Annotated in this window: 54 protein-coding genes and 1 tRNA gene (1 of these 55 only partly in view); 22 read left to right on the top strand and 33 right to left on the bottom strand. The window is 34.1% G+C overall.

The window, feature by feature from the left end:
- Positions 1–131 precede the first annotated feature (131 nt).
- The gene (locus ABEB31_RS20310) at positions 132–1,922 is read right to left on the bottom strand and encodes an ABC transporter ATP-binding protein (RefSeq protein ID WP_347053493.1); all 1,791 of its coding nucleotides are present in this window, start codon (positions 1,920–1,922) and stop codon (positions 132–134) included.
- 264 nt (positions 1,923–2,186) lie between these two features.
- On the opposite strand from ABEB31_RS20310, the gene ABEB31_RS20305 reads away from it, so the two are divergent.
- The 5 genes from ABEB31_RS20305 to ABEB31_RS20290 all read left to right on the top strand — a co-directional run bounded on the left by ABEB31_RS20305 (position 2,187) and on the right by ABEB31_RS20290 (position 5,436).
- Positions 2,187–2,264: transfer RNA gene (locus ABEB31_RS20305), tRNA-Val, on the top strand.
- 173 nt (positions 2,265–2,437) lie between these two features.
- Positions 2,438–2,671 (top strand): helix-turn-helix transcriptional regulator, encoded by a 234-nt coding sequence (locus tag ABEB31_RS21720; RefSeq protein WP_430408237.1) that lies wholly within the window; start codon positions 2,438–2,440, stop codon positions 2,669–2,671.
- A 115-nt stretch (positions 2,672–2,786) separates the two neighbouring features.
- Positions 2,787–3,191 carry a VOC family protein gene (locus ABEB31_RS20300; RefSeq protein ID WP_347053492.1) on the top strand — a complete coding sequence of 135 codons (405 nt, stop codon included), beginning with the start codon at positions 2,787–2,789 and terminating at the stop codon, positions 3,189–3,191.
- Positions 3,192–3,558: 367 nt separating this feature from the next.
- On the top strand, positions 3,559–4,671 hold the full coding sequence (locus ABEB31_RS20295; protein WP_347053491.1) for a ligand-binding sensor domain-containing protein: 1,113 nt from the start codon (positions 3,559–3,561) through the stop codon (positions 4,669–4,671).
- A gap of 183 nt (positions 4,672–4,854) precedes the next feature.
- Positions 4,855–5,436, top strand: a complete 582-nt coding sequence (locus ABEB31_RS20290) for a bifunctional (p)ppGpp synthetase/guanosine-3',5'-bis(diphosphate) 3'-pyrophosphohydrolase (protein ID WP_347053490.1) — start codon at positions 4,855–4,857, stop codon at positions 5,434–5,436.
- On the opposite strand, the gene ABEB31_RS20285 is transcribed toward ABEB31_RS20290, so the two are convergent.
- Positions 5,422–5,937: an endonuclease V gene (locus ABEB31_RS20285; protein WP_347053489.1), complete on the bottom strand. Its 516-nt coding sequence runs from the start codon at positions 5,935–5,937 to the stop codon at positions 5,422–5,424. The two genes, ABEB31_RS20290 and ABEB31_RS20285, sit on opposite strands and share 15 nt — an antisense overlap.
- Before the next feature lie 39 nt (positions 5,938–5,976).
- On the bottom strand, positions 5,977–6,531 hold the full coding sequence (locus ABEB31_RS20280) for a hypothetical protein (protein ID WP_347053488.1): 555 nt from the start codon (positions 6,529–6,531) through the stop codon (positions 5,977–5,979).
- 221 nt (positions 6,532–6,752) lie between these two features.
- Here ABEB31_RS20280 and ABEB31_RS20275 point away from each other — a divergent pair, with 221 nt between their 5' ends.
- From ABEB31_RS20275 to map, 4 genes are all read left to right on the top strand, one after another.
- Positions 6,753–7,319: a peroxiredoxin family protein gene (locus tag ABEB31_RS20275; protein WP_347053487.1), complete on the top strand. Its 567-nt coding sequence runs from the start codon at positions 6,753–6,755 to the stop codon at positions 7,317–7,319.
- A gap of 78 nt (positions 7,320–7,397) precedes the next feature.
- Complete coding sequence (locus ABEB31_RS20270) at positions 7,398–7,967, top strand: Crp/Fnr family transcriptional regulator (protein ID WP_347053486.1); 570 nt, start codon at positions 7,398–7,400, stop codon at positions 7,965–7,967.
- A 76-nt stretch (positions 7,968–8,043) separates the two neighbouring features.
- Positions 8,044–8,781: an SDR family oxidoreductase gene (locus ABEB31_RS20265; RefSeq protein ID WP_347053485.1), complete on the top strand. Its 738-nt coding sequence runs from the start codon at positions 8,044–8,046 to the stop codon at positions 8,779–8,781.
- Between the two features lie 122 nt (positions 8,782–8,903).
- On the top strand, positions 8,904–9,668 hold the full coding sequence (gene map, locus ABEB31_RS20260) for a type I methionyl aminopeptidase (RefSeq protein WP_347053484.1): 765 nt from the start codon (positions 8,904–8,906) through the stop codon (positions 9,666–9,668).
- Between the two features lie 67 nt (positions 9,669–9,735).
- Here map and ABEB31_RS20255 read toward each other — a convergent pair whose 3' ends face one another.
- Positions 9,736–10,131, bottom strand: a complete 396-nt coding sequence (locus ABEB31_RS20255) for a VOC family protein (RefSeq protein ID WP_347053483.1) — start codon at positions 10,129–10,131, stop codon at positions 9,736–9,738.
- Positions 10,132–10,265: 134 nt separating this feature from the next.
- Here ABEB31_RS20255 and ABEB31_RS20250 point away from each other — a divergent pair, with 134 nt between their 5' ends.
- Entirely contained in the window at positions 10,266–10,616 is a 351-nt protein-coding gene (locus ABEB31_RS20250; protein ID WP_347053482.1) for a DUF2200 domain-containing protein, read from the top strand.
- Positions 10,617–10,626: 10 nt separating this feature from the next.
- Here the strand turns inward: ABEB31_RS20250 and ABEB31_RS20245 are convergent, their stop codons facing one another.
- The 13 genes from ABEB31_RS20245 to ABEB31_RS20185 all read right to left on the bottom strand — a co-directional run bounded on the left by ABEB31_RS20245 (position 10,627) and on the right by ABEB31_RS20185 (position 22,017).
- The gene (locus ABEB31_RS20245; RefSeq protein WP_347053481.1) at positions 10,627–12,690 is read right to left on the bottom strand and encodes a tetratricopeptide repeat-containing sensor histidine kinase; all 2,064 of its coding nucleotides are present in this window, start codon (positions 12,688–12,690) and stop codon (positions 10,627–10,629) included.
- Positions 12,691–13,037: 347 nt separating this feature from the next.
- Positions 13,038–13,595, bottom strand: a complete 558-nt coding sequence (locus tag ABEB31_RS20240; RefSeq protein WP_347053480.1) for a DUF4256 domain-containing protein — start codon at positions 13,593–13,595, stop codon at positions 13,038–13,040.
- Between the two features lie 12 nt (positions 13,596–13,607).
- Positions 13,608–13,991 carry a DoxX family protein gene (locus ABEB31_RS20235; protein ID WP_347053479.1) on the bottom strand — a complete coding sequence of 128 codons (384 nt, stop codon included), beginning with the start codon at positions 13,989–13,991 and terminating at the stop codon, positions 13,608–13,610.
- A gap of 5 nt (positions 13,992–13,996) precedes the next feature.
- Positions 13,997–14,464, bottom strand: a complete 468-nt coding sequence (locus ABEB31_RS20230; protein ID WP_347053478.1) for an SRPBCC domain-containing protein — start codon at positions 14,462–14,464, stop codon at positions 13,997–13,999.
- 4 nt (positions 14,465–14,468) lie between these two features.
- Positions 14,469–14,786 (bottom strand): ArsR/SmtB family transcription factor, encoded by a 318-nt coding sequence (locus ABEB31_RS20225; protein ID WP_347053477.1) that lies wholly within the window; start codon positions 14,784–14,786, stop codon positions 14,469–14,471.
- Between the two features lie 114 nt (positions 14,787–14,900).
- Entirely contained in the window at positions 14,901–16,487 is a 1,587-nt protein-coding gene (locus ABEB31_RS20220; RefSeq protein ID WP_347053476.1) for an ABC-F family ATP-binding cassette domain-containing protein, read from the bottom strand.
- A 195-nt stretch (positions 16,488–16,682) separates the two neighbouring features.
- Entirely contained in the window at positions 16,683–17,051 is a 369-nt protein-coding gene (locus tag ABEB31_RS20215) for a hypothetical protein (RefSeq protein ID WP_347053475.1), read from the bottom strand.
- A 160-nt stretch (positions 17,052–17,211) separates the two neighbouring features.
- On the bottom strand, positions 17,212–18,144 hold the full coding sequence (locus ABEB31_RS20210; protein ID WP_347053474.1) for a transglutaminase-like domain-containing protein: 933 nt from the start codon (positions 18,142–18,144) through the stop codon (positions 17,212–17,214).
- A 19-nt stretch (positions 18,145–18,163) separates the two neighbouring features.
- Positions 18,164–19,015, bottom strand: a complete 852-nt coding sequence (locus ABEB31_RS20205) for a substrate-binding domain-containing protein (RefSeq protein ID WP_347053473.1) — start codon at positions 19,013–19,015, stop codon at positions 18,164–18,166.
- 75 nt (positions 19,016–19,090) lie between these two features.
- Positions 19,091–19,567 carry a DUF4265 domain-containing protein gene (locus ABEB31_RS20200; protein WP_347053472.1) on the bottom strand — a complete coding sequence of 159 codons (477 nt, stop codon included), beginning with the start codon at positions 19,565–19,567 and terminating at the stop codon, positions 19,091–19,093.
- A gap of 57 nt (positions 19,568–19,624) precedes the next feature.
- Positions 19,625–20,494, bottom strand: coding sequence for a nucleoside phosphorylase (locus ABEB31_RS20195; RefSeq protein WP_347053471.1), 870 nt, complete (start codon positions 20,492–20,494; stop codon positions 19,625–19,627).
- A gap of 113 nt (positions 20,495–20,607) precedes the next feature.
- Positions 20,608–20,940: a translation initiation factor gene (locus ABEB31_RS20190; protein WP_347053470.1), complete on the bottom strand. Its 333-nt coding sequence runs from the start codon at positions 20,938–20,940 to the stop codon at positions 20,608–20,610.
- Positions 20,941–21,066: 126 nt separating this feature from the next.
- Positions 21,067–22,017, bottom strand: a complete 951-nt coding sequence (locus tag ABEB31_RS20185) for an isopenicillin N synthase family dioxygenase (RefSeq protein ID WP_347053469.1) — start codon at positions 22,015–22,017, stop codon at positions 21,067–21,069.
- 188 nt (positions 22,018–22,205) lie between these two features.
- Here ABEB31_RS20185 and ABEB31_RS20180 point away from each other — a divergent pair, with 188 nt between their 5' ends.
- Positions 22,206–24,182 carry an alpha-ketoacid dehydrogenase subunit alpha/beta gene (locus tag ABEB31_RS20180; protein ID WP_347053468.1) on the top strand — a complete coding sequence of 659 codons (1,977 nt, stop codon included), beginning with the start codon at positions 22,206–22,208 and terminating at the stop codon, positions 24,180–24,182.
- 62 nt (positions 24,183–24,244) lie between these two features.
- Here ABEB31_RS20180 and ABEB31_RS20175 read toward each other — a convergent pair whose 3' ends face one another.
- Positions 24,245–24,646, bottom strand: coding sequence for a glyoxalase (locus tag ABEB31_RS20175; protein WP_347053467.1), 402 nt, complete (start codon positions 24,644–24,646; stop codon positions 24,245–24,247).
- Positions 24,647–24,749: 103 nt separating this feature from the next.
- Here ABEB31_RS20175 and ABEB31_RS20170 point away from each other — a divergent pair, with 103 nt between their 5' ends.
- Positions 24,750–25,169: a hypothetical protein gene (locus tag ABEB31_RS20170; protein WP_347053466.1), complete on the top strand. Its 420-nt coding sequence runs from the start codon at positions 24,750–24,752 to the stop codon at positions 25,167–25,169.
- A gap of 203 nt (positions 25,170–25,372) precedes the next feature.
- Here ABEB31_RS20170 and ABEB31_RS20165 read toward each other — a convergent pair whose 3' ends face one another.
- Together ABEB31_RS20165 and ABEB31_RS20160 are read right to left on the bottom strand one after the other, a co-directional pair.
- Entirely contained in the window at positions 25,373–26,629 is a 1,257-nt protein-coding gene (locus tag ABEB31_RS20165; RefSeq protein ID WP_347053465.1) for a mechanosensitive ion channel family protein, read from the bottom strand.
- Positions 26,622–26,906: a DUF3817 domain-containing protein gene (locus ABEB31_RS20160; RefSeq protein ID WP_347053464.1), complete on the bottom strand. Its 285-nt coding sequence runs from the start codon at positions 26,904–26,906 to the stop codon at positions 26,622–26,624. The genes ABEB31_RS20165 and ABEB31_RS20160 overlap by 8 nt, the downstream gene beginning before the upstream one ends.
- A 143-nt stretch (positions 26,907–27,049) precedes the next feature.
- Between ABEB31_RS20160 and ABEB31_RS20155 the strand changes: the two genes are divergently transcribed.
- The 4 genes from ABEB31_RS20155 to ABEB31_RS20140 all read left to right on the top strand — a co-directional run bounded on the left by ABEB31_RS20155 (position 27,050) and on the right by ABEB31_RS20140 (position 32,097).
- Complete coding sequence (locus tag ABEB31_RS20155) at positions 27,050–27,583, top strand: DUF6155 family protein (RefSeq protein ID WP_347053463.1); 534 nt, start codon at positions 27,050–27,052, stop codon at positions 27,581–27,583.
- Positions 27,584–27,692: 109 nt separating this feature from the next.
- On the top strand, positions 27,693–29,231 hold the full coding sequence (locus ABEB31_RS20150; RefSeq protein ID WP_347053462.1) for a DEAD/DEAH box helicase: 1,539 nt from the start codon (positions 27,693–27,695) through the stop codon (positions 29,229–29,231).
- Positions 29,232–29,413: 182 nt separating this feature from the next.
- Complete coding sequence (locus ABEB31_RS20145) at positions 29,414–30,748, top strand: DEAD/DEAH box helicase (RefSeq protein ID WP_347053461.1); 1,335 nt, start codon at positions 29,414–29,416, stop codon at positions 30,746–30,748.
- A gap of 80 nt (positions 30,749–30,828) precedes the next feature.
- Complete coding sequence (locus tag ABEB31_RS20140) at positions 30,829–32,097, top strand: NAD(P)/FAD-dependent oxidoreductase (protein ID WP_347053460.1); 1,269 nt, start codon at positions 30,829–30,831, stop codon at positions 32,095–32,097.
- A gap of 106 nt (positions 32,098–32,203) precedes the next feature.
- Here ABEB31_RS20140 and ABEB31_RS20135 read toward each other — a convergent pair whose 3' ends face one another.
- Positions 32,204–33,433 carry a multidrug effflux MFS transporter gene (locus tag ABEB31_RS20135; protein WP_347053459.1) on the bottom strand — a complete coding sequence of 410 codons (1,230 nt, stop codon included), beginning with the start codon at positions 33,431–33,433 and terminating at the stop codon, positions 32,204–32,206.
- A gap of 145 nt (positions 33,434–33,578) precedes the next feature.
- Between ABEB31_RS20135 and ABEB31_RS20130 the strand changes: the two genes are divergently transcribed.
- The 4 genes from ABEB31_RS20130 (at position 33,579) to ABEB31_RS20115 (ending at position 37,401) form a co-directional block, all read left to right on the top strand.
- Positions 33,579–33,995 (top strand): hypothetical protein, encoded by a 417-nt coding sequence (locus ABEB31_RS20130; RefSeq protein WP_347053458.1) that lies wholly within the window; start codon positions 33,579–33,581, stop codon positions 33,993–33,995.
- A gap of 84 nt (positions 33,996–34,079) precedes the next feature.
- The gene (locus tag ABEB31_RS20125; protein WP_347053457.1) at positions 34,080–34,460 is read left to right on the top strand and encodes a hypothetical protein; all 381 of its coding nucleotides are present in this window, start codon (positions 34,080–34,082) and stop codon (positions 34,458–34,460) included.
- 429 nt (positions 34,461–34,889) lie between these two features.
- Positions 34,890–36,803 (top strand): DUF294 nucleotidyltransferase-like domain-containing protein, encoded by a 1,914-nt coding sequence (locus tag ABEB31_RS20120; RefSeq protein ID WP_347053456.1) that lies wholly within the window; start codon positions 34,890–34,892, stop codon positions 36,801–36,803.
- Position 36,804: 1 nt separating this feature from the next.
- On the top strand, positions 36,805–37,401 hold the full coding sequence (locus ABEB31_RS20115; RefSeq protein ID WP_347053455.1) for a 3'-5' exonuclease: 597 nt from the start codon (positions 36,805–36,807) through the stop codon (positions 37,399–37,401).
- Positions 37,402–37,591: 190 nt separating this feature from the next.
- Here the strand turns inward: ABEB31_RS20115 and acs are convergent, their stop codons facing one another.
- The 7 genes from acs to ABEB31_RS20080 form a co-directional block, all read right to left on the bottom strand.
- Complete coding sequence (gene acs / locus ABEB31_RS20110; protein WP_347053454.1) at positions 37,592–39,502, bottom strand: acetate--CoA ligase; 1,911 nt, start codon at positions 39,500–39,502, stop codon at positions 37,592–37,594.
- Between the two features lie 495 nt (positions 39,503–39,997).
- Entirely contained in the window at positions 39,998–41,467 is a 1,470-nt protein-coding gene (gene ilvC / locus ABEB31_RS20105; protein WP_347053453.1) for a ketol-acid reductoisomerase, read from the bottom strand.
- Between the two features lie 54 nt (positions 41,468–41,521).
- Positions 41,522–42,043 (bottom strand): acetolactate synthase small subunit, encoded by a 522-nt coding sequence (ilvN, locus tag ABEB31_RS20100; RefSeq protein ID WP_347053452.1) that lies wholly within the window; start codon positions 42,041–42,043, stop codon positions 41,522–41,524.
- Between the two features lie 71 nt (positions 42,044–42,114).
- The gene (gene ilvB, locus ABEB31_RS20095; RefSeq protein WP_347053451.1) at positions 42,115–43,803 is read right to left on the bottom strand and encodes a biosynthetic-type acetolactate synthase large subunit; all 1,689 of its coding nucleotides are present in this window, start codon (positions 43,801–43,803) and stop codon (positions 42,115–42,117) included.
- 148 nt (positions 43,804–43,951) lie between these two features.
- The gene (gene ilvD, locus ABEB31_RS20090; protein ID WP_347053450.1) at positions 43,952–45,625 is read right to left on the bottom strand and encodes a dihydroxy-acid dehydratase; all 1,674 of its coding nucleotides are present in this window, start codon (positions 45,623–45,625) and stop codon (positions 43,952–43,954) included.
- A 268-nt stretch (positions 45,626–45,893) separates the two neighbouring features.
- Complete coding sequence (gene leuB / locus ABEB31_RS20085) at positions 45,894–47,012, bottom strand: 3-isopropylmalate dehydrogenase (RefSeq protein ID WP_347053449.1); 1,119 nt, start codon at positions 47,010–47,012, stop codon at positions 45,894–45,896.
- Between the two features lie 49 nt (positions 47,013–47,061).
- On the bottom strand, positions 47,062–48,237 hold the full coding sequence (locus ABEB31_RS20080; RefSeq protein ID WP_347053448.1) for a 2-isopropylmalate synthase: 1,176 nt from the start codon (positions 48,235–48,237) through the stop codon (positions 47,062–47,064).
- 154 nt (positions 48,238–48,391) lie between these two features.
- Between ABEB31_RS20080 and ABEB31_RS20075 the strand changes: the two genes are divergently transcribed.
- Positions 48,392–49,936, top strand: a complete 1,545-nt coding sequence (locus tag ABEB31_RS20075; protein WP_347053447.1) for a hypothetical protein — start codon at positions 48,392–48,394, stop codon at positions 49,934–49,936.
- Positions 49,937–50,237: 301 nt separating this feature from the next.
- On the opposite strand, the gene ABEB31_RS20070 is transcribed toward ABEB31_RS20075, so the two are convergent.
- Complete coding sequence (locus ABEB31_RS20070) at positions 50,238–51,893, bottom strand: M1 family metallopeptidase (protein WP_347053446.1); 1,656 nt, start codon at positions 51,891–51,893, stop codon at positions 50,238–50,240.
- A gap of 162 nt (positions 51,894–52,055) precedes the next feature.
- Between ABEB31_RS20070 and ABEB31_RS20065 the strand changes: the two genes are divergently transcribed.
- A complete protein-coding gene (locus tag ABEB31_RS20065; protein ID WP_347053445.1) occupies positions 52,056–52,751 on the top strand; it encodes a carbohydrate-binding family 9-like protein in 696 nt (231 codons plus the stop codon).
- Positions 52,752–52,876: 125 nt separating this feature from the next.
- Here the strand turns inward: ABEB31_RS20065 and hisIE are convergent, their stop codons facing one another.
- From hisIE to hisH, 4 genes are all read right to left on the bottom strand, one after another.
- Entirely contained in the window at positions 52,877–53,473 is a 597-nt protein-coding gene (gene hisIE / locus ABEB31_RS20060; RefSeq protein WP_347053444.1) for a bifunctional phosphoribosyl-AMP cyclohydrolase/phosphoribosyl-ATP diphosphatase HisIE, read from the bottom strand.
- A gap of 78 nt (positions 53,474–53,551) precedes the next feature.
- On the bottom strand, positions 53,552–54,307 hold the full coding sequence (gene hisF / locus ABEB31_RS20055) for an imidazole glycerol phosphate synthase subunit HisF (protein WP_347053443.1): 756 nt from the start codon (positions 54,305–54,307) through the stop codon (positions 53,552–53,554).
- A gap of 86 nt (positions 54,308–54,393) precedes the next feature.
- Complete coding sequence (gene hisA, locus ABEB31_RS20050; RefSeq protein ID WP_347053442.1) at positions 54,394–55,134, bottom strand: 1-(5-phosphoribosyl)-5-[(5-phosphoribosylamino)methylideneamino]imidazole-4-carboxamide isomerase; 741 nt, start codon at positions 55,132–55,134, stop codon at positions 54,394–54,396.
- An 84-nt stretch (positions 55,135–55,218) separates the two neighbouring features.
- Positions 55,219–55,697, bottom strand: the 3' portion of a protein-coding gene (gene hisH, locus ABEB31_RS20045; protein WP_347053441.1) for an imidazole glycerol phosphate synthase subunit HisH. The gene runs 103 nt beyond the window's last position; only the last 479 of its 582 coding nucleotides appear in the window; its start codon lies beyond the right edge, outside the window; its stop codon occupies positions 55,219–55,221.

Below are 55,697 nucleotides of genomic sequence, written 5' to 3'. Positions count from 1 at the left end.
GATTTTAGATTTTAGATTTTAGATTTTAGATTTTAGATTTTAGATTTTAGATTTTAGATTTTAGATTTTAGATTTTCCATAAAAAAATCCATTTGCAAAGCAAATGGATTTTTTTATGGAATTCTGAATAACTACGAATTACTAAACTGAAGATTGCTCAGGTTTTTGTAAATTCCGTTTTCGAGATTTATTAATTCCTGATGTGTTCCTTCTTCTGAGATTTTACCATTGTCCAGAACCAGAATCTTATCCGCATTTCTAATCGTCGAAAGTCGGTGTGCAATTATAATACTTGTTCTTCCTTCCATTAATACTTCAAGCGCTTCCTGAACTAATTTTTCACTTTCACTATCTAATGATGATGTAGCTTCATCCAGAATGAGGATACTTGGATTTTTAAGTAAAGCTCTTGCAATGGCAATACGCTGGCGCTGACCACCCGAGAGTTTCACTCCTCGTTCGCCAACCAGAGTCTCAAATTTTTCCGGAAATCCTTCTACAAAATTGAAAGCGTTTGCCTGTTTTGCTGCCTGAATAATTTCTTCGTCCGTAGCATCCGGTTTTCCATAAGCGATATTTTCCTTAATTGTTCCTCCAAACAAAATAACATCCTGAGGTACAATACTCATATTGCCACGAAGATTTTCCAGATCATAATCGTAAATGTTTTTGCCGTCTACCAGAATTTCCCCGGAAGTAATATCGTAAAAACGCAATAATAAAGAAGAAATAGTAGATTTACCCGCTCCGCTTGGTCCGACAATGGCAATTTTTTGCCCGTATGAAGCAGTAAAATTTACATCCTGCAAAACCTGCACTTCTTTTCTGGAAGGATAGCTAAATGCAACATTTTTGAAAGCTACATTTCCCTGAATTTTTACAATTGCAGAAGTCCTTGGGTTTGCATTTATTTTTTCAGGCGTTTCTTCCAGTAATTCGAAAACACGTTCTGTTGCACCAACTGCTTTTTGAATCTGTGCGTACATTTCGGCAATTCCTCCAAATGAAGCGCCAATAAAAGTAGTATACAGAACAAAAGAAATTAAATCGCCAACGCCTTCAACTTCGCCTTTAATAGTTAGTGTGATGCCATACCATACTACAGCAACGACGCAGCCAAAAAGACATAATATAATAAATGAAGCAAAATAACCTCTGTACTGACCGCCTTTAATGGCAATCTTTACAATTTCTCTGATTTTATATTTATAACGCTGAATTTCGTACCATTCATTTGCAAATGCTTTGACATTGCTGATTCCTTGTAAAGTCTCTTCGACAATTACCTGACTTTCCGCAACTTTATCTTGTGTTTTCTTTCCGTATTTACGAATAAATCTTCCAAAGATTACAGCGGCAACTGCTACTATAGGCACAATCGCCAACATCATCAGTGTTAATTTCGGACTGATATTTCCTAAGATCACAAAACCTCCAATAATAAGGATCAACTGCCTTAGAAATTCTGCAATTGTAGTGGTAAACGTATCCTGTAATTGCGAAATATCAGCGCTAATTCGGCTGTTAAGTTCGCCTACACGTTTTTGAGAGTAAAAAGACATCGGCAGCTTTACTAAATTTTCATATAAAGCAAGACGAATATTTGACAAAGAGTTTTCGGTGAAATTCACAAAAAGGGAAATTCTGAAAAAAGAGAAAACCGCCTGCAGCATTAATATCACAATAAGTGCAACCGCGATTTCGTTTGCCCGGTTTAGATTTTTGTTGGTTACACAATCAACCAGCATTCCCATTAATTTAGGAAAGGCGAGGGCAGTGGCACTGGTTAATAAAAGAAATAGTAAACCCAGAAAAAATTTCCATTTGTGATCTTTACCATATTTAAAAATCCGCAACGCTTTTTGTAGTGAATTGGAGTCTAACTTAGCTTTTGGTAAATCATTTTCTTGATATCGTGCCATTTTATATTGAATATTTTAGGTATACAAATGTATAACTATAGCGACTCAATACAAAAAGAATATACTGAATTAGATTTTGACTTGTAAAATTTAACTAAAATTAAGAAATAGTATATTTTTATCTTTTTTTAATTGACTGAAAAATAGATTTGTAAATATTTTAATGAAATTATTTTTCACTTTTTTCCATAAAAGGCTTGCAAATATAAAATCTAGCTGTATATTTGCACTCGCAATCACAAACGATAGCAGCCTAATAAAATAGGGCGATTAGCTCAGCTGGTTCAGAGCACCTCGTTTACACCGAGGGGGTCGGGGGTTCGAACCCCTCATCGCCCACCAATAACAACAACGCCATTGGATTCCAATGGCGTTGTTTTTGTTACAATACTTCACAATTGCTTAACTTGTTTTTATAGTCTCAAAAAACAATTTTAATTTACCTCAAATGCTAATTACTTTATAAAAGAATTGCCATTAGTCCTGCTATCCCAAACAGAAATACAAGTAATTCATTGACGTTGATACAAAATGCCCTGACAAACTTTAAGGTTTTGAAAATTACCTACCAATCAGCAGAAAATACAGATACAACTATACGCAATATTCAACCTTTTGCTTTCTACTATAATTTACAGGAAAGTTGGCTTGTTGTTGCTTTTTGCCTACTAAGAAATGATTACCGGATGTTTCGATTAGATAGAATTTCAAAGATGGAAACACTTGAAATTTCGTTTGAACCACATTGACTTACACTAAAAGATTTTTTGGAAACCAAAGAAAAAAACTTTCGTATACCTGACATACCGTTGTCATAACGCCATTCTACTTTTGTGCCATTATTAATTAAAAACAGAAATTATAATGAGTAAAACAAATTTAGTATCAATAAGAATTATTACCGCTGATATAAAAAGATTAGTTCAGTTTTTTGAGGATGTGACAGCAACAAAAGCCAAATGGGCAACAGATGACTTTGCAGAGGTTGTATCCGAATCTTTTACCCTGGCAATTGGAAGTACACGAACATTGGCCTTTTTTGGAGAGGGTGTTGCAGAGCCGGCAACTAACAGAAGCGTTATCATCGAATTCCTTGTTGAAAATGTAGACGATAATTACAAAATCATTAAAGACTTAACCACTGAAATTGTTCAGGAGCCCACTACAATGCCGTGGGGTAATCGTTCTTTACTATTTCGCGACCCAGACGGGAATTTGATAAACTTTTTTACTCCTGTAACTGATGAAGCAAAAAAGAAATTCGCATAAGAATAAGTCTATCCACTACATACATTTAACAATATTGCGGACTTTCTGGTAAATTTATATTTGTGTTTAATAGTATTTTAAAAGGAAAACTCCTTAAGAAATTAAGGAGTTTTTTATTCAAGATGGTAGTTTCCTATTTTTATTTTCAAATATTATAAAAACATGAATAGCACACTAATTCATCATTAATAGCCATTATGAACCAGATTATCAGACAAAATAAAAATTCTTACATTTTATAAATAATTGTTTCTATTTTAGTGCAGCACAAAATATGTTGTTTATCAGAATCAGATCTTTAATAGAATAAATGATCTACGGTGGTTAAACGCAGTATATTCTTTTTCTTTAAATATAAACCACTATTATGAAAATAAAGTCAGCTAATCAAAAAACATATTTTCTTTATATTCTATTTTTTATATTTATAATAATCTCGTGCAATAATCAACGATCAGCAAACGAGGAAAATGACAGCGGATCAAATCAAAACGATACTAAACACATTGATAAGCATACAAATAGCCTGGTGTTAAAATATAAATCCGGAGTTCGTTCGATTTTAGAAGACAGCAAAGGAAATATATGGTTTGGAAGTTATAACGAAGGAGTTTGTCTGCTTCAAAATGGGAAGTTTACATATTTCACGACGAAGAATGGACTTAGCGATAATCAGGTCAGGAATATTTATGAAGACAAAAAGGGCTTGATATGGTTTGAATGCGGAAGAGGACTGAGTATTTTTGACGGAAATAAAATTATTATATACAAACAAAGAAACTACAATTCGAAGAAAAAGTGGCAGCTAAACGAAACCGATCTTTGGTTTAAAGGTGATAAAACTGAAGGTTACACTACGCTTGAAAAATATCCCGGCGTTTATCAATATGACGGGAAAAAGCTGTCTTATCATGTTTTTCCTGTTGTGACAACGCCAGAAGACGGTTTTAAATATTACATTTCTACACCTTTTGTAAAGGGCAAAAATAGAATGGTTTGGTTTGGAGCCTACGGCGCGGTAATAGGATATAATGGGTCTGCCTTTAAGATAGTGGATAATGAATCTCTCCAGCTTAACTCAAAAACTGGTTTTTTGCATGTCCGAAGCATATTTGAAGACCAAAATGGACATCTCTGGATTGGTAATAACGGAATTGGAGTTTTGAAATATGATGGGAAAAAAGTGATCAATTTCACTGAAGAACATAAATTAGGGAAGAAATATACCAAAGGTAATTCCCTTGAAAAAGTTTTTTCTATTAGCGAAGATAGTGCAGGAAATGTATGGTTTGGTACAGTAGGATCAGGTGTGTGGAAATATGATGGTAAATCCATTATAAATTTTGATAAAAAGGATGGAATTCTCAGCCAGCATATTTGGACTATTTATAAAAGCAAAAAAGGAGAACTGTGGTTTGGCGGAGCAAATCCAAGTGGTGTATACCGCTTTAATGGCAATTCTTTTGAAAGAAAGTATTAGATATTTGAAAGGAGAAATAATACACTTTTGAAATCGTACTGTAAAAACTCAAAACTCGCCATAGCTCTTTAATTGATCATTCTTTGAAGCTATACTTCAGTCAATATTAGCAAATAAGAGGATATTTTTATAAATTTATAATTCAGGATATTTTTTACAAGCCTATAAATTTAAAACATACAAATGAAAAATAAAAAAGACTGGTCAATAGATGAGATTCAGAAAATCTGGCAATTGGTATCGAGATTTCACAACGGACAAAAATACGGCGGTTCAAAAGACGGCGAACAGGTTGAATATATCAATCATATCGGAAGTGTTGTTTTTGAGGTTTTTAATGCCATTCAATTTACTGAAAATATTAATGCCGATTTAGCTATAAAATGCGCAATGCTGCATGATGCCATTGAAGACACCGAATTTACTTTTGAAAATGTAAAAGATTTTTTTGGTTCTGAAGTTGCTTCCGGAGTTCTGGCTTTGACTAAAAATGATACAATAGAAGATTCGCAACTAAAAATGCTTGACAGCTTAAAAAGAATTAAAGAACAGCCAAAAGAAGTCTGGGCAGTGAAAATGGCCGACAGAATTGCAAACCTATACGAACCGCCATTTTACTGGAGCGATGAAAAGAAATTGAAATATATCGATGAAGCTGAAATTATCTACAGCGAATTAAAGGATGCCAATGTTTATTTAGCTGAAAGACTGAAAACTAAAATCAAACAGTATCATGGTTTTCTAAATACTTCAGCAATTAATTAAGTCTTCTTTGGTTAAACGATCCAGTTCTTTCAATAAAGTTGGAAATCTAAACTCTCCTGACATATTTTCAACTTTAGCGAAAGCTTCATCCAAATCTATTCCAATCGAAGTAATGTACAGCGGTTTTTTGCTTTCACCGCGCAAGAGACTTTTTTTATTTATTTCAATTGAAGCAAAATTGGTTTTGGCGACTCCAATAATTGGGATTTGTTTATTTAGTTTTTCATATAAATAACCTCCCAAACCATATTTTTTATCATCATGCAGATAAACAAAACCGTCAACTATGATGACATCAACAGTAGATAAATCAATTTGTTTCAGTAAGCTTAAAATACACGGTAATTCTCTTTTATAAAATTCTCCCGGAATATATTCTTCAACGTTATTGATAACTTCTGAGTATATTTTGAAGTTTTCACTTTCATTCCATTTTTCAAATTCCAAACAAACCGTTTTTGCTTTTCCGTCAAAATAATAAGTATCAAATGCTAAAATCATAAGTATAGATCGATGTAAGGTATTGTTCTTTTGTTATTTTTATTTAACCTTCATTAATTCTGCAAACATCTCATTTAAAAATCCCTGCTGTTTGGCATCGTCTTTAAAATAACGCTGGTAAATGACGCTGCAATTTTCGACATCAGCAATATTTTGCTTATTGAAGGACCAGTCATCTTCATTTTTAATGGTAATTCCGAGTTCGCTGTCACAACTTTCCCAAAGTTCAGAAAATTTGGTTTTCTTATCGTCACTCAATTTACTAAAGTCAGCCGTTACTGTATATCCGCGCATCTCAGAATTAAAGAATTTATAAATGGAACTTACAGGAACTCCTCCCCAGATCATTTCTTTCCCGGGAGGAAAATCCATGGTCGTAAGTTTCGCCTCACTTAATTTATGATTTATTTGTCCTTTGTTAAAATAGCTTTCTTCATAACTAAGTTTTGTGCCAACTGGAATCGCAATATTTTTTACAACCATGGGTTCTGTAGTAATAAAATAAGGATAATCTGGAGAACTGCCGTTAACACCACCAATACAGCTTCCTAAAATAAGTAATCCCAAATAGGAAAAAGACCTGAAAATTTTCATATCGTTACAGCTTATGACTTAATATTTATTTCCCCGAGCGAATATAAGAAAAACTTTATCTTATCTTTAAATCAATTTTATTCTTTAGATGAAATTCTGCATAAAACCGTATGTTGAACATGTTTAAGAAACAAATTTCAGTAACTTAGTCTAAACGATTTAAAATCAGTTATCTGAAAAATTATAATAAAACATTTTTGACCAAACTTAATCTCTTTTTTATGAAACAACTTTTACTATTATTTACACTATTTTTTATGGTTTCCTGCGAAGATAAAAAGAGTCCGGAAAAGAAAGACTTAAAAACAGAACTCCAGACAATGTCTGAAAAATTTAAGCAAAATCAAATTGATTTACAGCTCAATGCAACACCCAAATATTTTTCGGCAAAGACTATTAGCGGCAAACAATTTAATTCTGAAGATTATAAAGGCAAAAATCTCGTAATTCTTGTTTATGATAATTCCTATTTAAAAAAAAGCGATACGTATGATCTGTCTGAAGAATTTAATAAAATTTATAACTCTTATAAAGATAAAGTTCAGTTTATTGGAATAATAGAAGGCTTTACAGACAGCGAAGCCGAACTGCAAAAATCCGTAAAGGAATCAAAAATATTATTTGATCAGATCGACAATACTATTTCAACCAATCAGGAGGAAAAAATTATACATAATATTTCCTGCGATCCTGCTAAAATTGTTATTGATCAATCGGGAAAAGTGATTTTATCTTCCTGCGGCGGTAAAAACAGTTCAGATCTGATAAGTATTCTCGAAAAGCTGTAAACCAATATTGATCAACAATTTTTATATTATTTGCCAAATGACAAATTCAGTATAAAAAGATATCGCTAACTTTCGTGCATGAAAGAATTAGTAAATTTTGTATTGCAATATGGCACTTTAAATCAGCAGCAAATTGATTTAATTACAGGAAAAGCAAAAGAGTTGGAAATTCCTAAAGATGCCTATTTTTCTGAAGCCGGCAAAATTTCTACACAGGTAGGTTTTGTGTTGGATGGCGTGATGCGCGTTTGTTATTACGATAATAAAGGCGAGGAAATTACCAAATATTTTATTGATGAAAATAATCTGGTCGTAGATTTAGAAAGTTTTCAAAACAGTATTTGTTCTTCTGCATATGTGCAGGCGGTTACAGACTGCAAACTTTTGGTATTTTCTAAAGCCGACTGGGAAGAACTTCTGAACACAATTGTGGGATGGGACGCTATTGTGCATAAAATTATTGCCCGATCGCTAATGCAGAAAATAGAAAGAAGAAGCCCGTTAGTTTCAGAAGATGCTACAACGCGTTATTTGTCTTTTTTAGAAAAATATCCAAAGATTCTCAATCGCATTCCGCTCTCTTATCTGGCTTCATATCTGGGAATTACTCAATCGTCTTTAAGCAGAATTAGAAAAAACATTCGTTAAATCGCTTTTTGTCAAATGGCAAATGTTTTTGTTTTTTATCGCCGCACCTTTGCTTCAATAATTTAAAAAGATAAAAATGAAAACAGTACTTATAACAGGAGCAAACAGAAGCATTGGTTTAGAAACCGCAAAACAACTTTCTCAAAAAGGGCTATTTGTTTATTTAGGAAGTCGTGATTTAGCAAAAGGCGAACAGGTTGTAAAAGATTTAGCAGAAAAAGGATTTGAAAACATTAAGGCCATTCAAATTGATGTTACCAATCTCGAAAGCATTCTTGCAGCAAAAAATATCGTAGAGCAGGAGAAGGGCAAACTGGATATTCTTATCAATAATGCCGGAGTTTTGGGAAATGTCCCGCAAGATGCTTCAACAGATTCTATCGAGAATATTCAGCAGACATTTGACACCAACTTTTTTGGTGTTATAAAAGTGACGCAGACTTTTCTCGATTTATTAAAAAAATCAGATAGTCCGAGAATCAGCAATATTACTTCCGGATTGGGTTCGCTTACTTTACACAGTGATCCTACGTGGAAATATAACGCTGTGAAAGCGCTATCGTATGTTTCTTCAAAAACAGCTTTAAACGCTTTTACGGTTACACTTGCATACGATTTACGAGAACTGCCGTTTAAAGTAAATTCGATTGATCCTGGTTATACAGCAACCGACTTTAATCACCACAGCGGACCGCAAAGTGTTGAAAATGCTGCGAGTTTCATTGTAAAACATACTTTGACTGATGCAAATGGACCGACAGGAAAATTCTTTAGTCCGGATATAGAAAATGAAAGCGAAGAAAGTCCGTGGTAATAAAGAAAAGACTAACAATAATAAAAACCCCTTTAAAATATAAGCTTTTAAAGGGGTTCTTTTTTTTAGTTTATTTGAAAATAGTATCTTAGCGTTTCATTAAATGTAAAATTTAAGAAAATATGTCCATTACAACAGAAGCAGAATTAACGGGAATGAAAAAGGCCAGCGAAGCCGTTGCATTGACCCTCAAAGAAATGAGAAAGTATGCGAAGGCAGGAATGTCAACAAAAGAACTTGACGATTACGGCGGGCAAATCCTCAATGATCTTGGCGCTAAATCTGCACCTTATCTAACTTATGGTTTTCCTGGCTGGACGTGCATCAGCGTAGGAAAAGAATTTTGCCACGGAATACCATCAGATAAGAGAATCCTGAAAGATGGCGATTTAATTAATATTGACGTTTCGGCAGAATTAGACGGATTTTGGTCGGATAACGGAGGTTCTTTCGTAATCGGAGAAGTAGTAAACGAACATCAGAATCTAATTGAAGCTTCTAAACAAATTTTGCATAAAGCGATTTATAATATAAAAGGCGGGGTTCGTATTTCTGATATTGGTTTTCTAATCGAAACAGAAGCTAAAAAACGTGGTTATAAAGTAATTAAAAACCTTACCGGACATGGAGTAGGGCACAGTCTTCACGAAGCGCCGCATGAGATTGCAAATTACAGGGATCGTTTTAATCAAACCAGATTTAAAAAGAATTCTGTTGTGGCAATTGAAACTTTCATTTCTACAGATTCTACCATTGCAGAAACACTACAGGATGGCTGGACAATGGTTGGAAACAAAGGCGGATTTATGGCGCAGCACGAACATACAATTGTTGTGACAGAGGGAAAACCTATTATTTTGACCGAAATGAATGAAATTTGGAATTAAGAAACCAGGATAAGATAAAAAACTCCATTACATTTAATGGAGTTTTTTTATGTCTTTTTTAGAAATCTCAGGCAGGTTCCCAAAGCTCTATTTTATTATCTTCTGCATCTAAAATGTGAACAAATTTTCCATAATCGTAGGTTTCAATAGCATCTAAAATTGTAACGCCATTTTGCTTTAACTGTTCCACCAGACCTTCAATATTCTGAACTCTGTAATTTATCATAAAATCCTTTTTAGAAGGTGAGAAATAATTATCTCCTTTTTTAAACGGACTCCATTGCAGCGATTCGATCTGATCGGAATTTTGTAAATTTCTGGACTCGAAAGTGGCGCCCCAGTCATTGGTATCGATTCCCAGATTTTTTTCGTACCAGTTTCTGGTCTCTTTCGGATCATCAGAAAAAAAGAAAATGCCTCCAATTCCAACAACTTTTGGTGTTTTAGTGTCTTGGTTTTCCATAAAATTAATCTATTTAAATTCTTAAATATTAATCTATTAATGCAAGTCTAAGATATTAAAATTATTATTTGCTTTTCTATTTTGCGGTTTTTAAATTAACTTTACCATACAATGTGGTTTTTAATTTAATAGGTATGAAAAACGATAGAATCTATAAATTGCTGTTTTCAAGTGTTTATCCTTTATATCTTCAAAAAGTAGAAAGAAAAGGTCGTTCTAAAGAAGAATTAGATCAAATAATTTTCTGGCTTACAGGCTATAATGAAGAGCAGCTGAAAGAACAAATTGAAAAGAAAGCAGATTTTGAAACTTTTTTTGCTGAAGTTCCAAAATTAAATGAAAATGTCTCTAAAATAACTGGCGTGATCTGCGGCTATCGTGTAGAGGAAATCGAAGATCCCGTCGTTCGTAAAGTTCGTTATTTGGATAAGCTGGTGGATGAACTGGCAAAAGGTAAAAAAATAGAAAAGATCTTGAGAGATTAAAAATCTGCCATTATGTTTTAGGAATTTCATTTCTCAGAAACACAACTTCAATGCTAACACCATTTGCAGTAGTGATTGAAACTTCGCCATTAAGCTGTTCGGCCAAGCCATTAATAAGACTTATTCCCATTGTAGGGGATGTTTCCAGATTTACATTTCCAGAGAAACCAACACCGTTGTCAGTAATTCTCAGTTTTACAAAATCCATTGCCTGATTTTTCATTGTAATAAAAATGTCTCCTTTTTTGTTTTCAGGAAATCCATATTTTATAGAATTCGTAATGGCTTCATTTAAAATAAGACCAACAGATACAGCCTGAGCCTCGTCCAGAACTATAGCTTCAATATCAGTTTTAAAATTTATCCGGTTATGCAGATCAAAAGTATCTGCGAAATTGGCCAGCAAATCACTAATGTAATTTTGCATTTCAATTTCTCGCACAATATCGGTTCTGTATAATTTTTGATGCAGTAATGAAATAGCATACAACCGGTGCTGACTTTTCTGAATAGCATCAAAAGCCTCTTCACTTTTTAAGGTCGAAGACTGCGAATTTAAAAGGCTCATCACAATTTGGAGGTTGTTTTTTACACGGTGATGAATTTCCTGCATAAGCGATTCTTTTTCGTTTACTAATTTTTGAAGCGCAGCATTTTTTTGATCAATCTCATTTTTTTGCGCAATCAGTAATGTATTGTTTTTCTTTTTAGACTTATAACTCCTCCAGAATAAAACCGTACTCAGAAATAAAAACAAAACGATGCATAAACCAAATTTTATGGTATTTTGAGCCTGAGTGGTTTTTCCTTTTTCGGCATGCATGGCCAGTTTTAAATTAGAAAAATCTTTTTCTTTCTTTTCCAGTCCATATAAAATCTGCAACTCTTCTATCTGTTTGTTTTTCTTTTCGTTAAAAATAGAGTCGTTTAAGTCCTTAAATTTCTGAAAATATTTGATTGCTGTTAAATAATTTCCTTTAACAGAATCGATTTTAAAAAGATATAAATTGGATTCTTTAATCTGAGAAAGCTCTACAATTCCTTTCGAAAAATTAAGTGATTTTTCAAAGTTGATTTTTGCTTTGTCGTAATTTTCATGTTCTAAATAAAATTTACCAAATCCGAAATAAGCTTCTGACAATTGTATGGCATATAATTTTTCGGGGCTTTTTTCATAATAGTAAATCATTTTTTTAAAATTATTCTCTGCCAAATCGGTCTGACCATTTTCGTTGTAACAATAGGCAAGAGAACCCGCTATTCTGGCTTGATCATCCAGACTTTTTGGCTTATATTCATTTATAATTTTTCTGACTTCGTATAAAGCTTCTTTTGGTTTATGAATTTGGATTAGCTCGCGGCATAACAAATCTGCCAGTTCATAAAGGACAGAATGATCAATAATTTTTTGCTCCTTCTGAATGGCAATCGCCTTATTCAACAATTCGATACTTTTTTTATGTTTACCCAAATCCCGATACGCAATGGCAAGCTGTTCGTAAAAAGACGGGGCGTAACTTAGATCATTTGTTTTCTCCATACTTTCTACACAAAGCTTCGAGTAATACAAACTTTTGCCGAAATCGCCTTTCAGTCTGTATAAATCTGCCAACAGATCGTACGTAAAATGGAGTTTTTTAAAGTTTATTTTTTTATAAAGAGCCAAAACTTCTAACAGCTCTTTTTCTGCCAGATCCAGTTTTCCCTGATTCAAATGAGCATCGGCTTTATGCTTTAAAACATACGCCAGGTTTTCCTGAAGTCCTAAATTTCTGTAAATCCTGATCGCTTTATCAAAAGCATGGACTGCTTTTTCCAATGTTTCAAAAGTTCGCGGGGATTCCCAGAAAAATCTCTTAGCCAGAATTTCCCAAAGTCCGGCTTCTTCTTTGTATTGCTTCGTAAGCTGATAATATTTAATAGCTTTCTCGAAATTCTGAATGGCTTTGCGGTCATTATTTTCTTCAAATGAAATCTCTCCATAATTTACATAACACTTATAAAGAAGGTCCTGATCTTTAATTTTAATACTCAATGCAAACGCCTTGTTAACATTTGCTTTGGCACTGTCCATATCTATTTTGAAGCTCTGAGGTTTATACAAAAATTCGGAACTACGATTGAGATACATTTTGATTTGTCTTCTGATTAAAGCCTCGATCTGTGATGTCTTACTATTGCCCGCGGGAGTAGATGAAAACGAACAACTGGGATAATTCAAGAGAAAGCAAAGAAATAATTTTACAAGATAACTTTTAGGCATACAGAATATTAGGATAATCTATTAAAACAAATAATTTAAATTATTTGTGCATGGAAAACATTTTTTAAAAGTAGCTAAAAGTTGGAGATAAAATTGGATAAAAAACAAAAAAACCTCTAAGCATAGATAGAGGTTTTAAGATTTTATTCATTATATTTTTATACTCTTAAAAGACCACGAAAACCTCTTGCTGCATAATAGGAATCTGCACCATTATGATAAACAAAAACGGTGTTATAGCGAAAATCGGAGAAAATCGCGCCGCCTAATTTTCGGATTTCCGGAGGTGTTAAAATCCAGCTTGAGGTTTTTGCATCAAACTTTCCTAGTTTTTGTAATTCCTTATATTGTTCTTCATTAAGGATTTCAATTCCCATTTCTTCCGCCATATTTACAGCGCTGTTTTGGGGTTTGTGTTCTTTTCTTTTTTCAAGTGCTTCATGATCGTAGCAAATACTTCTGCGCCCTTTTGGACTTTCAGCCGAGCAGTCCGCAAAAAGAAACTCTTTAGTCTTTTCATCATAGCCAATTACATCCGGTTCTCCTTCAGTTCGTTCCATCTCATCCAGAGACCATAATTTTCGAGGGTTCGCTTTTAATTTTTCTTCGACTTTATCCCAGCTCAATGATTTGTGACGGCTGCTGTTTTTTTCAAAACGAATTTCTAATACTTTCAATAACTCATCTTGTTGCTCAATAGTTAATTCCTTTTTCATGATGTATTTTATTTAATTAGAAGCAGATATTACCTTTCTGCTAGCAGGTCTGAAATACCAGGATGTTACGGTCAAAACCAATAATAATGTCGGTCCAAAAAATCTCACTGCAGGATCTCCACAGGCTAAATGTGCGACTATTGCGCCAGACATGGTAAAAAAGAAACCGGCGTAAGCCCATTCCTTCAGTAATCCAAATTTAGGAATTAGAATTGCAATTACGCCAAGTAATTTCCAAAAACCTAAAAGCGGTAAAAGATAAACAGGAAATCTCAAATGGCTCATCATATCCGTAACTTCCTTCATCTGTATTATTTGCGTTATTCCTGTTGATGTCATTCCCAAAGCCAGCCAGAGTGTGGCTATCCAATAGATTATTTTATTTCTTTTTGTCATGATATTTATTTTAATTGCGTTACAATTTCTTCCAGCCTGTTGTGCGCCATGTTTAACCCGTATTCAAAAGGCAGTTTTAGCATTTCATCTCTGTCTGTAACCGATTTATAAATGATATGCATAATTAATTCACTTGTATTTTCATTTAAAGCTTTAAATTCCAAAAATTCAAGCTGAATTGGAAAAGCCGTATTTTCCATTTCAAAAGTGCGTGTAATTTTTTCATTTACCACAAAATCGTGAATGGTTCCGTTTGCACGGAAAACAACATTTCCATTAGGATCACTGGTTTCAAACTGCCAGCTTCCGTGTTTTTTGTTTTCTAATTTCAAAACCCTGGTGTTCATCCATTGTGCAACAATTTCCGCATCTTCGTATGCTTTAAAAAGCAATTCAACAGGAAGATCAAATTCTCTTGTAATCACAAGATCCTGTTTGTCTTTTTCTGCTGTAATTTTAGTTTTTCTTTCCATCTGGTTATTTTTTATAATTTTTCATGATGTCTTCTAACTTATTAAAACGATCGTCCCACATTTTTCTAAACGGTTCAATAAAATCAGCAACTTCTTTCATTTTCACCGGATTTAAGTGATAGTAAATTTCTCGTCCGTTTTGGGTTTGATTTAATAATTCACATTCATTAAGAATCTGAATGTGTTTTGAAATGGTCTGTCTCGACGAATCGAAATTCTCTGCAATTGCGCCCGGTGTCATAGACTGTATGGCAACTAAACTTAATATAGCACGTCGGGTAGGGTCGGCTATGGCCTGAAAAACATCTCTTCTAATTTCCATTATGCAGTTATTTGACTGCAAATATAATGAAGTCATTTGACTGCACAAAATAATTGTAAGGAAATTTTGTAAATAGAAGCGCCGGAATTAATCCGGCGCTATTTATAAAGTGTTTTAAAGTTCGATACTCTTTTCAATATTAATTTCGTCCAGAAATAAAGAGTCGTGCGAAATAACGATCAAAGTTCCCTGATATTCATTAATCGCCGCAGTAAGAATTTCTATATTCTGAATATCCAGATTATTTGTGGGTTCATCTAAAATAATAATTTCAGGAGATTCGTTGCTAATAGTCAGGCAGCAAAGCATAAGTCGCATTCTTTCGCCTCCGCTGAGAACTGCGCAAGGTTTGTCCCAGTCGTTTTGGGTAAACAAAAATCGGTTTAACCGCATTTTAATTTCGTGTTCTTCCAAATTGCAGTCATTAAAAACCTGAGCCTGTTCGTAGATTTTTAAATTCTGATTTAACAAAGAATAATCCTGATCAATGTAAACAGCCTTTTTTATCAGTGAATTCAAATTTACCTTTTTCGGAATAAGTTCTCCTAAAATAATTTTAATTAAAGTTGTTTTACCGGAGCCGTTTAGACCTTTGATCACCAATCGGTCTCCCGAAAGAATTTCGAATTCATGATCTTCTTTCCATATCCAATCATTTTCATATTTATAATTGATTCCCAAAGCTTTAAAAATTACTTTACCTTTCGGATAAGAAGCATTTTGAAATCCGAATTTCATCTGATCTATAGTAGGAAGTGAAGACCGGAGTTCTCTTAAATCGTCAGAAATTCCGTTTATTTTATCGGCATGAATATCTTTAAGCTTCGAACTGCTGTTTTCTGCCTTATTGCGAAGCGTATTCATCATAATTCTGGCAACTCCGGACTTTTCCTGTTTCTTTTTTCCTCTGGAATCGAGCTTATTTTGGCGTTCTATAGTTTCGCGTTCTTTTTCCTTCGCTTTTCGCAATGCCTTCTCTTTACTTTGAACATCCTGCTGCAATGCATTGCTTTCGATATTTTTTTGCTCATGATAAAAATCGTAATTTCCTCCATAAACTGAAATTCCGTTTTTTGTCATCTCAAAAGTCTTACTAAGGATATTTAATAATTTTCTGTCATGACTTACAATTAAAAGTGAACTTGTTGTCCATTTTATAAAATCATATAATAAAGCTCTTCCTTCAAAATCCAGATGATTGCTTGGTTCGTCTAGTAAAACCAAATCGGGTTCATGAATCATAATTCCGGCCAGGAATACTTTTGTTTTTTGGCCCCCGCTCAGCGTTTCCATCTTCTGGTTCAAATCAAGATCCTGAAGCTTCCAGTAGGCCAGAGCTTCTCGACAGCGATCTTCAATTGTCCAGTCATCATTTAATATTTGCAGATTTTCTTCTGTTACAATACCTTCAAGTATTTCTTTAAGTGAAGTTATTTTTTCGCTTATATGTAAAGCTTCTGAAACAGAAAAATCATTATACTGACCAAACAATTGCGGTACATTATAAGGCTTGGAATTTTGATTTATAATGCCTGAGAAAGGCGGTAATTCGCCCGCTATAATTTTGAGTAAAGTAGATTTTCCAATTCCGTTGTTTCCGACTAATGCAATTTTGTCGTATTTATTTATTGCGAAACTGATGTTTTGAAACAGCATGTCTTTGTTCTCATGCTGATAAGAAATATTTTGAAGAATAAGCATAATTCCTTTCTTTATAGATAAATAATAAAGCAGCCACAAGTGTGGACGCTAACTAAATTTTCTGAAAGAAATTATTTTTCACATACTCGTATATCGTTTTGAAGACTGCAAAGATATTTATTTTACTTATAAAATCAAAAAACCATTCCTACAAATAGCAAGAATGGTTTATAAAATGGTAAATGTATTTTATACTTATATTTTATTAAATGTTAGTTTGGCTTCTTTGGTATCTAAAATTAATTTATCATCTGTAATAGTACTTTCACAAACGTACGGCGTTCCGACTTCATCTTTTATAACCAGATTTGTTCCTTTTTTGGTCAGTGCAAACGTTCCTTCGGTAATTTCACGAAGTAAATATCCGGTTACATGTCCGTCTTCTGTAAAAGTAAGTGTTCCGTTGGCCAGAACAGCGCTTTTAGCAGAATCAGAGAGGGGCATTTTGGCTTCCACGGCAGTGACTTTCCAGGATTTTACAAGTTTATCTCTTTTACTGTGACATGAAACCATTAATACAACTGCAATAGCAATTACGGGGATAAATAATTTAGAGTTTTTCATGATTTTGTGGTTAAAAATTAAACAGGAAAAAGTTACAAAAAAAAATAACACTAAAACATTAGTAATCAAATATTTATAAACCTTTTTTTGAAAGTGTATAACCTAAAAATTTTCAGCAACATCCGATAGTCATACGGGATATTTAAATCATTAAGAAAGCTTAATTCAACGTAAGTGCTCCCAGTATTTCTTCATACATAAAAGGACCACCCGGATAAGTTGCAGTATAATCCAGATTCATCCATATTTGTCCGCGTTCGTCAATATGATAATGTATTTTTTTGCCCTGACTTTCTTTTACAAAAAGTACATTTTTAATCAGATAATTGACTTTTTCCAAATCAATTGACGAGCCTATTAAAATTTCCGGATAAATATGACCTTTGGTATGAATTAATCTCGGAGTTCCACCGATAGAGCGAACTGCTGCTGCCATTAAAATAGAATGATCATCACAATCTCCTGAGAAATAATCCAGAGATTCGCTTGCTGTTGCAATATAATCGCCGTCTTTTGGATCATTTACATAATTCCATCGGCCGTTAATTTCTTTAAAAACGGCAAAACACTGAATTATAGTCCGGTAATCTGAATAGCCACGAATTCCTTTAAAATGTTTTGTAGTCGCCATTATAGCAAAATTTCGAACTCTTGGATTTTGGTATTCTATTGCATTTAATATTTTTGATTTATTGGGAAAAGGAAGAAGTTTTGCCACCACAATATCCTGAGGAAAAGGATTATCAGACATGGTATAAATCATAGAATTATAGTCTTCAGATATTTCACTGAAACCATAATTTCCTATGACACTTCCATAAATTAAAACTAAAATATAAACGGCAATACAAAGAATAATGATCGTTCTAAGATACATTAACAGAAAAAAAATGGCCGCAAAAAGTAAAATAAATATAATAATACGGTCTAAATTGAACGGCCATTCGAGATCTATTAAATTTTGATGCAGTATGATGAAAATCGGAATGGCAATTAAAAGACTCAACAGCATAATAATAATCCTGTCCCAGGGAGATTTCACCTGAAGTTTAGATTTTAACTGCGGAAAGTCGATTTTAGGGAATTTCATCATACGAATCAAAAAGCCGTATTTACAAAGCTTTTACGGTTTCTACAAAAATACTTTTTTTATCAATAATTCCCAGATCAAATAATTGATTTTGAATTTTATTAAAAGACTTTTCTGTCAGGTTTTTCTGTGACCATTGTGTCAAGGTAAGCCATTCTTTAATATCTTCTGCTTTTTGGTTAAAAAGCTCAGATAATTTTCTGTCTATTTCTGGAATTTCCTTGAAATCTACTGTAGTTTTATTAATGATTTTAAGGATAGTTTCTACAGTTTTAGCATTCTTTTTTAAGAATTCATCGCGTCCAACAATTATAAAAGAAGGCCATGGAGTAGGGCAGTCGTCAATTCGTCTGAAAACTCCTTTATCTACAAGCGGTTTTGTCATAAAACGTTCCCACATGAAATAATCTGCTTTTTTATTGGTTAAAGCATCTACAGCTCCGTCTATTGTATTTACAATTTCAAATTCAAGATCATCGGTTTGCCAGCCTTGTTCATTTGCATTTACATAAGCCATTAACTGAGAACCGGAACCAAGTCTGGAGATTGCTGCTTTTTTATTTTTAAGATCTTTCAGAGTCCTGAAATCAGAGTTTGCATCAACGTGAATTCCCCATATTAAAGGAGACTGCACATAAACCTGAACAATCTTACTTGGATTTCCGGCAGCAATATCTTTTAGGATTCCTTCGGTCAGAATAACAGCTAAATCTGTTTCTCCATCGCGAAGCATCTGACACATTTTACCGGTACCTTCGGGCACATTTGTCCATTGTAAGTCGATGTTCTCTTCTTCAAATTCGCCGTTTTCGATGCACAGATGCCACGGCAAGTTGAAGTGTTCCGGAACACCCGCAATTTTGACAGTTTTCATTTCTTTTAAGTTTAAGTTAAGTTAAGTTGCTTGTTGGTATGCGTATTCTAAATCTGGTATGCGTATAAAGTCTGTTTAGTTTTTTAATAAATCGGCCCTGTGTTTCTCTGAAAGGCAAGGCTCTGCAAATTCGATAATTTCCTGTGATTCATATTCATTCAGAATATTTTTCACAAGCGAATAATCAACATCTTTTGCTATTTCTGCTGCAAAAAAAGTCTCGTTGAGCGCTTCCGACAAGCAATTAATTGCCTTTAATTTTTCGCGGATCTCTGCTGCATCAAAACCTTTTTCTAAAATTGCTATTTGTATAATTGAATTTCCCGAATTCTGAATGGTTTTTTTATGCATGAATTTCGCTTCGGTTTCGTCATATTCAGCATAAAATATATCATCTGTAGCAATTAGCGGACCAAAAAAAGGAATATTATCCAGCTTAAAAAGTCCTTTTTCAAGATCAATTATTTCTGCCCACATGGTTTCAGAAACAACTTCATCCAGATAATCGCTATAATATTTAAAAAGTATTTTTTTATGAGTTTCGTTCTCCATTATTCTAATTTAATTTTACGGTTAATTATCAAATTTTCTCATTGACAAATTCTCTAATTATTTTCCCGCCAATTTATTCAGTGTATAAGCAATCAACTCATCAACAGCTTTATACGGATCTGAACTGAATTTTCCCGAAGCACGATTGGCAATAATGGCATTAAGCGATAAAGCATTATGTCCTAAAAGCGCCGAAAGCCCGTAAATTGCTGCAGTCTCCATTTCTAAGTTAGTGATTTTACTTTCATTAAAAGTAAAATTATCCATTTTATTATTTAATTTCTCATCCTGAATGTTCAGACGCAGCACACGCCCCTGAGGCCCGTAAAAACCGCCGGCTGTTGCTGTAATTCCTTTAAACATCCTGTCAGATTCTATTTGTTTTTCTAATTTTTCAGAGCAGGCAATTGCGTATGGCTTTCCTTTTCTGATATCCCAGCCGGTATGCGCAACAAAAGCATCTTCTATCGCAGCATTTGAAACTTCCTCAATTAAATAGGAGCGAAGCATATTATCCAGACCTAATCCAAATTTTGACATCACAAAACTATCTACAGGAATATCTTCCTGCAGCGATCCCGAAGTTCCTATTCTTATAATATTTAAGGATGTTAGAGTTTCTTTTGGTTTGCGGGTTTGCAAATCGATGTTTACCAGAGCATCCAGTTCGTTTAAAACAATATCAATATTGTCCGGTCCGATTCCGGTAGATATTACAGAAATTCTTTTTCCTTTATAAATTCCCGTCTGGGTTTTAAATTCTCTTTTCTGAGTTGAAAATTCGATTGAATCGAAGAACTGTGTAATCTTTTCAACTCTGTTCTGGTCACCGACAAAAATAATGTCATGTGCAATATGTTCAGGACGAAGGTTTAAGTGATAAACGCTGCCGTCCGGATTTAGTATTAATTCTGATGATTGAATCATTTTTTTCTTTTTTTTTAGGTGCTAAGGTTATGATTTTTATGTTTCAGGTATAAAGTTTAAAGTTATCAGGCGCAACCTGAAACTTGAAACCTTAAAATTTTAAAACCACTATTTTACCCTCCGACACGTTTGGTTTTAAATCCTTTTTCTTTCAGAATCGCCATAATTTTATCACGGTAGTCACCCTGAATTATTATAGAATCGTCTTTAAAAGTACCGCCCACACTTAATTTGGTTTTAATTTCTTTCGCCAGGATTTTAAAATCCTCATCAGAACCTTCATAACCTTCAATAATAGTGGTAGCTTTTCCTTTTCGTTTTTCAAATTTACAAATCATAGGTTCTTTCTGCACGTAGAGAACATGCTCCTGATCTTCAACTTGTTCAGGCTCATTCGATTCGACATGATCGGGAAATAAATTCTTTAACTGATCTTTAAAGTCCATACATTTTTATACTAAAAATAAATTCCAATAAATATAAAAAATTAAATTCCAAATCCCAATACGAGTTTGGAATTTGGAATTTTTATCCCGATCCCGAAGATTCGGGACGGGAGGTGTTTAAATAGTTTACTTCTTAATTAATCCTAATTCGACCAGACGTTCGTGTAAAAACTCACCGGCAGAAATATCTTCGTATTTTTTAGGATTTTCTTCGTCAATACAATTTTCAAGGCAATCCAAACGCATATCACTTACAGGATGCATAAAAAACGGAATCGAATAACGGGAAGTTCCCCATAATTCTCTCGGCGGATTTACAACCTGATGAATGGTAGATTTCAGCTTATTATTGGTGTGGCGGGATAACATATCCCCAACATTAATAACCAGTTCGTCATCCTGAGCAATGGCATCAATCCATTCGCCATCATGATTTTGAACCTGCAATCCTTTTCCCTGTGCGCCCATTAAAAGCGTAATCAGATTGATATCTCCATGAGCTGCAGCACGAATGGCATTTTCTGGTTCAGAAGTAATAGGAGGATAGTGAATAGGCCTTAAAATTGAATTTCCTTCTTTTGCATATTCATCAAAATAAAACTCATCCAGACCTAAATGTAAAGCCAAAGCGCGTAACACATAAACCCCTGTCTTTTCCAGTTTCTGATACGCTTCTTTACCGACAACATTAAAACGCGGTAATTCCGTAACCTCCACATTATCGGGATATTCAGATGCCCATCTCGAATCTTTGTCAACGTATTGACCAAAATGCCAGAATTCTTTTAAATCACCTTCTTTGCGGCCTTTAGCATGTTCTTTTCCGAAAGAAACATAACCTCGCTGTCCGCCAATTCCGGGAATTTCATATTTATGCTTAGTTTCTAATGGCAAGGCGAAAAAGTTTCTAATTTCACCATAAAGTTCGTTAACCAATTGATCATCAAGAAAATGACCTTTTAAGGCTACAAAGCCAATGTTTTCAAATGCACTGCCGATTTCATTTACAAATTTTTGTTTACGTTCCGGGTTGTCCGAAAGGAAATCACGTAAGTCTACACTAGGAATGTTTTGCATACTTTACATTTTATATTTAAGAAAAAAAGGTGTCATAAGCACCTTTCGCTAACAAAGGTAGAGAATATTTTAGAAAATAATCTTAAGCTCAGGGATTAAAAGCGCATTTCAATTTAAAATTTTATTCCATAATCTAAAAAAATTAGTGCAAATTGTTATATTTGAAACACTAAAAAACAAAAAATTATATGATTTTTTACCGACAAAACCTTACTGATTCTGAATTATTATCTTTATATAAAAAGTTACTAAAACCACGATTGATCGAAGAAAAAATGTTGATTCTGATTCGTCAGGGAAAAGTTTCTAAATGGTTTTCCGGGATCGGGCAGGAGGCAATTGCAGTCGGAGTTACCGCCGTTTTGGACGAGTCGGAATATGTGCTTCCGATGCATCGGAATCTGGGTGTTTTTACCACGAGAGAAATTCCGCTTTATCGTTTATTTTCGCAATGGCAGGGAAAAGCAAACGGCTTTACAAAAGGACGGGACAGAAGTTTTCACTTTGGCACACAAGAATTTAATATTATCGGAATGATTTCGCACCTGGGTCCGCAGTTAGGAATTGCTGACGGAATCGCGCTGGCGAATAAACTTCAATACAACAAAAAGATCACAGCTGTTTTTACAGGCGAGGGCGCAACAAGTGAAGGCGATTTTCATGAAGCACTAAATATTGCCGCAGTCTGGAAACTGCCGGTAATGTTTATCATAGAAAACAATGGTTACGGACTTTCTACACCCACAAATGAACAGTATGCATGCGAAAACCTTGCCGATAAAGGAATCGGTTACGGAATAGAAAGCTGGATCATCGACGGAAATAATATTGTGGAAGTTTACAATAAATTGTCTCAGCTTAAGAAAGAAATGCAGGAAAATCCGCGTCCGGTGCTGTTGGAATTTAAGACTTTCAGAATGCGCGGGCACGAAGAGGCAAGTGGTACCAAATACGTTCCTAAGGAACTAATGGAGGAATGGGAATTGCGTGATCCTGTTACTAATTACAGAAAATATTTAACCGAAAACGGAATTCTGACGGCTGAATCAGACGAACAATTTCATACTGAAATAAAACAGGAAATCGATGAAAATTGGGCAAAAGCAAATGACGAACCCGAGATCGAACCTACTTATAGCGGAGAACTAGAGGATGTTTACAAACCATTTGAATATGATGCATATAACGAGGGTGAGGAAGTTAAAAATATTCGTTTTATTGATGCTATTCGAAATGGTTTGGAGCAATCTATGTGGCGCCATAAAAATCTCGTTATTATGGGGCAGGATATCGCTGAATATGGTGGTGCATTTAAGATAACAGAAGGTTTTGCAGCTGCTTTTGGAAAAGAACGTGTCAGAAATACGCCAATCTGCGAGAGTGCGGTTGTATCTGCGGCAATGGGATTATCTATAAATGGATATAAAGCAATCGTAGAAATGCAGTTTGCCGACTTTGTTTCCACCGGATTTAATCCGATTGTAAATTTACTGGCAAAGTCGCATTATCGCTGGGGCGAAAAAGCTGATGTTGTTGTTCGTATGCCTTGCGGAGGCGGCACTCAGGCAGGACCATTTCACTCTCAGACCAATGAAGCGTGGTTTACCAAAACTCCCGGCTTAAAAGTAGTGTATCCCGCATTTCCTTATGATGCCAAAGGACTTTTGAATACCGCAATTAACGATCCGAATCCGGTATTGTTTTTTGAACATAAATTATTATATCGCAGTATATATCAGGATGTCCCAACAGATTATTATACAATACCTTTTGGAAAAGCAGCTTTGCTAAAAGAAGGAAACGCGGTTACGATTATTTCGTTTGGAGCGCCAATTCACTGGGCTTTAGAAACATTAGCACAAAATACTGAAATCGATGCCGATTTAATCGATTTAAGAACTTTACAGCCTCTGGATACCGAAACCATTTTTGCTTCGGTTAAAAAAACCGGAAAAGCAATAATCTATCAGGAAGACACTATGTTTGGCGGAATCGCAAGTGATATCTCAGCTTTAATTATGGAAAATTGTTTCGAATATCTGGATGCGCCGGTTAAAAGAGTGGCGAGTTTAGATTCTCCAATTCCTTTTACAAAAGCTTTGGAAGATCAATTTTTATCCAGAAATAGATTTGAAGAAGTTTTAAAAGAATTAATAAGCTACTAAGGCGCTAAGTCACTAAGATTCTGAGTAAAACTTAGAATCTTAGTAGCTCATTAGCTTATACTTTATTTAACATCCACTTCAAAAAGCTGAACCTGAGACTTCAGTCTTTCAATAACCATGTTCATCATACGTTTGTTTAAATTAGATGAATTCTGAATGTAAGTATCATACTCATCAATTGTAAAAAGTGCCATTATAATACCTTTTAACGAATTTCTGAATTTTATATCTTTTTGAATTGAATTTTCTATGGTCTGAAGTTTCTTGTCGGCTGAATAATTATAAAAATCTCTTTTGTTTTTATTGATGTAATTGGTAAAAACGGCTATAAATAAATCGTTCTGCAGTTTCAGAATTGGCCTAATCGTTTGGTTTTGAAAGATTTCTTCTGCTGAAGACTGAGCACTTACGGTTCCTAAAGTTTCGCCCCTGAATTCTCTTAAAAAAGTGTCTCTTGCTTCCATGTGGTTTTTATTTAAATTTAGGGAAAAATAAAATACGAAAAGTCTATTTTTGTTTTAAATCTAAAATAATTATAAACCGATAATAGTTAAAAAAATAATTTCTGTGAAAGCATCTTTAATTTCTATTCTGTCGATTTTACTTTTGATCTCTTCCTGTACTTCAAAAGAAAATAATTATGGTGACGTTTATTATCAGGCTGTAAACGGAAAAGACACCGCTATTTTAGCTTTAAAAATAAGTGAAAAACGTTTTTTTGGGCGCTATGAAATATTGTACAACAAAATTGGAAAAGATTCCGGAGATGTGCGTGGAAATATTATAGGCGACACTTTACGTGGTGATTATCATTATATTTCAAACGGAGGAAATTGGAAAAGAGTTCCGTTGGCTTTTCTAAAAAAAGACAATAATCTCATTCAGGGAAAAGGAGTAATTGGCACCTATATGAATTTGCCTTGCTTTTTTCCTGGAACATTAAGTTATAAAAATCCTGATTTTGTTTTTGAAGAAATTTCGGAATAGAATACTGGACTTTGAAATTTTACCGCAAAGTTCGCAAAGATTTTTTTTCCTATTTTATTTAAAAAGAGCAAAAAAGTTCGCAAAGCTTTATAAAGAAAGCTTTGCGAACTTTGCGGTTATTATATTCAAAGAAAAGCAAAAAAACTTTGCGAACTTTGCGGTAAAATCTCACAGTAAAATTTTGCGGTAAATCTCAAAGTAAATCAATCAAAATGCACAATCTGAGAAGGTAACTCAAATATTTCCAGATCAAAATATCTTACGGAAGCCATTACATGATCGAAAATATCGGCCATTATATATTCGTAATTAGCCCATCGTTTATCACTTGAAAAAACATAGATTTCCAACGGAACTCCATGTGCAGTTGACTGTAATTGCCTGCACATAATATGCATCTCTTTATTCAGACCCGGATGATCCTGCAGATATTGAATGATATATTTTCTAAACAATCCCAGATTGGTCATGTTTCGGCCATTCAGCGAAAGCGATTTATCAATACCACGCAAGTCATTGTATTTGTCAATTTCAGCTTGTCTGCTGTCAATATAACTGGTAATCAACTGGACTTTTTTCAATTGATTTAAATCATTATCATTTAAAAACCGAATCGTGCTGCTTTTAATTAGAATATGTCTTTTAATACGTCTCCCGTCAGATTTTTGCATACCGCGCCAGTTCTGAAAAGAATCGGAACTTAATGCATAAGTTGGAATTGTGGTGATGGTATTATCAAAATTTCGAACTTTTACGGTGGTCAGATTGATTTCGATAACATCTCCGTCGGCGCCAAATTTATCCATTGTGATCCAGTCGCCAATTCGAACCATATCATTTATAGCAACCTGAACACTTGACACAAAACCAAGAATTGTATCTCTGAAAATCAAGATGATAATTGCCGAAAGTGTTCCTAAAATAGCTAATAATTCGCCTTTTTTTATTCCGAATAAAGTCGAAATAATAAGTGCAACACCCAAAATCCAAAGTACGATCATGATAACCTGAACGAAACTGTCGATGGGCTTGTCGCTGTATTCCGGTTTTTGTTTTAAATAATCGCGTAACGAATTAAAAACTGTTCTCACAATCCACAAGCCGAGCAGGACAATATAAATTCCCACGATCTTTCCGAACATAAGTTCCCAATATTCGTATTTGTCTAAAATAACGGGAACCGCTTTATAAATAAAGAAAAACGGAATTAAATAAGCGGTATATCTTGTGGTTTTGTTCTGAATTAAATAATCATCGAATTTTGTTTTGGTTTTCTGTGCAAATATGGCTGTCAAAGTAACCAGAATAAACCTGGCCACATAATAAATAACGTAAGCCAGCGCTATTAAAATAATGATATTTAAGATTAAACTGACATAAGAAGCTACGTTGCGACTCATGCCCCAATCTCTAAACAGGGGATATAAAAAATTAAATATTTTATCCAAAAGCTTAGGCATTTTCAAGATATTTCTTCTCTACATAAAATGTCCCAAATGGAATAAGAGAAGCAATAAGGATGATTCCGAAAGTTTTTAAATCCCAATTCATTGATTTTTTCAATAAAATAGCCAAAATAATGTATCCTATAAATAAAATACCATGCGCCATTCCCAACGGACGAAGTAATGTATGATAAAGTTCGGGATTGTTATTTTTGATTATCAGCATATTAGCAAATAAAACCAAATAAGAGATTCCTTCCAGAATTGCAGTAACTTTGAAAATCCTAAGCATGTACGTATTTTTTAAATTTATACTAGCAAAATTAGGCAATATGGTTTGATTTTAGAATTTAAAAACCGAAAATAAATTATGTTTTTCAACATTGTGAAAGTGTAAAATTTGGATTTTTTAAATTTGAAAACTATCTTTATTATATGAGCAAAAGAGATTTAAAAAAATATTTGGGAGAATTAACTAAAGATCAGTTAGAGGAGCAGCTTATTGAACTTTATGAGAAATTTGCTCCGGTAAAAACATATTATGATTTTGTTTTTAATCCGAAAGAAGACAAATTGCTGCAGGACGCAAAGGTGAAAATTTCGCACGAATATTTCCCTGTTAAAAAACCGGGAGCAAAATGGCGTCCACGAGCGAAGATGCGAAGATCGGTTGCCCAAAAATTAATCAAGCATTTTTTAATGCTCGGAGTCGATTCCTTTATTATTGCAGATTTAATGCTATATAATATCGAAATTGCGCAAACGTTTTCTTCTCAAAATTTTATAAAACAGGAATTATTTTACAAAAGTATTTTAAATTCATTTGAGCAAGTAGTTAATTTTACGATTTCGAACGGAATTTTTAATGAATATAAATTAAGAATTCATGAAGTTCAACAGCAGACTTTACAGCAAAAATGGAAAAATAAATACGATTTTGAAGCTATTTTGGAAAAAACCGACTATTAAATGCTCTTCTCATAAAAAATCTTTATTTAAAAAAAACATTTATTTTAGGTTAAATTAAGATGATAAACTGTTTTTTCGACGTATTTTTGCAAAAATCCAAAAATAAACGATGTCTCAAAACACTTTAGAAATACAAAGAGAAGAGAAAAAAGAACTGTATGCATATCAAAAAGGCGATATTGATGCCATTTTTGATCGTCTGGATAATGCTCCTCCACAACACCACTTATTGTATCAACTTCCTACAGGAGGTGGAAAAACAGTAATATTTTCTGAAATAGTTCGCCGCTATCTATCTCATAACGATAAAAAAGTGGTTGTTTTAACGCACCGTATCGAACTTTGTAAACAAACTTCAAAGATGTTGACCGGTTTTGGTGTAACCAATAAAATAATCAATAGTAAGGTTAAAGAACTTCCTGACCAAAACGACTTTTCTTGTTTTGTGGCAATGGTTGAAACTTTAAAAAACCGTATTAATGATGAAAAACTTCATCTGGATAATATTGGTCTGGTTATTATTGATGAGGCACATTACAACTCCTTCAGAAAATTATTAAACTCATTTAAAAATGCTTTTATTCTGGGAGTAACTGCCACGCCATTGAGTTCGAATATAAAATTACCAATGCACCAAAGTTACAACGAACTTATTGTGGGAGATACCATTGGCTCATTGATTGACAAAGGATTTTTGGCCAGGGCTACGACTTACAGTTATGATGTTGGTCTGACTTCGTTAAAAGTGGGTATTAATGGTGATTATACCGTGAAGTCATCTGATGATCTGTATACCAATACCTTAATGCAGGAAAAACTTCTGCACGCATATACCGAACGTTCGTTAGGAAAGAAAACACTGATCTTCAATAATGGTATTCATACATCATTATATGTATATGAAACTTTTAGAGAAGCAGGTTACGACATCCGACACCTTGATAATACCAGCAGTTCTGAAGAACGTAAAGATATTTTACATTGGTTTAAGAAGACACCGGATGCTATTTTGACTTCTGTCGGAATTTTGACTACCGGATTTGATGAACCGACCGTAGAAACTATTATTTTGAACAGAGCGACAAAATCACTGACTTTATATTTCCAGATGATTGGCCGCGGATCTCGTAAATTACCTGGTAAAGATGATTTTACTGTTATCGATCTAGGAAATAATGCAGCGCGTTTTGGTTTATGGAGTGATCCTGTAAACTGGCAGCACATTTTTAAATCTCCTGAATTTTACCTGGAGAACCTGCGTGACGATCATGAAATTGAATTGTATTTCAAATACAGTATGCCGCCCGAATTAAGAGCCAAATTTAGTAAAACTGCAGATGTAACTTTTGATGTTGATGAAGAACACAAATTGATTATTAAACAAAATTTGCGTTCTAAAGTAGTTTTAGATAAATCTCTGGAGCAGCATTCATCTATGTGTGTTGATAATACAGAAACTCTACAGGAAGCAAAAATGCTGGCTAAAGAATTGGACGATGATATTGAAGACCGAATCAAACGTTATTCTAAATGTCTGAGCCAGTGTAGTAAAAATTACCGCGAATGGCTTGTAGACGATTATAAGCAAAAGCTAACGCTGATGATTGGTAAAAAATACCGTGAAAAAATCATGAATGAACCGGATTGATAAAATTTGTTTCAAGTTTAAAATTTCAGGTTTCAATTTGTGATGCTGAAAATATAAATTAATATGTGATCTTTGTCAAAGTTTAGACCTTTGACAAAGATTTTCAGTTTTTAAACCAATAAATAAACATTCTGATTAAGAGCAATCTAAACTCTGAAAGCAGAAATCTAAAATATAAAAATATGTCTAAAGCATTTTCGGAATTAGGAATCAAAGCGCCAATAGCAAAAGCTTTAAACGACCTTAATATTAGTGTTCCAACAGAAATTCAGCAAAAAGCCATTCCGCTTTTTTTAGCTGAAAGCAATGATATTGTAGGTCTGGCAAAAACCGGAACAGGAAAAACAGCTGCTTTTGGACTGCCTTTACTGCAGTTGATTGATACGCAGTCGCCAACCGTTCAGGCTGTAATTTTGGTTCCAACAAGAGAACTTGGACAACAGATTTCCAGAAATTTAGAAGATTTCTCAAAATATATTGATGGTATATCTATTGCCTCAGTATGTGGCGGAACTCCAATTAAGCCACAAATTGAAAGACTGAAAGAAGGCGCTCAAATTGTTGTAGCAACGCCGGGCCGTCTGATTGATTTAATTCAACGAAAAGCGGTTGATCTAAAACAAACCCAATATTTAGTTTTGGATGAAGCAGACGAAATGATTGCGATTCTAAAAGAAGGTCTGGACGAAATCGTAGCCGAACTGCCCAAAAAACGACGAACTTTATTGTTCTCTGCCACTTTACCCGGAGCTATAAAACAACTGGTTCAGAATTATTTAAATAAAAACGTTGTTCAAATCAGTGCTAACATGGAAACTGTTGGAAATGAAGAAATTGATCACGAGTATATTGTAGTAGATCCAATTGAAAAATTGGAAGTTTTAATGCATTTTTTAAACTCCAGAGAGGGTGAGCGAGGCATTATTTTTTGTAAAACTAAAGCGGCTGTCAATAAATTAGCAAAGAATCTGGCAATCAATAAATTTTCTTCAGGAGCATTGCACGGTAGTTTATCCCAAGGAATTCGCGACAGGATCATGGAGCAATTTCGAGAAGGTCATATCAATATTCTGGTTGCAACAGACCTGGCTGCAAGAGGAATAGACGTTAAAGAAATTTCATATGTTATCAATTATCATTTGCCCGACACCTATGAAAACTATGTTCACCGAAGCGGAAGAACGGCGAGGGCAGGGGCTAAAGGACTTTCGCTAACCGTTTTACAACAAGAAGAAGTTTCTGAAATTGCTGATTTTGAAAGAGAGTTAGGAATTAAATTTTCTGAATTTAAAAAACCTTCAGCAGCAAGTCTTGAAGAAAATAATATGCTTTTATGGGCGAAACAAATCTTTAAAACTAAACCCAATCACGAACTTTCTTCAGATTTAAAAACAAGGGTAAAAACAGTCTTTCATCACTTAACTAAAGAAGAGCTAATCGAGAAATTAATGGCAAATTATATTTTGCAGAACAAAATCGATGTAGTTGAAAAACCTGTTAAAAAATTCAAAAAGTAATAAATATGACTTTTGTCATTGCATATTAAATTTGTATATTTATAAGGAATTATTTTATAATCCTACTTAATACAACATATATGAAAATAGTCATTATTGGAGGAGGATTTGCAGGAATCAATCTAGCGAAAGAACTTGTAGATCATCCTCAAATACAGGTAACACTTGTAGACAAGAATAATTATAACTTTTTCCCACCACTTATATATCAGGTTGCAACTGCATTTTTGGAGCCTTCGAGCATTAGTTATCCATTTAGAAAATTTTTTGCCGGTAAAAAAAATCTACAATTTCGCTTAGGCGAATTAATATCTGTTTCGCCCGCTGAAAAGAAAATCACTTTAAATAACGGCGATCTGGATTATGATTATCTTGTTTTTGCTACAGGAGCAGAGACCAGTTATTTTGGTATGGAAAACGTAATGAAAAATGCCATTCCGATGAAGACATTAAACGATGCCATCGAAATGCGTAATGCATTACTTAAAAATCTGGAAAAAGCTGCAATTTGTAAAGATATGCGCAAGCGAAGAAAACTTTTAACCATTGTTGTTGCCGGCGGCGGACCAACAGGTGTTGAAGTTTCCGGTATGTTTGCAGAAATGAGAAAAACTATCCTTTTAAAAGAATATCCGGAACTGGATACTTCTGCAAGCAATGTTTATCTGGTAGACGGAGGCGATGCACTTCTGGCACCTATGAGTAAACAATCGCAGGAAGATACTTTAGAAGCCCTGACCAAATTGGGTGTTGTTGTAAAATTGCACACACGTGTTGTAGATTATATTGATGACACGGTTCATTTTGAAAACGGAGAAACCATCAAAACTAAAAACCTTATTTGGGCGGCAGGAGTTTCTGCAAAAATTTTCGAAGGAATGCCTAAAGAAAGTTACGGCCGCGGCCGAAGAATGGCTACTGATGTTTACAATAAAGTTGATGCCGTAGATAATATTTATGCAATTGGCGATACTGCAATTTTAGCAGGAGACAAAAATTTTCCTGATGGACATCCTCAGGTTGCCCAGGTTGCTATTCAGCAGGGATTAAATCTTGCGAAGAACTTCAAAGCAATGGTTGCCAATAAGCCGCTTAAACCTTTTGCTTACAAAGACAAAGGATCTATGGCAATTATAGGAAGAGCTAAAGCTGTTGTAGATTTACCCAATCCAAAATGGCATTTCAAAGGATTCTTCGCCTGGATTATCTGGCTGTTTATTCACTTGATTTCATTAATTACATACCGAAACAGACTGAATACTTTTTGGAACTGGATGGTTGCTTACTTTGCCAGTGATCAATCACTAAGAATGATTATCAGACCGGACAAAATCAATAAAAATGTCTAAAATATTCATTTTGAGATCGAAAATAAAATATGAATTTATATAAAAACAGAAAAGCCAAAATCTAATGTGATTTTGGCTTTTTTTAATTGCAATAAATATTTTCATTTTAATGTCCTATCATAACATCATCGCTGTCTGATAATTCGACTTTATTTTTTATAAATCGTTTTCCGATGTTTAAAATTATAAAAGCTACGATCGTAGTAGTTGTCATAATGGCAACCATTGGTGCCACAGAATCCTTAACAAAAACGCCAATCGCAAAAGAAGCCAAAGCACCCAAACCAAGCTGAATGGCGCCCATTAATGCCGATGCGCTTCCGGTATTTTTAGCAAAAGGAGCAAGCGTTAAGCCGGCAGTATTTGGATTTGAGATCCCCAAACAAGCCAGAAATAAAAATAACATTCCGATTGTCTGGTACAAACCTAAAAGGTTATTCAAAGCTAAAATTAAAAATACAATGCTAATAACGGACTGTGAAATTAAAGCTCCAAAAATCATCTGTTCACTCGAAAATTTCTTTAATAGCATTGAATTCAACTGACTTGAACCAATAAAACTGACCGACATTAAGGCAAATATCCATCCATATGTTTTAGCATCAACTTTATAAATGTCCATAAAAACAATAGGAGAGGCCGCTACATAAGAAAATAATCCTGAAAATGCTATTGCACCCGTAAACGCGTAAGTATAAAACTGAGGTTCTTTTAAAACAGATAAAAAGTTTGTAATAATAGGTTTTGGTTTTAATGAGATAGAAGTATCGGGTTTATAAGTATTCGGCAATCCGATTTGTGAAGCAGCTAAAATGGCAATTCCCATACACATCAGGATAAAGAATACTGCGTGCCAGCCTAAATCTTCTGTAACATAACCGCCAATTGTGGGCGCCAGCATTGGCGAAAGACCAACAACCAGCATCAAAAGAGAAAAAACTTTTGGAATATCCTTTACAGGAAATAAATCACGTACCATAGCGACAGAAGCAACGGTTGCTGCACAGCTTCCGATAGCCTGAATAAATCTAAGCAATATAAAAGCATCGATATCTGATACATAAATACAACCTAAAGAAGCTAAAATATAAACCAAAAGTCCGACAAATAAAGGCTTTTTACGTCCGAATCGATCTAATAAAGGTCCGTACAGTAATTGCCCTGCAGAAATTCCAATAAAATAACTGGATAAGCTCATAGAAACTTTTGCAACTGTTGTATTCAGATCTTTAGCAATTCCGGAAAATCCTGGCAGGTACATATCAATAGAAAAAGGCCCCAGTGCGGTCAGGGAACCTAAAATGAGAATCAGCGTAAAATATTTTTTTGTTGTCATTATCTTAAAAAACGGCTTTAAATTTTTTGCAAAGGTAAAGATTTCTTACCTTGTAGTATAACTTCAGTGAAGCTATAACAATAAATAAAGTAATTACCTAAATTAATCAACGTAACTACTTATTAATCATTAAATTAACAAAAATATGAAAAAGTACCTTTTATTAGTGGCAGTATTCTGCACAACAATTACATTTGCCCAGTCAATTACAACTAAAATCGAGGATGCCAGTATGGATCAATACGCATTACTTGAGAAAGTGAATAAATTCTATCCCGATATTACGTTAAATAAATCGGTTACCAATTTTTATGCAGACGGAAAAATCATTGACACACAACAAGAGTTTAATTTAAAAACTTCAAAATTTTCCAGCTATAAATTAGGAATTGAACCAGGCAATAAAAAGCTGCTTTTTGATTACACATCAGATGAAACAGGTCATGTTTATGGTGATGTAACCATTTTTAACGGTAACGCTCTAAGAACCACTTTTAATGAAAAAACAAATCAGATTGAAGTATCTTTAAACGGAAAATCTGTTTATTTGAAAAAATTATAATTTATTTTAAAATTTTAAAAAAGCATCACAATTTGTGGTGCTTTTTTTTGTTTTATATTTACCCAAATTTTAATATATAATTACATGAAAAAATTCCTGATTCTGGCATTTTTAATTTCCTTAAAAGTATACACACAGCACAATAGATATTCCGGAACATGGGCAAATGAAAAATGTAAGGACTGTAAAAAAGAATATATTTTTACTATTACAATTGCTCAGTCGTATTATAAAATTTTTGGAACTGCTGAAGTTACCAGCGATCACAAAGAATTAAATTCAGGTGTTTTAGAAGTTACCGGCTATGTTGACAGACTTGGGGATAAAGCTTATATAAAATTAAAAGATAAAAACGGAATTTCTTCCAGTGCAGTTTTAAATACAGAAGAAGGACTTTTACAATTTGAAAAACGAGGTGGTGATGATCTCGTACCAAAGGAAATGGTTTTGAGTAAATTATACTGAGTTGATCAATAACTGGGTATTATATATTTGAACTATAATTTATATTATGTAAAATAGAGTATTTTAAGAACTGCGGTATACCCATTTGATTTATTATTCTACATGAATCTTTATCTCATTTTGTTTCTCCCTATCGCATAACAATATTAGAATTTTCTTTTATAGCAACTTAAGACTTTTCCAAAAATTCAGATCGCATAAATTCATTAAACAACAAGTTATTTATAAAAATTTAAACTTCTGTATTTTTAGTGAAAAAACAATTCTCAATAATTAAATTTTGACTGATTAAAATCTTTTTAAAGTCTTAATTTCAGTATTATTTAACATTTCCTTAAAATATTCAGATTCTAAGCCGGATGCTTTCATTGTACGACATTATTTTATTATTTTTACATTCGATACTTTAAAAATAAACTATCAAAACTTATGAATACAGTTGCTGAGCATATTGCAGATTTTTTAAAAGAATACAAGCCATTCGATAATTTAACTTTTCAGGAATTATCCGATATCGCTACTAATATTCGTGTTATAAATTTAGAAAAGCATGCGGTATTATTTCAAAATAATGATCCTCTGCACGATAGTTTTTATGTCGTAGCTTCCGGAGTTATTAATCTTACTACGATTGCAGATGCCGAAGAAACAATTATAAATAAATGTCATGAGGGAGATATTTTTGGCTTACGTCCGTTTTTTGCCAAAAACAACTACATGATGACTGCTAAAGCACGTGAAGAAAGTATTATTTATGCTATTCCAATTGCGGTTTTCAGACCGTTTGTAGCCAATAACTCCGATGTTTTAAACTTTTTACTGGAAAGCTTTGCGGTGAATTCACGTCACACAAAAGACAGCGTAAGTTCTAATGGCAAACTGATTTCTGATACCGATTTCCTGGATCAGCAATCAGAAATGCAATATATTCAGTCGCTAAACTATAACTATTCACCTTTAACAACTCAGTCCAATTCTGTAATCAAAGATGTCGCAATTTTGATGACAGATTCTATGGTTGATAATATCGTTATCTGTGAAAAAAATCATCCGATTGGAATTGTTACCAATGCCGATTTATCGTCAAAGATTGCTACAGGCCGCTATCCTATTACCGAAACTATTGATAAAATTATGTCATCTCCGGTTGTTACCGTTCTAGAAAATGTTTCTTTAGCAGAGGCACAATTGCTAATGCTTAAACACAATGTAACTCATTTATGTGTAACAAAAGACGGCACCAGTAAATCTGTAGTAAAAGGAATTATTTCCGAGCACGATCTTATTGTAGCTCAAGCCAGTAACCCTGGTGTTTTAATTAAAGAAATTAAACGTTCTCAGCTCCCTAAAGATTTAAAACAGATTCGTGACCGTTTATCAGATTTGATTCAGAACTCGATTCAAAAAAATATTCCGATTTCTCATGTTAGTAATATTGCGAGTGAAATCAACCTCGCTATTATCAAACGCGCTGTCGAATTATCGATTTTAGACCTGGGCTCCCCTCCTGCACGATTTGCATGGTTAAGTATTGGAAGTCAGGGACGTAAGGAACAATTATTACTTACAGATCAGGATAGTATATTAATATTTGAAGATGTTACTCCCGAAAAATACAGGGAAGTAAAAGATTATTTCTTAAGACTTGCCAAAAGAACTACTTCTATTTTAGAAAAAGTGGGGTACGAATATTGTCCAAATGGTCACATGGGAAGCAATATGCTATGGTGCAAATCATTGAGCGACTGGACAAAACAGTATAACAGCTGGATGAATACACCTGGCGAAAACAGCAATGACTTAAGCAGCATTTTCTTTGATTATGAAATTGTTTTTGGAGAACCAAAAATTGAAGAAACCATCGAAAATGTAATTTTTAAAAATGCGGTAAATAATACTTTATTTTTTGATTTTTTGGGAAATGATGCCTTAAAAAGAAATTCGCCGTTAAGTTTCTTCAAGAAGTTTATAACCGAAGAAGATGGTCCGCATAAAGAAAAATTCGATATTAAAACACGCGCCTTAATGCCATTAATTGATAGCGCACGTTTATTGATTTTAAATGCAAATATCAAAGGAATTCAAAACACATATTTGAGATTCAAACAATTAGCAATCACAGATTCTAAAAATGCAGAAATTTATTTAAGCTGTGCAGAAGCTTTTTTAACACTTTCTAAATTTAGAACCGTTGAAGGATTAAAAAATGACGACTCTGGTCAATATATTAATTTACGAGAAATGTCAAAAACGGACAAAGAGAAATTAAAAAATGCTTTAGCCCCAATGAAAGATCTGGAGGAACTGATTAAGAGTAAATTTCAATTGACACAATTCTCATAATATGCTAGACTGGTTAAAAAATATCAACAAAGACTATCCGGAATTCTGGAAAAACTATTTGACTAAATTCGAAACAAGACCTAATAAGTTTGTTGTTTTATCTACAGAAACTTCTGGTTTGAATCCGGATAAAGATGTTATATTATCACTTGGTGCTTTTTCGGTAATTGACAATAGCATTGTTATTAAAGAAAGTTTCGAAACTGTTTTGCTCCAGTATAAATATTTACAGGATAACGGACTTTCAAATGAATTTATTATTGAAAGTAAAATGATAAAAATGCCTGAGCCAGATGCGCTTAAAGATTTTGTTGATTTCATCGGAAATGCCATTTTAGTGGGACATCATATTAATTTTGACATCGAAATGTTAAATGCCGCGCTCGAACGCTTAGATTGTGGTCGTTTAAAAAACGAAGCTCTAGATGTGGATGTAATGTACAGAAAACTAACCGACATAAACGACAAACAATTTTCGCTTGACGATTTATGTGCCATTTATAAAATTCCGAAAAGTGATCGAAATTCTTCTTCTGAAGATGCTTACCGAATCGGACTTTTATTTTTAAAATTAAAATCCAGATTGGGAATTAAATAGAGAATTAAATCTTAATATTTAAATTCCTTACTTTCCTTCGAATTAGCTTAGTATACTTTAAAAGCAAAATGCCTCTTAAAATTAAGAGGCATTTTTTTATACTTAAATTTAAACTTTCAAATAAGACGGTGCTTCGACTTCGCTTAGCGTGACAACTTGAGATCTAAATTTTAAACCTGAGACAATTTTCTTAAGAAATTCTTTCTTTAGAAATTTCTTCTACAACTTCCGGATTTAATAACGTTGATGTATCTCCAAAATTAGAAAAATCTCCTTCCGCTATTTTACGTAAAATCCTACGCATAATTTTTCCCGAACGTGTTTTTGGCAAACCAGAAACAAATTGTATTTTATCTAATTTAGCAATTGGCCCAATGTGATCGGCAATATACTGGTTAATTTCTTTAGATAAATTTTCTCTATTTCTAACTTCACCGGTTTCTTTCAGAATTACGTAACCATATAAAGCATTTCCTTTTATATCGTGTGGGAAACCAACAATGGCCGATTCAGCCACAGCAGGATGTTCGTTAATCGCATCTTCTATTGGAGCAGTTCCCAGATTATGTCCTGAGACAATTACAACATCGTCTACTCTACCTGTAATTCTGTAATATCCTACTTCATCTCTCAATGCACCGTCGCCAGTGAAATATTTTCCTGGAAAAGCAGAGAAATACGTTTCTTTATATCGTTCATGGTTACCCCAGATAGTTCTGGCTATTCCCGGCCAAGGAAACTTAATACATAAACTTCCAACTACCTGATTACCTTCAATTTCATTTCTTTTTTCATCCATTAAAACTGGCTGAATTCCAGGTAATGGCAACGTTGCATAAGTTGGTTTTGTTGGTGTTACAAATGCAATTGGTGAAATTAAAATTCCTCCTGTTTCTGTCTGCCACCAGGTATCTACAACCGGACATCTCTTATCTCCAACGTGGTCATTAAACCAGTGCCATGCTTCTTCGTTAATTGGTTCTCCAACAGATCCAATAACTTTAAGTGATTTAAGAGGATATTTTTGAATGTAATCTAAACTTTCTTTTGCTAACGAACGTATTGCCGTTGGCGCCGTATAAAACTGAGTAATTTTATGTTTTTCTATAATATCCCAAAAACGGCTGAAATCAGGATAAGAAGGAACTCCTTCAAATATTACTGTTGTGGCACCGTTTAATAATGGTCCGTATAATATATAGGAATGTCCGGTAATCCAGCCAATATCTGCTGTACACCAGAAAATATCATTTTCTTCGTAACTAAAAACGTTTTTAAAAGTATAGGCAGTATATACCATGTAACCGGCAGTAGTATGAACCATTCCTTTTGGTTTTCCTGTTGATCCTGAAGTATATAGAATAAATAAAGGATCTTCGGCATCCATAATTTCAGCAACACTGTTATCCAGGGCAGCGTCTAATAATGGCTGTAACCAAACATCACGACCCTCTTTCATCTTTACATCTGTATTAGTTCTTTTAGCAACTAAAACTTTTGCAACAGAAGGACAGCTTTCCAAAGCTTCGTCTACAATTCCTTTTAAATCAATTGTTTTGTTTCCTCTGTAACCTCCATCAGAAGTAATGACCATTTTACAGTCACAGTCGTTAATTCGCGCAGAAACCGCAGAAGCAGAAAATCCTGCAAAAATAACAGAATGGATTGCTCCAATTCTCGCGCAGGCCAACACGGCTACTGCCAATTCCGGAATCATGGGAAGGTAAATACAAACTCTGTCTCCTTTTTTAACACCTTGTTCGCGTAAAACGTTAGACATTTTAGAAACTCGTTCATACAACTCATTATACGATATATGTAAAGCGCTTTCAGAAGGATCATTGGGTTCAAAAATAATCGCCGTTTTTTCTCCTCTTTTGCTTAAGTGTCTATCAATACAGTTTTTTGTAATGTTGACTTTTGCTTCTGTAAACCACTTTACTTCGGCATCGGCCATATTAAAATCAACGACTTTGTCCCATTGCTGGTACCAGGTAAAATTTTCTTCAGCTATTTTTCCCCAAAATTTTCTTGGCTCTCTTATTGACTTATTGTAATGCTTGAAATATTGTTCTAAATTTTCAATTTTGTAATAGCTCATCCTTATGTTGAATTTTTTTATAAATGTATTAAATCTGACTGTATTCTTAAAACAATTTAATTCATAAATTTTGTCAAATAAAAGCATTTATTTAAATATAAATGACAATTATTTGCATTTGCTTTAATAATTTAATTTTTAAGACAATTTTTAAAAGGCAAAAAAGGCATAATAGTGAGATATTACGCCTTTTTTAATTTAACAAATTTCAATAACAATTAATTCTGTCAATGCTCTGCATCAATTTTTTGCTATTTTGAAAATAGCAGCATCATTATTAATTACAACAGAAATTTCAACAAGTATATTTAAAAAATATACCCCAATTATCAGGGATCAGCTTCACTTAACTTACTTTCTCAGAAGTTAAGTGAATGCAATATGCATCTATATCTGTTTTCTTAATAAGTGCTTACTAATTCAAAATATTACAAATCATTGATACAGTGCAAATCCCGCAAAATCGAATCTCGCAGGACTTCCCATTATTTTTAATTATCCGATTTTTTTCATTGCTGTCATAGATTCTCTCAACCATGCTCCTACTTCTTCAATAGGATGCTGGCGAATTTCTTTATTTACAGCAATAAGTACCGCATTGTCTACTCCGTTTGAAGTTGAAAATGGTTTACCGATAATATTAGTTTCTACTTTTTTCATGAACTCAGTCAATAATGGCTTACAAGCATGATCAAATAAGTAACAGCCGTATTCTGCAGTATCAGAAATTACACGGTTCATTTCGAATAATTTTTTTCTTGCAATTGTATTGGCAATCAAAGGTAATTCGTGTAATGACTCATAGTAAGCAGATTCTTCAATGATACCGGCTTCTGTCATAGTTTCAAAAGCTAATTCAACACCTGCTTTTACCATGGCAATCATCAATACTCCGTTGTCAAAGTATTCCTGTTCTGAGATCGGCGCATCTTGTGGTGCTGTTTTTTCGAAGTTAGTTTCTCCCGTTGCAGCTCTCCATTTTAACAAATTAACATCGTCATTTGCCCAGTCAGCCATCATTGTTCTGGAGAATTCTCCGGAAATAATATCGTCCTGGTGTTTTTGGAATAATGGACGCATAATATCTTTCAGTTCTTCAGCCAGTTCGTAAGCTTCAATTTTCGACGGATTATTTAAACGATCCATCATATTTGTAATACCACCGTGTTTCAAAGCTTCAGTAATAGTTTCCCATCCAAACTGAATTAATTTTGAAGCATAAGCAGCATCAATTCCTTTTTCAACCATTTTATCAAAACATAAAATAGATCCTGTTTGAAGCAATCCGCAAAGAATTGTCTGCTCTCCCATTAAATCTGATTTTACTTCTGCAACGAAAGATGATCTTAAAACTCCTGCTCTGTGACCTCCAGTTGCAACCGCATACGCTTTTGCCTGATCTAAACCTAATCCGTTTGGATCATTTTCAGGGTGCACTGCAATAAGAGTTGGCACTCCGAATCCTCTTTTATATTCTTCACGAACCTCAGAACCTGGACATTTAGGAGCACACATAATAACCGTTAAGTCTTCACGAATCTGCATTCCTTCTTCTACGATGTTGAACCCGTGAGAATAAGCCAGAGTAGCATCTTTTTTCATTAATGGCATAATTGCAGTAACTACGGCAGTATGTTGTTTGTCTGGCGTAAGGTTACAAACTAAATCTGCAGTCGGAATCAATTCTTCATAAGTACCCACAGTAAAACCGTTTTCAGTAGCATTTTTATATGAAGCTCTTTTTTCAGCTATCGCATCTGCACGTAATGCATAAGAAATGTCCAAGCCAGAATCTCTCATATTTAATCCTTGATTCAAACCTTGTGCCCCACAGCCTACAATTACAACCTTTTTTCCTGCTAAGGCTGCAATTCCGTCTGCAAATTCTGACTGATCCATAAATTCGCAAACGCCTAATTGTTCTAATTGTAATCTAAGTGGTAGTGTATTGAAATAATTTGCCATTTTTGTTTTAATATTTAATGAAATTTGATAATGATTATATATAATTAAATTGTATTATTTGAATGTTTCTAACAATGTTGAAATTTCCATTTTTTCTTTAGATACTGAAATCCTTCCGGAACGAACAAACTGCATAATTCCGTATGGTTTGAATTTTCCGTATAATTCTTCAATTTCAGAGCGTCTTCCTGATTTGGATATCACAAAAAAATCACGAGAAACGGTAACAATTGTAGACTGACTCTCCTTAATGATGTTCTGAATTTGTTTCTCATCAAATAATAAATGAGAAGCAATTTTAAAAAGGGCATTTTCCAGGTAAATCGTTTCTTCGTCTGTATGATAAAATGCTTTTATGACTTCAATTTGCTTTTCGATCTGACCGACAATATTCTGTACCCATTTTTCCGTCGTATTTACTACAATGATAAATCGTGAAACATTCTCTATTTCTGATTCTGAAACGTTTAAACTTAATATATTAATGTGACGCTTTAAGAATATACCCGATATTCTGTTTAGTAAACCCACATTATTTTCTGAATATACCGATATGGTAAATGTTTTATTTTCCATTTAATTTTTGTTTAAAGTTTATTTTGTTTCAGTCCCGATAGCTATCGGGATTGAAACTTGAAACTTCATTTTTAACTTAATCTGATTTCAGAAACACATGCTCCCGTTGGAATCATTGGGAAAACATTATTTTCTTTTTCGATCATAATTTCTAAGAAATAAGAATCTTTTGAAGCAAGCATTTCGGCTACTGCTTCATCTAGATCTTTGCGTTCTGTAACTTTTTTAGACTTAATATGATAGCCTTCTGCAATAGCAACAAAATTTGGATTTATCATTCTTGTCGAAGCATATCTGTTATCAAAAAACAATTCCTGCCACTGACGTACCATCCCAAGAAATTCATTGTTTAACACCACAATTTTTACAGGAACCTTTGTCTGAAAAATGGTTCCCAATTCCTGAATAGTCATCTGGAAACCTCCGTCTCCAATAATCGCCACCACTTCGCGTTCCGGTTTTCCCATCTTCGCTCCGATTGCTGCCGGAAGCGCAAATCCCATTGTTCCTAAACCTCCCGAAGTAATATTACTTTTTGATGAATTAAATTTAGCATAACGACACGCAAACATCTGGTGCTGACCAACATCACTAACAATAATAGCATCTCCGTTAGAATGTTTATTGATCATTTCTACAGCTTCTCCCATAGAAATTCCTTTCTCGCTATTCGGATTTAATTCGTCTTTTATTACCGTATCAAATTCTATTTTATGTAATTCCTTGAATTCATTGTGCCACGAATCGTGTGAATTTTGCTCTAATAAAGGTAAAAGTGCTGTTAAAGATTCTTTTACATCTCCTAATACGGCTACTTCTGTTTTTACGTTTTTATCAACTTCAGCAGGGTCAATTTCAAAATGAATTACTTTAGCCTGTTTGGCGTACGTATTTAAGTTTCCTGTCACACGGTCATCAAAACGCATTCCCATAGCAATCAACACATCACATTCGTTGGTTTTAATGTTTGGGGCATAATTTCCATGCATTCCAAGCATTCCAACATTAAGAGGATGATCTGTAGGAAGCGCAGAGAGTCCTAAAATAGTCCACGCTGCCGGAATTCCTGTTTTTTCTACAAATGCTTTAAACTCTGCTTCTGCCTTGCCCAGAATAATTCCCTGTCCAAAAACAATAAGTGGTTTTTTTGCAGCATTTATTATTGCTGCAGCTTCTGCAACTTTGTCTTGTTTTAGTTTCGGAACCGGAACATAACTTCTGATTGCCGTACATTTTTCATAACTAAATTCAAATTCATCAAATTGCGCATTTTTAGTAATATCTACTAAAACCGGCCCCGGACGACCGGAACGAGCGATATAAAAAGCTTTAGCAATAATTTCCGGAATCTGGGAAGCTTCAGTTACCTGAAAATTCCATTTGGTTACGGGAGTCGAAATTCCGATAATATCCGTTTCCTGAAATGCATCAGACCCTAATAAATGTCTACCCACCTGCCCTGTGATACAAACCATTGGTGTGGAGTCAATCTGCGCATCTGCAATACCGGTTACCAAATTGGTAGCTCCCGGTCCTGAAGTTGCAATTGCAACGCCTACTTTTCCTGTAGCTCTTGCATAACCCTGAGCTGCATGTGTCGCACCTTGTTCGTGACGTACTAACACATGATGTAACTGATCCTGAAATTTATATAATTCGTCGTAAACCGGCATTATAGCTCCACCCGGGTAACCATAAATTAAATCTACTCCTTCTGCTAATAAACATCTTATAACGGCTTCTGCCCCTGATATTTTCATAGTATATCTTTTTTATCAATATTAAATTTCAATTCAAAAATCAATGGCAATCTCAAAGATCAATTTCAATTTAAATTGATTTTTTATTTATTGCTATTGCGTTTTGTTATTGTCATTGAAATTGTGATTGATATTGTTGTTTTAAAATTTATTTATCGGTAACGCAACCTGTAGAAGCGCTTGAAACCGATCTTGCATATTTAAGTAAAACTCCTCTGTCTACTTTTAAAGGAGGCTGCACCCAACTTGCTTTTCTTGCCGCAAATTCTTCGTCAGATATCTTCAGATCGATAGTGTTTTTTATTGCGTCAATAGCTATGATATCGCCATCTTTAACCAGTGCAATTCCACCACCATCATAAGCCTCTGGTGTTACGTGTCCTACCACGAATCCATGCGAACCGCCCGAGAATCTACCATCTGTGATTAGTGCACAACTGCTTCCTAATCCCGCTCCGATAATGGCAGATGTAGGTTTCAGCATTTCAGGCATTCCCGGACCACCTTTTGGCCCGCAATATCTGATGACGACTACATTACCTGGTTTAATTTTTCCGGCCTGAAGACCCGGAATTACTTCAAATTCCCCTTCAAAAACTACTGCAGGGCCTTCAAAATATTCTCCTTCCTTTCCGCTGATTTTTGCAACAGCTCCTTCAGAAGCAAGATTTCCGTACAGAACCTGTATATTTCCTGTTGGTTTTAATGCTTTGTGAATTTCGTGAATCACTTCTTGTCCGTCTTGTAAATCTGGAGTTGAAGCTAAATTTTCTGCTACTGTTTTTCCTGTTACTGTCAGACAATCTCCATGAATTAAACCTACTTTCAATAAATATTTCATTACAGAAGGAATTCCGCCCGCTTCATGAATATCTTCCATCATGTATTTACCACTTGGTTTCATGTCTGCAAGAACAGGCGTTCTGTCGTTAATAGCCTGAAAGTCATCGAGAGTAATTTCAATTCCCACAGAATGCGCCATTGCGATTAAGTGCATAACTGCATTTGTAGAACCTCCCAAAACCGCTACAATAGTAATAGCGTTTTCAAAAGCCTTGCGCGTCATGATATCTTTTGGCTTAATATCTTTTTCTAATAAAATTTTCATTGCAGCTCCGGCAGCAAGACATTCGTCTCTTTTTTCCTGACTCAAAGCAGGGTTAGAAGAGCTGTATGGCAAACTCATTCCTAATGCTTCAATTGCAGACGACATTGTATTTGCCGTGTACATTCCGCCACAGGCACCTGCACCAGGGCAAGCGTTCTGAATTACACCTTTAAAATCTTCCGGTGTAATTTCGTTTTTAACTTTTTTTCCTAAAGCTTCAAAAGCAGAAACAATATTAAGGGATTCTCCTTTCCATTTTCCGGAGTGAATAGATCCCCCGTAAACCATCATTGCAGGGCGGTTTAATCTTCCCATTGCAATTAAGGCTCCAGGCATATTTTTGTCACACCCCGGAATTGCGATCACTCCGTCGTACCATTGTGCTCCCACAACAGTTTCTATAGAATCTGCAATAACATCTCGGGAAACCAAAGAATAACGCATTCCTTCGGTTCCGTTAGAAATTCCGTCACTTACCCCAATGGTATTAAAAATAAGCCCGACCAGATCTACATCCCAAACACCTTTTTTAACATCTTTTGCTAAATCATTTAAGTGCATGTTACAGGTGTTACCATCGTAACCCATGCTCACAATACCTACTTGTGCTTTTTTTAAATCTTCCTCAGTTAAACCAATACCGTACAACATCGCTTGCGCCGCAGGCTGTGTTTGATCTTGAGTGATGGTCTTGCTGTACTTATTTAATTCCATTATGTATTATTTTATTTTAATTTTTATTCAAAAAAAAACCTTCCAGTATTTGGAAGGTTTCTAATATAGTTTTTCAATTATATTTATACCATTCCCGATGCAGATGTGCTAAACACATTGACAACAACGACAGAAGTAATAATAATTGAGATTTGCATCTTTCTTTTTTTTAGTGTTACAAAAGTAGGGAAACTTTAAGAACTAAAAAAATAAAATCTCAACATTTTCAATACTTCTTGTTATTTATTTCATCATTTTAATAAAAAACTTAAACAATTGTCGATTGACCGATGCTAACGTTATCATTATTAAAATAAAGTAAATCATCTTTGCTAAAAATGAAGTTAGAAACGAACTCTCCTACTTCATTGGTACCAAATTTTGAATCTGGTTTCAGATCAATTGTTACGACCTGATATTCGATTGCTTTTTTAACTGCCAGGAAAACCACATTCGCTTCCTTAGTTAATCCGAAATGCTCTAACAACATTCCTGCTGCCAAAATCGAAGCGATCGGATTGGCAATATTTTTTCCTTTTGCCTGTGGATATGATCCGTGAATTGGTTCAAATAAAGCATTCTTTTCTCCTAAAGATGCCGATGGCAATAAGCCAATAGATCCTGTGATTACGCTCGCTTCATCTGATAAAATATCTCCGAACAAATTCTCGGTCAAAATCACATCAAATTGTTTCGGATTTAAAATCAGCTGCATTGCTGCATTATCAACAAATAAGAAATCAAGTTTAACATCCGGATAATTCGCACCAACTTTCTGAACTACTCTTCTCCACAATCTTGACGTTTCTAAAACATTTGCTTTGTCTACCAGGGTTAACTTTTTACGGCGATTTTGTGCCGATTTAAAAGCCAGATGCGCAATTCTTGTAATTTCTTCTTCTGTATATTCACATAAATCTGAAGCGTGTGTTCCCTCCTCGTTCAGTGTTTTTGTACCAAAATAAGCACCGCCTGTTAATTCTCTGAAAATTGTAAAATCTGCTCCTTCAATAATTTCTCTTTTTAATGGAGAAGAGTCAATTAATGCTTTGTAAGGTTTAATCGGACGAATATTAGCAAACAAGCCCAGCTCTTTACGAAGTTTTAATAATCCTTGCTCCGGACGAACTTTAGCATTCGGATTATTATCATATTTTGGATCTCCAATCGCACCAAGCAAAACGGCATCTGTGTTCAGACAAAGATTTAAAGTTTGTTCAGGTAAAGGATTTCCTGTTTTGTCAATCGCAACAGCTCCCATCAGTGCGTCTTCAAAAACAAATTCATGATTGTAAACTTCCGCAATAGCGTATAAGGCTTTCTTAGCTTGTAAGATAACCTCAGGTCCAATTCCGTCTCCCGGTAATACTGCAATTTTCAAATTCATAACGTCTCGTTCTTTATGTATTTAAATCCTTAATTGTTCCTCTTTATACTTAATTTCTAATTAATTCTCCCTCAATTTTAGAAGCTTCAATAATCTGATGGATATCAGCATCTAAAACTTCTTTTTTGATATCAGCAAATTTTAAAAACTCAATGTAAACAATGTCTAATTGTACTTTGGTAAGTTCGTAACCCACTTTTTTAGCACGATAAGCCAATGCAGCTCTTCCGCTTCTTGCTGTTAATATAATAGACGATTCATTTACACCCACATCAAGCGGATCCATGATTTCGTAAGTTGCTCTGTTTTTAATTACTCCATCCTGATGAATTCCCGAACTATGCGCAAATGCATTTGCACCAACAATTGCTTTGTTTGGCTGCACGATCATTCCCATACTTTCAGAAACCAGACGGCTCATTTCGTTTAATTCTCTTGTATTAATGTTAGTATCAAGATTAAGGTACGGATGCTGTTTAAAAATCATTACCACTTCTTCAAGTGCTGTATTTCCCGCTCTTTCTCCAATACCATTAATTGTACATTCTATTTGTCTCGCACCATTTATAGCTCCTGAAATTGAATTTGCAGTCGCCATCCCTAAATCATTATGACAGTGACAGGAAAGGATTACGTTTTCGATTCCTTTTACGTTTTCTTTTAAATATTTAATTTTTGCTCCGTATTCTTCCGGCAGACAATATCCTGTTGTATCCGGAATATTAAGTACCGTTGCACCAGATTTAATCACTTCCTCACATACTTTTGCTAAAAATGCATTATCTGTTCTTCCGGCATCTTCTGCATAAAACTCAACGTCTTCTACATACGATTTTGCATGCGCTACCGCATATTTTGCTCTCGCAATAATATCTTCTGGTGTGGTATTTAATTTATGGAGGATATGAGATTCTGAGGTTCCGATTCCTGTATGGATTCTTGGTCGTTTCGCATGTTTTAAGGCTGCAGCAGCAACATCAATATCATTTTTTACGGCTCTTGTTAATCCACAGACGGTTGCGTTTTCAACAATTTTACAAATCTCAGAGACCGATAAAAAATCGCCCGGACTTGACACAGGAAATCCTGCTTCGATAATGTCAACTCCCATTTTGTCAAGTCGTTCTGCGATAACTAATTTTTGTTTAGTATCTAACTTACATCCTGGAACTTGTTCACCATCGCGCAAAGTGGTGTCAAAAATTTGAACTTTCTCTCTATTCATATTCATTTATTTAATGTAATTTCACATCTGATAACAAATATATATTGTACTAACGCAGCACGAAATTCATTTTAATGAAATTATACTGTTCATAAAACGATCTATACCCTATTAACTCATTTAATATCAATAGTTTACATTATTATTTTTTACAATGGCTAACCATCAAAAAGATTTCTTATTTGTACTGATTAAATCACTTACGAAATCAGAAAAAAGGCAGTTTAAAATTTTTGCAAGCCGATTAGAAACGAGTTCAAATACAAAATTTATCGAATTATTCAATATCCTGGATAAATCTGAGGTGTATGATGAAAAACTCATTCTAAAGAGTGGCGTAATACAAAAAGTCCAGTTATCTAACTTAAAATCATACTTATACAAACAAATATTAGTAAGCATAAGACTGAATATTCCGAGCCAGAACATTCGTTATCAATTACGCGAACAAATTGATTTTGCTGTAATTTTATATAATAAAGGTTTGTACAAACAGAGTCTGAAAATTTTGGACAAAACCAAACAGCAGGCGCTTGAAAACGACGAAAAATTAATGGCGTATGAAATTGTAGAATTCGAAAAACTTATCGAATCGCAATATATAACCAGAAGTATACAAGGCCGCGCTGATGAATTGGTTGTGCAGGCAAAAGAACTGAATTACAGAAATACAATTTCGAGTAAATTATCTAATTTATCGCTTCAGTTGTATGGAATTATGCTAAAAACCGGCTATGTTAAAAGTGATGTAGAATATAAATATATAGACGATTATTTTAACAGACATGTTGCCAAACTTGACGAAAGTAAATTTGGTTTTCGTGAAAAATATTGGTTTTATAATGCCAGCCTATGGCGAAGTTTTCTTGTTCAGGATTTTCTGGCCAGTTATAAATTTGCATACAAATGGGTTACTTTATTTTATGATAACCCAAACATGATTTACTTGAATCCGGTTTTCTTTTTAAAGGGAAATCACTATTTCTTAGAATCGCTTTATATGTTAAAATACAAGTCGAATTTCAAGAAATATTTAAATCTGCTGGAAGAAACAATTGCAGACCCGAAATTTCCGGTAAACGACAATATTGCGTCATTATCTTTTCTTTACGTTTACAACAACAAATTAAATTTACATATTCTGGAAGGGACTTTTGCCGAAAGCGAATATCTGATACCGGAAATATTAGACAAATTGAAGATCCACAGCGAACATCTTGACGAACACCACGAAATGTTGTTTTTCTATAAAATTGCTTCTATTTATTTTGGAAATGAAAAGTACAACGAATGCATTTTTTATTTAGATAAAATCATCAACAACAAGAACTTAACCATGCGGGAAGATCTAATGTGTTTTGCAAGACTTTTGTCTTTAATTGCACATTATGAAATTGGAAAAGATTATTATTTGGAAAATCATCTTAAAAGCACATATAAGTTTTTACTGAAAATGAATGATTTACACGAAGTTCAAAAAGAAATTATAAAGTTCCTTAGAAACTTGAACAACTTCTATCCCGCAGATATTAAAAAAGAATTCAAAAAAATGCACGCCCGTTTTGTTGAACTGGAAAAAAATACCTACGAAAAAAGAGCTTTCCTTTATTTGGATATCATTTCCTGGCTGGAAAGTAAAATTGAAAACCGCACGATTGGCGAAATTATCAGAGAAAAAGCAAAACTGAACAGTCGTTGATTTTAAATTTCAATTTTTAAAATTACAAATTACAATCTATAACAAACCCGACAGGTTTTAGAAACCTATCGGGTTTGTATTTTTTTTGTCATTTCGACTGGAAGGAGAAATGACAAGATTGCAGAATTACTTCTCGCAATCTTTGTCAAAGTTTAAAACTTTGACAAGGATTTTGATTTTGATTGTCGAGTTTCTTACGGAGATTTCTCCTTCGAGATGATAAACTCTAAGAATAAAAAAAAATCCAAACCCAATAAAATTGGAATTTGGAATTTTAAATATCATAATTTCTAAATAAAAGCTACTCTACAATATTAGAAGCTGTTACATAAAAGTTTTTATCAACTTCTAAAGTTCTGTTTTCACTTGTTGTTTTTACAGACTGCCATTCTGTTGTTGGTTTTAAAACAGTTTCAACTCCGTTAATTTTAACTTTTACCGGCATATCAAATTTAGAAACACAATTGGTCCAGTGGTAACCTAAAGTTCCGTTTTTGAACATATATTCGAAAACAGGAATTTGAGTCGTAGTAAGATATTGTGCGTAAACCCTATTGAAATTAACTCCCGATTGTTCGTTAATATAATCTTCAATTTGTTTGGAAGTAACGGTTTGGTGGTAAAAAGTTTTATTTAAACCACGTAAAATCGATTTCCATTTTGCATCATCATTTATAATCTGACGAATTGTGTGCAGCATATTTGCACCTTTTGGATACATATCGCCAGAACCTTCGTTATTTACATCATAATGGCCGATAATCGGTTTGTCGTTTTCAATACCATTTCTGCAACCAATAACATATTCAGCGCCAGCTTCTTTTCCGTAATAATATTCCAAAAATAAACTTTCAGAATAATTCGTAAAGCTTTCGTGGATCCACATATCTGCGATGTCCTTATAAGTAATATTGTTTGCAAACCACTCATGGCCAGACTCATGGATAATAATAAAATCAAATTTTAATCCCCAACCCGTTCCGCTAAGATCTTTTCCCAGGTAACCTTGCTTATACTGATTTCCATACGTTACAGAACTTTGGTGTTCCATTCCCAAATAAGGAACTTCTACCAATTTATAACTGTCTTCATAAAAAGGATACGGTCCAAACCAGTTTTCAAAAGCCTTCAGCATTTTTGGAGCATCTTTAAAATGTTCTTTTGCCAGAGCCAGATTATCTCTCAACACGTAATAATTACAATCTAAATCGCCTTTTTCTCCTTTAAAAACTTCAGAGAAATTGACATAATCTCCGATATTTATATTCACACCATAATTATTAATCGGATTGGAAACATACCAGTTAAATGTTTTAGTGCCGTCTTTTTCTTTTTTGACACTTTTTAGTCTTCCGTTCGAAACCTCTGTTAAATCACCGGGAACATTTACACTTATCAGCATATTTTCTACTTCATCATACATATGATCTTTACAAGGCCACCAAACGCTGGCGCCTAATCCCTGACAAGATGTAGCAATAAAATCTTTTCCGTTTTTATCTTTCTTCCATGAAAAACCTCCATCCCATGGCGCTTTAACCGCTTCCTTTGGTTTTCCGTCAAAATACACAATAATTTCTTTTGTCTCACCAACTTTTTGTTTTTCATTTAAAGTAATAAAGAAGGCATTTCCGTCTCTCTCAAACTTTAAATTTTTCCCATTTTGAGTAACTTTAGATATATTCATGGGTTGTTGTAAATCGATTTGCATTTTATTGTTTTCTTTTAAAACAGTATAACGCACCGTATTCGAACCTCCAATCGTTTTGTCGGCCGGATTTACTTTTATATCAAGATGATAATATTTTAAATCCCACCAGGCTCTCTCTTTAGTAATACTGCCACGGAGCGTGTCCTGACGCGTAAAAACAGTTTCTGATTTATTTAAAAGTCCTTGGGCGCTGGCCGTAAATCCAACTAAAAAAGCAATAAATGCACTGCTAAAGTATTTTTTCATTATGTATAGAATTTAAAAAGGAAATTTTAAAGCAATTAAAACATAACAAATGTAAACAATCCAGTTAGTTATTTTTTAAAGTTATTATTTTTGAATTGTCCGATTTAATGTTAAAGTTCTTAAAGTTCTCTATTTTAGCAGTTTTAAAATCACCTCTTTTGTATGAACTATAAAATTGTCCTTACTTTTTTAGTACTGATTTCTTTTTTAAAAGTTAATTCACAAACTTTTTCGATTCCCAAAACCAAATCCGGAATTGTGGTCGACGGAGATTTATCGGAATGGAGTAACTTTCTGGGACCATTTGTTGTACATAACTCGGGAGAAAAAAGTATTCAGTATACATTTGTTTCACTTTCGTGGAATAACGAAAATCTATTCATTGCATATAAATGCACAGATTCTAAAATAATTGGAAAAACGCAACCCAAAGATTCTCCCATTTTTTATACCGATGATCTGGTAGAAATTTTTCTTGATCCCGACGGAGACGGAAAAAACTATCTTGAAGTAGGCGTGAATGCTTTTTCGACAAATTACGATTTGCTTTTAAAATGCATTTCACCGGAATGTGGAGGCTGGAAAACCCAACTGGATTTTGACATTAACGACATTGAAGCTGTAAGTAAAATAAATCCCGAAGGTTATACCGTCGAAATTAAAATTCCTTTTTCGAGCCTGGAAAAAATAAAAAATGGAGGTTTTACAACTCCTAAAGCAGGAACAAAATGGAGGGGAAATACTTTTAGAATTGATTACGGTAATACTACTGAATATACTGCATTACAACCCTATAAAACTAAAAAATTTGGTTTTCATCAACCGCAAGAATTTGCGGTTTTTGAGTTTGTGGAGTAGCATTCACTCAAAGATTTGTCATTTCGACCGAAGGGAGAAATCACACTAGTAACCACAAAGAAAGTAACCAATCTTTGTAGACAAACTAGTGTGATTTCTCCCTTCGGTCGAAATGACAAGATTTTTTACTTCTGACGTTTCTTCAAAACATCAACAACATCATTCAGTTTAAAACCTTTTGCTTCTAACAAAATTAAATAGTGAAAAAGCAAATCGGCGCTTTCGCTGAGAAACAAATCGTCGTTGTCATCTTTTGCCTCGATAACAACTTCTACCGCTTCTTCGCCCACTTTTTGCGCAATTTTATTGATTCCTTTTTCAAACAAAGAAGCCACATAACTCTTCTCCGAATCAGCATTTTCTCTTCGAGTTTTGATTGTATTTTCTAATTGGGAAATAAAGCCATAATTAGCTGTATTTGGTTCCTGCCAGCAAGTATCAGCACCCGTGTGACAAGTGGGTCCGACAGGTCTTGCCTGAATTAAAAGCGTGTCTCCGTCACAGTCATTCTTGATATCTACCAACGCCAAAAAATGACCACTCTCCTCGCCTTTTGTCCAAAGTCTTTGTTTGGATCGGCTGTAGAAAGTGACTTTTTGGGTTTCTATTGTTTTTTGTAGTGATTCTTCGTTCATATAACCCAGCATTAGAACATTTTTAGTTTCCGAATCCTGAATTATAGCCGGAATTAATCCGTGTGAGCTTTTTATATCTATGTTCATTTTAGATTTTAGATTTTAGATTTCAGATTTTTCAAACCTGAAAATATTGATATTTTGATTGATTTTTGATATTGAAATTTACAACCTTACTTCAATACCATTCTTTCTTAATTCTTGTTTCAACGCCTTTATCTCGATTTCTTTAAAGTGAAAAACGCTGGCAGCCAAAGCGGCGTCTGCTTTTCCTTCTTTAAAAGAATCTGTGAAATGCTGAATATTTCCCGCCCCTCCAGAAGCAATTATCGGAATATTGATTAAAGTTGATAATTTAGCCAATGCTTCATTTGCAAACCCGTTTTTGGTTCCGTCATTGTCCATGGAAGTAAATAAAATTTCTCCAGCACCACGTTCAGCTACTTCGACCGCCCAATCATATAAATTTAATTCAGTCGGAACTTTTCCTCCAACTAAATGCACAATCCATTGTCCGTCAATTTGTTTGGCGTCGATTGCAACAACCACGCATTGACTTCCGAATTTCTGTGCTAAATCATTGATTAACTGCGGATTTTTAACTGCAGATGAATTGATTGAAACTTTATCAGCACCGTTATTGAGCAGAATGTCAACATCTTCAACAGATGAAATTCCTCCACCAACCGTAAACGGAATATTGATTTTTTCAGCAACGCTTCGCACCATGTTAACCAACGTTTTGCGTCGTTCTTCTGTAGCCGAAATATCCAGAAAAACCAACTCATCCGCTCCTTCAGCAGAGTATATTTCTGCCAGTTCCACAGGATCTCCGGCGTCGCGTAAATCTACAAAATTAACGCCTTTTACGGTTCTTCCGTTTTTTATATCTAGGCAGGGTATGATTCTTTTTGCCAGCATGTTTTTAATGTGTTAATTAGACAATTAGTCAATTAGATAATTTTTCTGCATTTGCTATATAATTATCAAATTTTCTAATTATCACATTATCTAATTATAAAATTTTCCAGTTGTTTTAGGGAAATCCTTCCTTCGTAAATCGCTTTTCCAATGATGGTTCCTTCACAGCCTAATTCGGCAAGTTTTGGCAGTTCATCAAAAGTTGAAATTCCGCCAGAAGCAATTAATTTAATCTCGACTCCGCTCGATTTGAAATTGCAGTTTTCTAAAATCTTAGCATACAAATCAAAACTTGGACCTTCCAACATTCCGTCTTTTGCAATATCTGTGCAGATAACGTATTGAATTCCTTTACTTTGATAATCCTGAATAAACGGAATCAAATCTTCATTTGAATCTTCCAGCCAACCAGAAACAGCGACTTTTTCATCTTTCGCATCGGCGCCTAAAATAATTTTGTCTGAACCGTATTCTGAAATCCATTTCTGGAAAATTTCCCTGTTTTTTACAGCAATACTTCCGCCAGTGATCTGATTTGCACCACTTTCAAAAGCAATTTTCAAATCAGAATCCGCTTTTAATCCGCCGCCGAAATCAATTTTTAAACTCGTCTGGGTTGCAATTTGTTCCAAGATTTTATAATTAACAATTTTGCTCGATTTTGCTCCGTCTAAATCTACCAAATGTAAATATTCGATTCCGTGTGCTTCAAAAGATTTTGCCACTTCAAGCGGATTTTCATTGTAAATTATCTTCGTATCATAATCTCCTTTGGATAAACGAACACATTTTCCGTCAATGATATCTATAGCTGGTATTATTCTCATATTTTAGTCTTAAATTTTGAAAGTCGAAAGTCGAAAGTCTATTTTGATTTTCAAAAGTTGTTATTTTTGTATTTGAAATTGAATTTACATCTTTAGAAAATTTCCAAGGATCTTCTCGCCAGCGTCACCACTTTTTTCCGGGTGAAATTGTGTTCCGTAAAAATTATTTTTTTGTAAAGCTGAGGCATATTCTACGTCATAATTTGTCGTGGCTATGGCTTCATCGCAAGTTGGGGCATAAAAACTGTGTACCAAATACATGAATTCATTTTCAGCAACATCTTTAAACAAATCCGATTTTAAATTATAAATCTGATTCCAGCCCATTTGTGGCACTTTCACATTCTCAGTAAACTTAATCACATCAACATTAAAAATTCCTAAGCCTTTGGTATTTCCTTCTTCAGACGATTTACACATCAATTGCATTCCGAGACAAATTCCTAAAACAGGTTGTGTAAGTTTGGGAATTAAACCATCCAAACCACTTTCAATCAGTTTTTTCATCGCAGAACTTGCTTCGCCTACACCTGGGAAAATGACTTTGTCCGCAGACTGAATTT

Origin of the sequence: Flavobacterium olei (assembly GCF_039749035.1) — a bacterium.
Taxonomy (GTDB): domain Bacteria; phylum Bacteroidota; class Bacteroidia; order Flavobacteriales; family Flavobacteriaceae; genus Flavobacterium; species Flavobacterium olei.
The sequence above is the reverse complement of the archived record's forward strand: the minus strand, read 5'-3'. Positions and strand labels throughout refer to the sequence as shown.

Coding starts and splice junctions, on each gene's coding strand:
- ABEB31_RS20310 (WP_347053493.1), bottom strand. CDS start 1,922: ATGGCACGATATCAAGAAAATGATTTACCAAAAGCTAAGTTAGACTCC.
- ABEB31_RS20300 (WP_347053492.1), top strand. CDS start 2,787: ATGAGTAAAACAAATTTAGTATCAATAAGAATTATTACCGCTGATATA.
- ABEB31_RS20295 (WP_347053491.1), top strand. CDS start 3,559: ATGAAAATAAAGTCAGCTAATCAAAAAACATATTTTCTTTATATTCTA.
- ABEB31_RS20290 (WP_347053490.1), top strand. CDS start 4,855: ATGAAAAATAAAAAAGACTGGTCAATAGATGAGATTCAGAAAATCTGG.
- ABEB31_RS20285 (WP_347053489.1), bottom strand. CDS start 5,937: ATGATTTTAGCATTTGATACTTATTATTTTGACGGAAAAGCAAAAACG.
- ABEB31_RS20280 (WP_347053488.1), bottom strand. CDS start 6,531: ATGAAAATTTTCAGGTCTTTTTCCTATTTGGGATTACTTATTTTAGGA.
- ABEB31_RS20275 (WP_347053487.1), top strand. CDS start 6,753: ATGAAACAACTTTTACTATTATTTACACTATTTTTTATGGTTTCCTGC.
- ABEB31_RS20270 (WP_347053486.1), top strand. CDS start 7,398: ATGAAAGAATTAGTAAATTTTGTATTGCAATATGGCACTTTAAATCAG.
- ABEB31_RS20265 (WP_347053485.1), top strand. CDS start 8,044: ATGAAAACAGTACTTATAACAGGAGCAAACAGAAGCATTGGTTTAGAA.
- map (WP_347053484.1), top strand. CDS start 8,904: ATGTCCATTACAACAGAAGCAGAATTAACGGGAATGAAAAAGGCCAGC.
- ABEB31_RS20255 (WP_347053483.1), bottom strand. CDS start 10,131: ATGGAAAACCAAGACACTAAAACACCAAAAGTTGTTGGAATTGGAGGC.
- ABEB31_RS20250 (WP_347053482.1), top strand. CDS start 10,266: ATGAAAAACGATAGAATCTATAAATTGCTGTTTTCAAGTGTTTATCCT.
- ABEB31_RS20245 (WP_347053481.1), bottom strand. CDS start 12,690: ATGGACAGTGCCAAAGCAAATGTTAACAAGGCGTTTGCATTGAGTATT.
- ABEB31_RS20240 (WP_347053480.1), bottom strand. CDS start 13,595: ATGAAAAAGGAATTAACTATTGAGCAACAAGATGAGTTATTGAAAGTA.
- ABEB31_RS20235 (WP_347053479.1), bottom strand. CDS start 13,991: ATGACAAAAAGAAATAAAATAATCTATTGGATAGCCACACTCTGGCTG.
- ABEB31_RS20230 (WP_347053478.1), bottom strand. CDS start 14,464: ATGGAAAGAAAAACTAAAATTACAGCAGAAAAAGACAAACAGGATCTT.
- ABEB31_RS20225 (WP_347053477.1), bottom strand. CDS start 14,786: ATGGAAATTAGAAGAGATGTTTTTCAGGCCATAGCCGACCCTACCCGA.
- ABEB31_RS20220 (WP_347053476.1), bottom strand. CDS start 16,487: ATGCTTATTCTTCAAAATATTTCTTATCAGCATGAGAACAAAGACATG.
- ABEB31_RS20215 (WP_347053475.1), bottom strand. CDS start 17,051: ATGAAAAACTCTAAATTATTTATCCCCGTAATTGCTATTGCAGTTGTA.
- ABEB31_RS20210 (WP_347053474.1), bottom strand. CDS start 18,144: ATGATGAAATTCCCTAAAATCGACTTTCCGCAGTTAAAATCTAAACTT.
- ABEB31_RS20205 (WP_347053473.1), bottom strand. CDS start 19,015: ATGAAAACTGTCAAAATTGCGGGTGTTCCGGAACACTTCAACTTGCCG.
- ABEB31_RS20200 (WP_347053472.1), bottom strand. CDS start 19,567: ATGGAGAACGAAACTCATAAAAAAATACTTTTTAAATATTATAGCGAT.
- ABEB31_RS20195 (WP_347053471.1), bottom strand. CDS start 20,494: ATGATTCAATCATCAGAATTAATACTAAATCCGGACGGCAGCGTTTAT.
- ABEB31_RS20190 (WP_347053470.1), bottom strand. CDS start 20,940: ATGGACTTTAAAGATCAGTTAAAGAATTTATTTCCCGATCATGTCGAA.
- ABEB31_RS20185 (WP_347053469.1), bottom strand. CDS start 22,017: ATGCAAAACATTCCTAGTGTAGACTTACGTGATTTCCTTTCGGACAAC.
- ABEB31_RS20180 (WP_347053468.1), top strand. CDS start 22,206: ATGATTTTTTACCGACAAAACCTTACTGATTCTGAATTATTATCTTTA.
- ABEB31_RS20175 (WP_347053467.1), bottom strand. CDS start 24,646: ATGGAAGCAAGAGACACTTTTTTAAGAGAATTCAGGGGCGAAACTTTA.
- ABEB31_RS20165 (WP_347053465.1), bottom strand. CDS start 26,629: ATGCCTAAGCTTTTGGATAAAATATTTAATTTTTTATATCCCCTGTTT.
- ABEB31_RS20160 (WP_347053464.1), bottom strand. CDS start 26,906: ATGCTTAGGATTTTCAAAGTTACTGCAATTCTGGAAGGAATCTCTTAT.
- ABEB31_RS20155 (WP_347053463.1), top strand. CDS start 27,050: ATGAGCAAAAGAGATTTAAAAAAATATTTGGGAGAATTAACTAAAGAT.
- ABEB31_RS20150 (WP_347053462.1), top strand. CDS start 27,693: ATGTCTCAAAACACTTTAGAAATACAAAGAGAAGAGAAAAAAGAACTG.
- ABEB31_RS20145 (WP_347053461.1), top strand. CDS start 29,414: ATGTCTAAAGCATTTTCGGAATTAGGAATCAAAGCGCCAATAGCAAAA.
- ABEB31_RS20140 (WP_347053460.1), top strand. CDS start 30,829: ATGAAAATAGTCATTATTGGAGGAGGATTTGCAGGAATCAATCTAGCG.
- ABEB31_RS20135 (WP_347053459.1), bottom strand. CDS start 33,433: ATGACAACAAAAAAATATTTTACGCTGATTCTCATTTTAGGTTCCCTG.
- ABEB31_RS20130 (WP_347053458.1), top strand. CDS start 33,579: ATGAAAAAGTACCTTTTATTAGTGGCAGTATTCTGCACAACAATTACA.
- ABEB31_RS20125 (WP_347053457.1), top strand. CDS start 34,080: ATGAAAAAATTCCTGATTCTGGCATTTTTAATTTCCTTAAAAGTATAC.
- ABEB31_RS20120 (WP_347053456.1), top strand. CDS start 34,890: ATGAATACAGTTGCTGAGCATATTGCAGATTTTTTAAAAGAATACAAG.
- ABEB31_RS20115 (WP_347053455.1), top strand. CDS start 36,805: ATGCTAGACTGGTTAAAAAATATCAACAAAGACTATCCGGAATTCTGG.
- acs (WP_347053454.1), bottom strand. CDS start 39,502: ATGAGCTATTACAAAATTGAAAATTTAGAACAATATTTCAAGCATTAC.
- ilvC (WP_347053453.1), bottom strand. CDS start 41,467: ATGGCAAATTATTTCAATACACTACCACTTAGATTACAATTAGAACAA.
- ilvN (WP_347053452.1), bottom strand. CDS start 42,043: ATGGAAAATAAAACATTTACCATATCGGTATATTCAGAAAATAATGTG.
- ilvB (WP_347053451.1), bottom strand. CDS start 43,803: ATGAAAATATCAGGGGCAGAAGCCGTTATAAGATGTTTATTAGCAGAA.
- ilvD (WP_347053450.1), bottom strand. CDS start 45,625: ATGGAATTAAATAAGTACAGCAAGACCATCACTCAAGATCAAACACAG.
- leuB (WP_347053449.1), bottom strand. CDS start 47,012: ATGAATTTGAAAATTGCAGTATTACCGGGAGACGGAATTGGACCTGAG.
- ABEB31_RS20080 (WP_347053448.1), bottom strand. CDS start 48,237: ATGAATAGAGAGAAAGTTCAAATTTTTGACACCACTTTGCGCGATGGT.
- ABEB31_RS20075 (WP_347053447.1), top strand. CDS start 48,392: ATGGCTAACCATCAAAAAGATTTCTTATTTGTACTGATTAAATCACTT.
- ABEB31_RS20070 (WP_347053446.1), bottom strand. CDS start 51,893: ATGAAAAAATACTTTAGCAGTGCATTTATTGCTTTTTTAGTTGGATTT.
- ABEB31_RS20065 (WP_347053445.1), top strand. CDS start 52,056: ATGAACTATAAAATTGTCCTTACTTTTTTAGTACTGATTTCTTTTTTA.
- hisIE (WP_347053444.1), bottom strand. CDS start 53,473: ATGAACATAGATATAAAAAGCTCACACGGATTAATTCCGGCTATAATT.
- hisF (WP_347053443.1), bottom strand. CDS start 54,307: ATGCTGGCAAAAAGAATCATACCCTGCCTAGATATAAAAAACGGAAGA.
- hisA (WP_347053442.1), bottom strand. CDS start 55,134: ATGAGAATAATACCAGCTATAGATATCATTGACGGAAAATGTGTTCGT.